At 70.0% G+C, this 57,671-nt stretch carries 38 protein-coding genes (2 of these 38 only partly in view); 15 read left to right on the top strand and 23 right to left on the bottom strand.

The features are described 5' to 3' along the window. The 10 genes from LUX31_RS36560 to LUX31_RS36515 form a co-directional block, all read right to left on the bottom strand. Positions 1-616, bottom strand: partial view of an aldo/keto reductase gene (locus tag LUX31_RS36560; protein ID WP_235479591.1) — the 5' portion only. It extends 389 nt beyond the left edge of the window; only the first 616 of its 1,005 coding nucleotides appear in the window; the start codon lies at positions 614-616; the stop codon falls past the left edge of the window. A 58-nt stretch (positions 617-674) separates the two neighbouring features. Then, positions 675-998, bottom strand: a complete 324-nt coding sequence (locus LUX31_RS36555; RefSeq protein ID WP_235479590.1) for a nuclear transport factor 2 family protein — start codon at positions 996-998, stop codon at positions 675-677. Between the two features lie 232 nt (positions 999-1,230). Then, positions 1,231-2,727 carry an NADase-type glycan-binding domain-containing protein gene (locus tag LUX31_RS36550; protein ID WP_235479589.1) on the bottom strand — a complete coding sequence of 499 codons (1,497 nt, stop codon included), beginning with the start codon at positions 2,725-2,727 and terminating at the stop codon, positions 1,231-1,233. Beyond that, the gene (locus LUX31_RS36545; protein WP_235479588.1) at positions 2,724-3,281 is read right to left on the bottom strand and encodes a phage tail protein; all 558 of its coding nucleotides are present in this window, start codon (positions 3,279-3,281) and stop codon (positions 2,724-2,726) included. The genes LUX31_RS36550 and LUX31_RS36545 overlap by 4 nt, the downstream gene beginning before the upstream one ends. A gap of 31 nt (positions 3,282-3,312) precedes the next feature. Further along, entirely contained in the window at positions 3,313-5,274 is a 1,962-nt protein-coding gene (locus LUX31_RS36540; protein ID WP_235479587.1) for a putative baseplate assembly protein, read from the bottom strand. A 6-nt stretch (positions 5,275-5,280) separates the two neighbouring features. After that, positions 5,281-5,769, bottom strand: a complete 489-nt coding sequence (locus LUX31_RS36535; RefSeq protein WP_235479586.1) for a GPW/gp25 family protein — start codon at positions 5,767-5,769, stop codon at positions 5,281-5,283. A gap of 37 nt (positions 5,770-5,806) precedes the next feature. Next, positions 5,807-7,711: a VgrG-related protein gene (locus tag LUX31_RS36530; protein ID WP_235479585.1), complete on the bottom strand. Its 1,905-nt coding sequence runs from the start codon at positions 7,709-7,711 to the stop codon at positions 5,807-5,809. Next, positions 7,711-8,445, bottom strand: a complete 735-nt coding sequence (locus tag LUX31_RS36525) for a CIS tube protein (protein ID WP_235479584.1) — start codon at positions 8,443-8,445, stop codon at positions 7,711-7,713. Before LUX31_RS36525 ends, LUX31_RS36530 begins: the two co-directional genes overlap by 1 nt. Positions 8,446-8,474: 29 nt before the next feature. Beyond that, positions 8,475-8,900 carry a phage tail protein gene (locus LUX31_RS36520; RefSeq protein ID WP_235479583.1) on the bottom strand — a complete coding sequence of 142 codons (426 nt, stop codon included), beginning with the start codon at positions 8,898-8,900 and terminating at the stop codon, positions 8,475-8,477. A gap of 58 nt (positions 8,901-8,958) precedes the next feature. Further along, positions 8,959-9,630 (bottom strand): extensin, encoded by a 672-nt coding sequence (locus tag LUX31_RS36515; RefSeq protein WP_235479582.1) that lies wholly within the window; start codon positions 9,628-9,630, stop codon positions 8,959-8,961. A 352-nt stretch (positions 9,631-9,982) separates the two neighbouring features. On the opposite strand from LUX31_RS36515, the gene LUX31_RS36510 reads away from it, so the two are divergent. Both LUX31_RS36510 and LUX31_RS36505 read left to right on the top strand, forming a co-directional pair. Further along, entirely contained in the window at positions 9,983-10,507 is a 525-nt protein-coding gene (locus tag LUX31_RS36510; protein WP_235479581.1) for a hypothetical protein, read from the top strand. Positions 10,508-10,723: 216 nt separating this feature from the next. Next, positions 10,724-11,554: a hypothetical protein gene (locus tag LUX31_RS36505; RefSeq protein ID WP_235479580.1), complete on the top strand. Its 831-nt coding sequence runs from the start codon at positions 10,724-10,726 to the stop codon at positions 11,552-11,554. Positions 11,555-12,648: 1,094 nt separating this feature from the next. On the opposite strand, the gene LUX31_RS36500 is transcribed toward LUX31_RS36505, so the two are convergent. The 4 genes from LUX31_RS36500 to LUX31_RS36485 form a co-directional block, all read right to left on the bottom strand. After that, positions 12,649-12,807: a DUF6760 family protein gene (locus tag LUX31_RS36500; RefSeq protein WP_235479579.1), complete on the bottom strand. Its 159-nt coding sequence runs from the start codon at positions 12,805-12,807 to the stop codon at positions 12,649-12,651. After that, entirely contained in the window at positions 12,804-13,286 is a 483-nt protein-coding gene (locus LUX31_RS36495) for a hypothetical protein (RefSeq protein ID WP_235479578.1), read from the bottom strand. The genes LUX31_RS36500 and LUX31_RS36495 overlap by 4 nt, the downstream gene beginning before the upstream one ends. After that, entirely contained in the window at positions 13,286-13,729 is a 444-nt protein-coding gene (locus LUX31_RS36490) for a phage tail protein (protein ID WP_235479577.1), read from the bottom strand. The genes LUX31_RS36495 and LUX31_RS36490 overlap by 1 nt, the downstream gene beginning before the upstream one ends. Positions 13,730-13,813: 84 nt before the next feature. Next, the gene (locus tag LUX31_RS36485; protein WP_235479576.1) at positions 13,814-15,400 is read right to left on the bottom strand and encodes a phage tail sheath subtilisin-like domain-containing protein; all 1,587 of its coding nucleotides are present in this window, start codon (positions 15,398-15,400) and stop codon (positions 13,814-13,816) included. A 257-nt stretch (positions 15,401-15,657) separates the two neighbouring features. On the opposite strand from LUX31_RS36485, the gene LUX31_RS36480 reads away from it, so the two are divergent. The 3 genes from LUX31_RS36480 (at position 15,658) to LUX31_RS36470 (ending at position 20,757) form a co-directional block, all read left to right on the top strand. Beyond that, positions 15,658-17,784, top strand: a complete 2,127-nt coding sequence (locus LUX31_RS36480) for an eCIS core domain-containing protein (protein ID WP_235479575.1) — start codon at positions 15,658-15,660, stop codon at positions 17,782-17,784. 8 nt (positions 17,785-17,792) lie between these two features. After that, entirely contained in the window at positions 17,793-19,220 is a 1,428-nt protein-coding gene (locus tag LUX31_RS36475) for a hydrolase (RefSeq protein WP_235479574.1), read from the top strand. Positions 19,221-19,347: 127 nt separating this feature from the next. Further along, entirely contained in the window at positions 19,348-20,757 is a 1,410-nt protein-coding gene (locus tag LUX31_RS36470; RefSeq protein ID WP_443046034.1) for a ricin-type beta-trefoil lectin domain protein, read from the top strand. Between the two features lie 74 nt (positions 20,758-20,831). Here the strand turns inward: LUX31_RS36470 and LUX31_RS36465 are convergent, their stop codons facing one another. The 3 genes from LUX31_RS36465 to LUX31_RS36455 all read right to left on the bottom strand — a co-directional run bounded on the left by LUX31_RS36465 (position 20,832) and on the right by LUX31_RS36455 (position 24,420). Further along, positions 20,832-22,862 (bottom strand): ATP-binding protein, encoded by a 2,031-nt coding sequence (locus LUX31_RS36465; protein WP_235479572.1) that lies wholly within the window; start codon positions 22,860-22,862, stop codon positions 20,832-20,834. Beyond that, the gene (locus LUX31_RS36460; RefSeq protein WP_235480186.1) at positions 22,859-23,521 is read right to left on the bottom strand and encodes a DUF4255 domain-containing protein; all 663 of its coding nucleotides are present in this window, start codon (positions 23,519-23,521) and stop codon (positions 22,859-22,861) included. The genes LUX31_RS36465 and LUX31_RS36460 overlap by 4 nt, the downstream gene beginning before the upstream one ends. Positions 23,522-23,691: 170 nt before the next feature. Next, complete coding sequence (locus LUX31_RS36455; protein ID WP_443046033.1) at positions 23,692-24,420, bottom strand: helix-turn-helix transcriptional regulator; 729 nt, start codon at positions 24,418-24,420, stop codon at positions 23,692-23,694. Positions 24,421-24,722: 302 nt separating this feature from the next. Here LUX31_RS36455 and LUX31_RS36450 point away from each other — a divergent pair, with 302 nt between their 5' ends. After that, positions 24,723-27,653 (top strand): helix-turn-helix transcriptional regulator, encoded by a 2,931-nt coding sequence (locus LUX31_RS36450; protein WP_235479571.1) that lies wholly within the window; start codon positions 24,723-24,725, stop codon positions 27,651-27,653. 127 nt (positions 27,654-27,780) lie between these two features. On the opposite strand, the gene LUX31_RS36445 is transcribed toward LUX31_RS36450, so the two are convergent. Next, the gene (locus tag LUX31_RS36445; RefSeq protein WP_235480184.1) at positions 27,781-28,122 is read right to left on the bottom strand and encodes a DUF5713 family protein; all 342 of its coding nucleotides are present in this window, start codon (positions 28,120-28,122) and stop codon (positions 27,781-27,783) included. Positions 28,123-28,366: 244 nt separating this feature from the next. Here LUX31_RS36445 and LUX31_RS36440 point away from each other — a divergent pair, with 244 nt between their 5' ends. Then, positions 28,367-30,259: a DUF2075 domain-containing protein gene (locus tag LUX31_RS36440; RefSeq protein WP_328285719.1), complete on the top strand. Its 1,893-nt coding sequence runs from the start codon at positions 28,367-28,369 to the stop codon at positions 30,257-30,259. A 48-nt stretch (positions 30,260-30,307) separates the two neighbouring features. Here the strand turns inward: LUX31_RS36440 and LUX31_RS36435 are convergent, their stop codons facing one another. Both LUX31_RS36435 and pglX (LUX31_RS36430) read right to left on the bottom strand, forming a co-directional pair. Then, complete coding sequence (locus LUX31_RS36435; protein ID WP_235479569.1) at positions 30,308-31,987, bottom strand: SWIM zinc finger family protein; 1,680 nt, start codon at positions 31,985-31,987, stop codon at positions 30,308-30,310. 39 nt (positions 31,988-32,026) lie between these two features. Further along, a complete protein-coding gene (pglX, locus tag LUX31_RS36430; protein WP_235479568.1) occupies positions 32,027-35,653 on the bottom strand; it encodes a BREX-2 system adenine-specific DNA-methyltransferase PglX in 3,627 nt (1,208 codons plus the stop codon). Between the two features lie 229 nt (positions 35,654-35,882). Between pglX (LUX31_RS36430) and LUX31_RS36425 the strand changes: the two genes are divergently transcribed. After that, positions 35,883-37,298: an AAA family ATPase gene (locus tag LUX31_RS36425; RefSeq protein WP_235479567.1), complete on the top strand. Its 1,416-nt coding sequence runs from the start codon at positions 35,883-35,885 to the stop codon at positions 37,296-37,298. Further along, on the top strand, positions 37,295-37,930 hold the full coding sequence (locus LUX31_RS36420) for a hypothetical protein (RefSeq protein WP_235479566.1): 636 nt from the start codon (positions 37,295-37,297) through the stop codon (positions 37,928-37,930). The genes LUX31_RS36425 and LUX31_RS36420 overlap by 4 nt, the downstream gene beginning before the upstream one ends. 12 nt (positions 37,931-37,942) lie before the next feature. Here the strand turns inward: LUX31_RS36420 and LUX31_RS36415 are convergent, their stop codons facing one another. Continuing rightward, entirely contained in the window at positions 37,943-38,998 is a 1,056-nt protein-coding gene (locus LUX31_RS36415) for a beta family protein (protein ID WP_235479565.1), read from the bottom strand. Between the two features lie 266 nt (positions 38,999-39,264). On the opposite strand from LUX31_RS36415, the gene pglW reads away from it, so the two are divergent. Further along, positions 39,265-43,974 (top strand): BREX system serine/threonine kinase PglW, encoded by a 4,710-nt coding sequence (gene pglW, locus LUX31_RS36410; protein ID WP_235479564.1) that lies wholly within the window; start codon positions 39,265-39,267, stop codon positions 43,972-43,974. Between the two features lie 60 nt (positions 43,975-44,034). Further along, positions 44,035-47,700 carry a BREX-2 system adenine-specific DNA-methyltransferase PglX gene (pglX, locus tag LUX31_RS36405; RefSeq protein ID WP_235479563.1) on the top strand — a complete coding sequence of 1,222 codons (3,666 nt, stop codon included), beginning with the start codon at positions 44,035-44,037 and terminating at the stop codon, positions 47,698-47,700. A 247-nt stretch (positions 47,701-47,947) separates the two neighbouring features. Here the strand turns inward: pglX (LUX31_RS36405) and LUX31_RS36400 are convergent, their stop codons facing one another. Further along, entirely contained in the window at positions 47,948-48,403 is a 456-nt protein-coding gene (locus LUX31_RS36400; protein ID WP_235479562.1) for an ATP-binding protein, read from the bottom strand. Positions 48,404-48,592: 189 nt separating this feature from the next. Here LUX31_RS36400 and LUX31_RS36395 point away from each other — a divergent pair, with 189 nt between their 5' ends. The 4 genes from LUX31_RS36395 to pglZ all read left to right on the top strand — a co-directional run bounded on the left by LUX31_RS36395 (position 48,593) and on the right by pglZ (position 57,092). Then, positions 48,593-49,465, top strand: coding sequence for a helix-turn-helix domain-containing protein (locus LUX31_RS36395; RefSeq protein ID WP_235479561.1), 873 nt, complete (start codon positions 48,593-48,595; stop codon positions 49,463-49,465). Continuing rightward, complete coding sequence (locus tag LUX31_RS36390) at positions 49,462-49,665, top strand: DUF397 domain-containing protein (protein ID WP_235479560.1); 204 nt, start codon at positions 49,462-49,464, stop codon at positions 49,663-49,665. The genes LUX31_RS36395 and LUX31_RS36390 overlap by 4 nt, the downstream gene beginning before the upstream one ends. A 293-nt stretch (positions 49,666-49,958) precedes the next feature. Further along, the gene (gene pglY / locus LUX31_RS36385; RefSeq protein ID WP_235479559.1) at positions 49,959-53,942 is read left to right on the top strand and encodes a BREX-2 system ATPase PglY; all 3,984 of its coding nucleotides are present in this window, start codon (positions 49,959-49,961) and stop codon (positions 53,940-53,942) included. Between the two features lie 93 nt (positions 53,943-54,035). Then, a complete protein-coding gene (pglZ, locus tag LUX31_RS36380) occupies positions 54,036-57,092 on the top strand; it encodes a BREX-2 system phosphatase PglZ (RefSeq protein WP_235479558.1) in 3,057 nt (1,018 codons plus the stop codon). Positions 57,093-57,149: 57 nt separating this feature from the next. On the opposite strand, the gene LUX31_RS36375 is transcribed toward pglZ, so the two are convergent. Continuing rightward, a protein-coding gene (locus LUX31_RS36375; protein WP_235479557.1) for a CBS domain-containing protein crosses the window boundary here: on the bottom strand, positions 57,150-57,671 show its 3' portion. It continues 516 nt past the right edge of the window; only the last 522 of its 1,038 coding nucleotides appear in the window; its start codon lies off the right edge, out of view; its stop codon occupies positions 57,150-57,152.

The raw sequence follows: 57,671 nt of genomic DNA, 5'->3' as shown, positions 1-57,671 counted from the left end.
GCATTTCGGGGGCGTCCTGTATGACGTTGAGGCAGTGCTGTACGGCGGCGCAGTGCGGGCCCTGGGCGAAGAGGGCGGCGCGGGCCGGGTCGTCGGTGCTCCAGGCGTAGGCGCGGATGAGCCCCTCGGCCACCAACTCCTCGCAGACGTCCCGGAGTTGGGCTGCCGCGTCCAAGTCGCCCTCGGACAGGTGAAGTTGGTACAGGTCGACGTAGTCGGTGCCGAGGCGGGCGAGGGAGGCGGTGAGGGCGCGGCGGACGTACTCGGGGCTGTCGTCCTGGCCGTCGGCTATGCGCGTCCGCTCGTCGAAGAGGTTGCCCCACTTGGTGGCGACCACGACGTCCGTACGGTGCTTGCCGAGGGCCCGGCCGAGGACGCGCTCGCTGTGGCCGGTGCCGTAGACGTCGGCCGTGTCGAAGAAGGTGACGCCGAGGTCGAGGGCGCGCCGGACCGCCCGTACGGACTCGTCGTCGTCGACCTTGCCCCAGCCGAGGGGCTGTCCGTCGGGCGCGGCCCACTCACCGCCGATGGCCCAGCAGCCGAAGCCGAGGGGGCTGACCTCTATGCCGGTGCGGCCGAGGGTGCGGGGGTGCGCGAAGGTCTCCGTGATCTCCATGCCTGGAGACGTTAGGGGTTGGAGTCCACTTCAGCGCAAGGGGGTGGGCGTACGGGTGTCAGGCCTGGCCCGTCTCGAAGCGCAGGATGCGGCCGTCGTCGACCGTGAAGGTCCACTTGGTGCGCATCTCGCCCCAGGTGTCGTTGCTGTAGTTGGCGACGAGGACGCGGCCTCCCCTGGACTCGTTGGCTACGTCCATGTGGCCGTGGGAGGAGAAGATCTCGCGCTCGGTCCAGTCGGCGAGGTCACGGTCCGAGCCGTCGTCGGACATGGTCGCGTCCGGGGCCAGGACGGCCTGGAAGGCCTCGCGGTCGTGGGCGTTCACGGCGCTGACGAAGGCCCGGACGGCCGGGTCGCTGAGCTTGGCGGTCTGAATCGTCATGCGGGCCAGACTGGCACCGCGGTCGGGCGGCCGCCACCCGAAGGGTCATTCGTCCTCGGGGGCTCCGCCCCCGAACCCCCGCTCCTCAAACTCCCCCAGAGGGGGGACCCCCAAGCGGCTGAGATATCCAGCCCGTCCGGCGTTTGAGGACGAGGCCGTTCAGGCCGATAGCGGGGGTCTGGGGGCGCAGCCCCCAGGGATGGGACGGGTAGGGGCGGCGGGGGCGAAAACCCTACGACGCGCTCGCGTTCGACCGCCCGAAGAACTCGATCTCCGCGATGGCCACCTGCTTCTCGGCGGACGCCGCATGCGCGGAACGGAGTACGAACCGCACCGCAGTCACCGACCCCACCCGGAACGCCCGGCTCTGCGGCCCCGCGCCCTGGTCGAGCGTAAGGACACGCGTCGTCTTCGTCCCGTCAGCCATGGTGATCTCCGCATCGATCCGCTTCGGCAGCGCCGACTCGGTGATCGTCTCGGCACGCGCCGAGACACCCGGAGTGATCATGACGTTCAGCAGCCGGGTCGGCTCGGTGAAGCGCACCTCGATCCACTCCCCCTCGCCCGACTGGGCGACCCCGGGCCCCCACCAGGTGTTGCTCCGCTTGTCGAAGAGCAGTTCGGGCTTGTGCCCCGGGTAGGAGCGCGAGGCGGTCACCTTGTCCGGGTCCACCGGCGCCCGCTTGGCGAAGTGGTCGCGTACGCCGTTCACCGCGTCGCCGACGTTCATGATCGCCACGATCACCAGGGTCAGCACCAGCGCGCCGACCACCCAGTTCAGGACGCGCCCGAAGCCCCGGCGCAGGCGCGGACGGTCCCCCGCCCACGGCGTCTCACCGTTGCGCAGGTCGAGCAGCCGGCGCCACCACGGCCGCCGCAGAGCGGGCTGGTCGGGGCCATGGCCCGACATGGGCATGGCGCAGCGCACGCAGAAGTGCCGGTCGGGCATGTTCGGCGTGGCGCACCAGGGGCACGGCAGGCCGCCCTGTACGCCGGGATCCCGGCCCGGGGCCCGGACCTGCGGCCGGTCGGCGACCGGGCGACCGGGCAGCACCGGCGCGACGGACGGCTCCGGGACGGCCCGGGGTTCGGGGTCGGACACCGGCACGAGGAGAGACCTGACACGGGCGGCGGTGTCGTCCGAAGAGTCCGGACCGGGGACAGGGCCCCCAACGGGCTCAGCAGGCACCGCAGGCACCGCAGGCTGAGGCAGGGTGTCGTCATCGGCGCCCTCCAGACCCTCCGGCCGCCCGTCCTGGCCTTCGCCGAGCCGCTGATCCAGCCGTTCATCCAGCCGCTCCGGCCGCCCGTCCGGGCGTTCACCAAGCCGCTGATCCAACCGCTCGTCCAATCTCTCCAGCCGTTCGCCCAGCCGCTCCAGCCGCTCGTCCGCCCTCTCCGACTCTTCCTCCGCCCGGGCCGGCTCCCTACGAGGTGCCCCGGCGTCACCGGGCCCCGGGCTGAAGAACGCGTCCCGACCGGGTGCGGGGGCCGTGGACGCCCCGCCGCTCGCCGACCGGGCCTCCTCACGACGCGTACCCGCCGTACCCGCCACGCCCGCCGCGCCCGCCGTGCCCGCGGACTCCCCCGCCGGCACGGCTACCGGATCGGCGCCACCCCGGGGCGCGTTCTCCCGCTCCGACCAGCTCAGCACCGCCCCGCAGGCGTCGCAGAAGGACTGGCCGGGCTCCGCCCGTGTTCCGCATTCGGCGCAGCTCTGGCTGGTCATCTTTCCGGGGTCCTTTCGGCGGCGGTCACCTTGACCGTGTAGGGCATGTGGGCGGGTCGGGCCGCGGCCACGAGGCTGTCGAGCCGGTGTTCGTCCGCGGGTGTCGGGTCGGGCAGCCGCAGGGTGACCCGCAGATGGGGGCGGGGGTCGCCGGGGACGGGGCCGAGGGGGCGGGCGTGCCAGGTGGCGGCGCCGCTCTCGGTGATCTCCGGGGTCACGCCGAAGGCGAGCCGTACGGCCTCGGACAGGCCTCGTACGGTGCCACGTATCCGGTGCAGATACGCGGCGGCGGCGACGGCCGCGCGCAGCCGGTCCTCCGGTTCGGTGCCGTCGATCTCGGCGCCGACCCAGCCGCCGAGCCAGGTGGTGAAGTCGAGCGGGGCCAGGGACGGCGTGAAGTAGGAGTCCATGCAGTCCAGGGCGTTGTGGATCGGGGCGATGACGTCGTCCAGGCCGCCGACGAAGCGTTGCGCCAGGTCGTCGTCGGCGAAGACCGCCGGGAGCATCGCGCCGATGGGCGCGGAGGAGCCGAGTCCGTCGATGGAGCCTCTCAACGGGTCCTCCCCGAGCGCTGGTTGGCTGTGCTCATGCGCCGTCCCCGATCACACGCACCCGGTGATCGAAGGAGAACACCAGGGACGGCGGGGCGAGATCGATCCGGTTCGTCGCCTCGCCGCGCTTGCCGGTGAGCGGGTCGGCCGGGTGCAGCTGCACCTCGTCGACCAGCTCGACTCCGGGTACGCGCTGCAGGACCGCGAAGACCTCGCCGGACTGCACGGGACGTCCGAAGGGCCAGCCCTTGCCGTCGGTGCCCCCGGTGAGCGGGTCGAGGTGGCGGTAGAGGGCGTCGTGCGCCTGCCGCCGTACACGGTCCGTGTCGACGCCCCGGAAGGCGTGCACGGTCGCGACCACCGTGACGCCCTGGTAGAAGGGCGGGCCGACCGCCAACCGCGTCCCGATCAGGCGTCGTTCGTCGAGGTGGCGGGTGATGCGCTGCAACAACGCATCACCCGGGACGAGTTGTTCGAAGCGCAGGCGTCCGCCGGGGTCGGGGACCGCCTGCGGTACCACCAACACCCGTACCGCGTACGCCCCGTGCTCGCCCTCCTCCCCCTCCAGGCAGGTGATGCGGGCGGTCTCCGGGGCGGCTCGGCGGGCCAGCTCCTCGTAGTCCCGGAGCGTGACCGCACGTTCCTGGGCGCGCAGGGTGATCGGCGCCCGGACCTTCGCCTCCTCGACGGTCTCGCCGTCGACCCCGCCCCGCGCGGCCTCCCGGTTGATCACCTCGGAGACGTACGGGATCGAGCTGCGCAGCACCTGGACCGCGCCCCGGGCGACGTTGCCGGCTCTGCCGCCGCCGGTGCGGTAGCGGCGGGCGCGCAGGACCGCGCCCTTGGGCGGGACGGCTCCGTACTGGCGCAGGGTGCCGTCGGGTTCGCGGACGGCGGGGCCGAAGGCGATCTCGCCGGTCGCGGCGTCGAGGGTGAGATGGCGGTCGTCGGGGGCGGAGGCGGAGAAGTGCGGGACGACCTGCCAGTCCGTCCAGCCTTCCGGTCCTGCGGCGGACTGGAGGAGCAGGGGCGGGTCGTCGCCGACGACGGGCGCGTTGGCCAGGCGGAGGCGTTGGCCGGGCAGGCCTGTGGACTCGCCGAGGGCCTCGTCGTACACGGTGTCGGCGTGGATGGCGCGGGTGGTGCCGCCCATGGTGAAGGCCTCGGCCGAGCGGATGGTGGGTGAAGTGGTGTAAAAAGGCTGGTTCTTGAGGGGGTCGGTGACCCGGCAGCGCAGCCAGCCGGCCTCCCGGCCGCCGGTGCGGGAGAGGGTGTGGCCGCCGGGGATGTGCAGGATGACCTCGCCGGGGCGGTTGAGGCCGCCGGTGCCGTCGCGGTCGACCTCGCAGGCCACCCAGCCGTCCTCGGTCCACGCCTCCCACAGCAGCGGCGGCTGGCGCGGGTCGACGCCGACGCCGTCGACGCGGCTGTCGAGGTCGAGGGCGATCGCGCAGTGCGGTACGGCCGCGCTGAGCCCGAACAGCATGCAGTCGCCGGGGCTCGGGGCCTCGGCGAAGCACAGCACGTCCTTGCCCTCGGTGAGGTCGGCGGTCCGGTCGGCGACGGGCACGCCGTTGTTCTGCACGACCAGGTGTCCCAACTCGCAGGGCACGATGGCGAGTTCGCGTTCCGTGGCGAAGACGACGGCCTCCTCGCTCTCGGTGCGGAGCGTGGCCGCCTCGGTGCCCGACGGCAGCAGCACGGTCTCCTCCTGGGGCGCCGACAACCAGAACGTCACGTCCGTGCGGGCCGCCGAGGGCGGGAAGAGGGTGATGCCGACGAGGTCGAGGAAGGCGAGATGGTTCTTCTCCGGGACGCGGTTGAGGCGGTAGACGATCTGGTCCGCCATGTGCGCGACCGTCTCCACGAGGGTGACGCCGGGGTCGGAGACGTTGTGGTCGGTCCACTCCGGGGCGCGCTGCTGGATGTAACGCTTGGCGTCGTCGACGAACTGCTGGAAGCGGCGGTCGTCAAGGTTCGGGGAAGGCAGGGCCATCGGTGATCAGCGGTCGCTTTCAAAGGAGTTGCCCAGATCGCCGGAGCCACCGAAGCCACCGGGGCCACCGGGGCCACCTGAGTCACCGGACGCGTCGGGCTCCTCGTGGGAGGGGATGACGTAGAAGGGGAAGACAAGGCTGCGCGGGTTGTTGGTGCCCCGGATCGAGTAGCGGACGTCGATGAACAGCACGCCCTGTTCGGCACCGGCGGTGACCTCGACGTCGTCGACCTCGATGCGCGGCTCCCAGCGGTCGAGGCTGGAGTACACCTCGTGCTGGATCCGCCCGGCGGTGGCCTCGTTGACCGGCGCGAACACCAAGTCATGGATGGCGCAGCCGAATTCGGGCCGCATCGGGCGTTCCCCGGGCGCGGTCGCGAGGACGAGCCGGATGGCCTCCTCGACCTCCCGCTCCCCGCTGACGAGGGCGATGCCCCCGGTGGGCCCGATACGCAACGGGAACGCCCACCCGGAACCGACGAACTGCTCGGCCATTTCCGGCCCACCTGCCTCACTGAATCGGTCGCGGCCCTTACGGGATCGGATACGGCTTGTTGTTGACCATCACCAGGCCGTTGAGCATGAGGGAGACGGCCCGAATACCCACGTTGGCAACGGAGTTGATCTGTACCGTGCCGGCCGTACTGATGGTCGCGGCGCCGGCCGCCTTGAGGCTGAGGGCGCCGAGCGCGTCCACGTTGACCGCGCCGCCGAGCGACTTGAGACTGACGATGCCGCGGCCCTGGAGGTTGAGGATGCCGCCGCTCCTGATGTTGATGGCCCGGCGGGCGCTCAGCGTCAGATCGGTACCGGCCTCCACGGACACCGAGGTACCACCGCTGATGCTGACGGCTCCCTTGCTGTCCACGGTGATCTCGGTCTTGGTGCGGTCGAGATTGATGGTCAGCCGGTCGTTGCCACTGGCGATGCGCACGCCCTGCTTTCGGGCGCCGGTCTGCTGGCTGAGCAGGTCGACCCGGTTGCCTTCCCGGTCGGACAGGGTGTGCCGGATGGCCTTCTTCTTGAGCGGGTCGTGCAGCCACACGTCCTTGACGACGGTCGGCTTGTCCCGCCCGTTGTAGAGCCCGCCGACGACGAAGGGATGGTCAAGTGCCCCTCGATCGAAGGCGACCAGCACCTCGTCACCGACATCGAGCGGAAAGATCCCGCCGCCACCTTTCCCGCCCATCTGTACAACTCGCGTCCAGTCACTCACGTACGCGTCGTCCAGCCACGGGAACTGAAGCTTCACCCGCCCCTGTTTCAGGGGGTCCTGTACGTCCGTGACCAGCGCGTTGGCCACGCCGGGCAGCCGGGGTGCGGTGGTCGCGGCGCCGCCGGAGGCGAGGCCGAACAGGGAGCGCCACTGGCGTCCGCTGACCGTCACGAGGGTCTCGTAGTGGTCGCCGTCGCCGAAGACGTGCCGTACGGAGGTGCAGGTGTACTTGCCCTCGAAGGGCTTGCCGACGTCGGCCAGGGTCACCGGAACCCCGGGTCGCAGTTTCGGGTTCCCCCGCACGGTGACCTCCAGCTCGGCGAAGGAGGAGGTGACGTCGTCGGCGAGGGCGCCGGCCGCGAACTTGACCTCGGACTGACGGTCGTAGGGCGTGTCGGTCTCGACGAGCACGCCCGCCTTGAAGGGCGCGGAGGCCTTCTTCGGGGTGGTGCCGATGCCGATGAGCGGGGTGGTGGCGGCGGGCGAGGTCGCGGTGAGCTTCTTCTTCGTCGTCACGTCCCAGCCGCGCGCCTCGACCTTGGCGATCTGGTCGGCGGAGGTGACGGCGGCCCGGCAGCGCAGGACGTCCGTACCGGCCTCCAGCACGAACGGGCTCTTCTCACCCGGGGTGCTGACCGGCGGCGCTCCGGACGCCGGATCGGGTGTAAGAAACTGGAACTTCCCTTTCTGGTCAAGGGACATGACCATCTCGTTCTCGTCGGCGAGCCGCGCGAGAAAGTCCCAGTCGGTGATGTTGGCCTGGCTGATGAACTCGTAGACGGTCTTGGTGGCCTGGATCTTCCCGACCTGAACTCCCGCCGTGGCGACGACCTTTCGGGCGATGTCGGAGGCGGTCTGGTTGCGGTATGCGGCGACTCTGCGCTGCCGCATCAGCCGGTGCCCGGGGTCGTAGCCACGGATCACGGTGAAGGTGCCGGTGCCGTCGTAGTCGGTCTCCATACCGGTGACCTCGCCCGTGATCAGCGGGTCCGCGGCGCCCTTCCCGGCGGCAACGGGCGCCAGGACGACGGGAGTTCCGAAGTCGACGCCGAGCTTGCCGAGGACGAGGTGGTAGGGGTCGCGGAAGGTCAGCCGGAAGGCCCCGGGCACACCCGCGCCCAGATCGACCCACCCACCGACAAGCAGGGAGGCGATGTCGTCGGGCAGCTTGGCGCCCCCGATCTTGACGCTCATGAGGCTGGAGAAGGCGATCTGGACCATCAGGCGCCCACCTCCTCGGCGGCCGGCAGGATGAGTTCGAGCCCGTTCGGCAGCCGGTTCGGGTCGTCGATGCCGTTCAGCTGGGCGATGGCCCGCCAGGCGCTCGCGTCCCCGTACTCCCGCCAGGCCAGCGACTGCAAGGAGTCCCCGGCGACGACCCGGTGCACGCGCTGCGCGGTGAGCGCGCCCGAGGTCGGGTTCTGCCCCTTGGTCTGGCTGGGAATCTCGTGCAGATGCACCTGGCAGGTGGCCCGGATGGGCACACCGGTAGTCCCGAAGAGGGTGTAGGTGGCGTCCACGGAACTGACGTACGCGGTGAACCGGGCGGTGGAGAACGACCCCCACTCGAACACGACCCACGGCGTCGACGACTGATTCGCGGCGATGCTCTTCGCGGTCGTCTCACAGCACGAGAACAGCGCCTCGACCTTCTTCAGCACGCTGTTGCTGCTCGGCTCGTCGGAGGAGTCGAGGAAGATCTCGACGGTCATCTCGCGCGGCAACGGCCCCAGGAACTCCGGCAGCGAGCCGTCCCGGACGGCCGCGGTGGGAGTGGTCTTCCACTGGGCGCGCCGACTGAGCGACAGCTGGGAGGGGTTGAAGTCGAAGCTGAAGTTCTTGATGAGCCCGCCGGGTGTGGTGCTGTAGCCGATCGGCGGCTCGTGAATGGCCAACGTGGCCCGCACCAGGCTCTTCCCGGCACCGCCCTTGCCACCCTTGCTTCCCTTAGCCATGTGGTTCCTGCCTCTTCCCGTCCGCTCGCTCAGTCCGTGAAGCCGTGGTGGGTGATCTCCAGGACCTCCGTGGCCACGCTCGGGTTCGCGGGGTCCAGGGAGGGGCCCTGCCAGCTCACGGGCAGTACGTCGATCAGCCCCCAGCGCGCCACCTCCGAACCGTCGGCGCGCAGCGCGGCGATCTGGGCGGTGGGCCGGGTAACTCCCGTGGTCACACTGGAGATCCAGGCGGCGACCTTGGAGGTGTCCGGCGTCAGCGGCCGGGTCAGCCGGATGTTCGAGAACGTCACCCGCGACGGAAGCGCCCACACGAACCCGTTGTTGCCGCCCTCCTGGTGGTGCTCGATCTCCACCGCGGACGACAGGCCCTCGCACCCGTTGAAGTAACCGAGGCTCTCGCCGTCGATGGTGAGGGTGAAGAAGATCGTGGAGCCCGGGTCGGTATCGGTGGACATGGGGGCCTTTCAACGGGCTTGTCGTCGGCGGGAGTTGAGGGAGGTGCGTGTCAGTCAGTCAGTGACGGGGGTCGCGCAGCTTCCCGATGCGCTCACGGTCGAGACGCAGTTCGGTACGGACCTTGCGGGTGACCCTGTCGATCAGCCGGTGGGTGAGTTCGTCGAGCTGGTGGTCGTCCAGGTCCTTCGCGTCGAAGGGGGGCGGGGGCTTTGCCCCCGACTGGGTCTGGGACTGGGACTGGGACTGGCTCTGGGACTGGGTTCGGGCTGTGGGTGGCGGGGGCGGTGGTGTCTTGGGGGTGTTTCGGGGTGCGGCCCTGCGCTGGATGCGGACGGCTGCGGGTACGGGGGCCGCTGCGGGCGCGCTGTTCGTGATCGGCGGGCGCGGCGGGGCCGGGGGCGTGGGGTGCGTGCGCTGTACGGGGGTACTGGCGCCGGCGGTGCCGTGCGCGACCGGGGGCGGCGGCAGGGGCACGGGGGCGTGTCCGAGGGGGGTGGCTGTCGGATGCCCGGGGGTGGGTGCAGTGGTGGGTGCGGGGCGCCTCAGGAGTACGGCCTTGGGGGCGACGGGGAGGGCCCGGGGGGTGCCTGTCGCGGCGGGGGTGGCGGTCGGGTGCCCGGGGGTGGGTGCGGTGGTGGGTGCGGTGGTGGCTGCGGGGCGCCTCAGGGGTACGGCCTTGGGGGCGACGGGGAGGGCCTGCGGGGTTCCTGTCGCGACGGGGGATGGCACGGGGACCGTTGTGGTCAGGGGGTGGGCGGAGGAGAGGGCGCGCTGGATTCGGGGTGGGGCGGGGCGTACTGGGGGTACGGCGGCGTGGCGGGTGGGGGCTGCCGGGGGTACTGGCGGTACGGGATGTGCGGGGGGTTCGTTCGGGGTGGGGAAGGTCGGCGTGGGTGCCTTGATGGTGCTGGGTGCTTCAACTCCCTTGGCCAGTGAGGGAGTTGAGGGTGCCGGAAGTGTGGTGACGGCGCGCTGAACGGGCGTTCCGGGTACGGGCATCGGTACCGGTGTCGATGTTCGCATCGGTACCGGTGTCGATGTCCGCATCGGTATCGCGGGGGCGCCGACGCTGGATCCGGGGATGCCGGGGGCCGTCGGATGGACACGCCTCGCCAAGGGGGTCGCGTCCGCGGGCGGTGCGGAGAGCGGTGCGCCCAGGGAGGTACGGCGGCGGGGCGCGGGCGGTGCTGGGGTGGTGGGCGTGGGCTGGGCCGCGCTCCGGGTCTCGGCCGCGGGGGTTCGCTGGATCGGGGCGGCCAGTCCGGCCAGGGGCCTGGTCTGGGGGTGCGGAACCGGGGTGGGGGTCGCCGCCGGGTTCGCGGGGGCGGTGGTGCGCGGTGCCTGCGCCTGGGCTGAAGCCGGGGGTGCGCCGCGGGTGCTGCCGGGGGCGGCAACGCGCTGGGTACTGGGTGCTGTGGGGTCTGTTGTCCGGGCTGCGGAAGTGCGCGCCGGGGAGGGCGAGTTGGCGGCCCGCATGGTGTTGGCAAGGGGCGCCTGCCGGACCGGGGTGCCGACCGCCGGGGCCGGGGGCGCGGGAGCGGTGACCGGCATCGCCGAGGCCGGGTTGGCGGCTCGCGTGCCAACCTCGGCAGAGGACGCCTGTTGAACCGGCGTGCCGGACGCCGGGGCCGGGGGCGCGGGAGCGGTGACCGGCATCGCCGAGGCCGGGTTGGCGGCTCGCGTGCCAACCTCGGCAGAGGACGCCAGTTGAACCGGCGTGCCGGACGCCGGGGCCTGAGGCGCGGGAGCGGTGACCGGCATCGCCGAGGCCGGGTTGGCGGCTCGCGTGCCAACGTCGACAGAGGACACCTGTTGAACCGGCGTGCCGGACGCCGGGGCCGGGGGTGCGGAAAAGGCGACCGAGGGCGCGGGGGTCGCGGCCTGGGCCGCAGAGGGCGTGACCGGCAACGAGGAGGCAGGGGTGGCGGCTCGTGCGACCACGTCGGCAGAGGACGTCTGTCGAATCGGGGTGCCGGACGCCGGGGTCGGGGTCGGGGTCGGGGTCGGGGAAGTGGCGACCGGGATCGCAGGGGTGATCGCCGACCCCGTCGAGGCGGCGGCCCGTTGCACAGGAGTCGGGTTCGATCCCACAGGGGCCGAGTTGGATGCCGCAGAGGGCCCAACCAGTCCCGGAGGCCCGGCAGTTGGGCTCGCAGGCGTGGCGACGACGGGGCGTGCTGGTGCGATGCCCCGTGCGACGGCAGGGGTCGTCGACGTTCCCGAAGAGGCGGATCCGGGGCTTGGCGGTGCGGCGACCGGGCGTACCGGGGCAGCCGTTGGCCCCGCCGGCTCCGTGTCCCTCTGCACCACCGGCGGTGCAACCGGCACAGGCACCCGGGAGTTCGGCGCGGAACCCCGAGATACCAGGGGTGCGTCAACCGGCCTTGCTGGAGCGCCGGTTGATGCCGTCGAGCCGGTCGATGTCTGTACAACGGCCGCGCTCGACGCCGTGGCGGCGGGCGCCGGACCCGACGACGTCACTGCGGGACGCCCCGCAGCGGCAGCTGACGCCACCGGCCCGGTGCCGGGCACCGGGCCAGGGGAAGTGGTCGCCGGCCCCGCCGAAGCAGCGGACCTCTGCACCGCAGCCGGAGCATCGACCGGCCGCGCCGACGCGGCAGCCGCCGCCCCCGGCGCACCGGGGGTCAACTGAACCGACGCGGCGCCCGAACCCGGGGAAGCCGCAGTCGGACGTACAGGAGAAGCGGCTGTGGCCGTCGAGGTGACACCCGGCCCCGACGGAAGCGCAACCGAGTCCGCAGAGGTCGAGACGCCGGCCGAAGCCCCCGGGACGACACCCCGAGACACGGGAACGGCGACCGGAACCTCCGGAGCACCAGCACCCGTACTGCCGCCAGAAATCCCCGTAGGAGTCCCCGCGGCCTGCTTCCTCGCCACCGGCAGGCTCCTCCGCTGCGCCACCGGAGGACCGGAAACCCTGGTCAGCGGCACACCACCGGCCACGGACGAAGGCACGGCACCGGAACCGGCCGTACCCGCACCAGCCTCTCCAGCCACCCCCGGACCAGAAACCGCACCCGCAGAAGACCCCCTACCGGCAACAGGCACCGCCCCGGCGGCCGGACGCCGTTGGACAACCGGCACAGCCCTCGCAACGGGCCGTTGCCCGACAACCGGCGCCCCATCACCAGCAGCCGGAACCGGAGCCGGAGCCGCAGTCGAGCCCGCGCCGGAGGACGCCCCCGCCCCCGAAGGCGACGGCCCGCCCCCCGAACGCCCCACCACCGGCACAACCCGAGGCCCCGCCGCCCGAGCGACCACCCCCGGAAAACTCACCCGCTGAACGGAGGTAGTACCCGCCGCCCCACCAGGAGCGCCCTCCTCCTCCGCCATCGCCAACGGCAGTGACAGTGAAGGCAGTTCAAGCCCCGTGCCCGGACCCCGCGACTCGACGAGCGCCCCCTTCACCAGGCCGCTCGGCGCGTCGTCGAGGACGGCGTGGGAGAGGGTTCCGGTGAAGGAGGGGTTCTGCCAGGTCGTGAGCCGGGCGGCGAACCCCGCGTCGGCGACCCCCGGGCGGCCGACGGTGGTCGCGCGCTGGATCGGCGGCAGCGCGGACCACCCGGCCGACGGAACACGAGCCCCGGAACCGGACGAAACGCCCTCGGTCCCGGACTCGCTCCCGCCGTCAACTCCCCCATCAACTTCCGTATCAACTTGCGTATCAGGGAGGGAACTTGCGGCCCCCCGACGACGTGACCTCAACCGCCCGACGATGCCCACGCCTCACCCCTCGCCCGCGGCGCGCGTGACGAGGGCCGCGATCTGGTCCGTGTAACGGCGCCGGTCGCGGTGTTCGAGGTCGAGGATCTCGTCCATGCTCCAGTGGAAGTGGTAGGCGACGTACGCGATCTCCTCGTACAGCCGGTCGGTCGCGTACGTCACGATTCCCCCAGGCGGCTCCCGCCGAGTTCGACCTCGAAGGGCTGCTCGCAGTGCGGGCAGGTCACCCCGGCGCGGGTGTGTCCCTCGGCGTTGATCTGCCGGTAGAAGTCCTGGAGGAAGGCGAGGTCGGAGGCGAACATGTTCTCCACCACGCCGTCGTGGACGAGCGGCAGCGAGCCGAGCCGGGTGATGACCCGGCCGAGCAGGACCACCGACAGATACGCCGGGTTCTCCTGGACGCGCATGTCCCGCAGGGGGATCAGCTCGTCCCGGGCCGTGGCCAGCCGCATCACACCGTCGCGGTGCACCGTGCCGGCCTCGTCGACGTATCCGCGCGGCAGCTCGAACTCGAACTCGGTGCGCAGCCGTTGGGGGGTGGCGGCGACCTCCGTCGCCGGTGGTGCCGCCTCCGCCCCGAGGGAGGCCGGACCGGGGTCGGCGAGCGCCGCCCCGGCCGGCCTGGGTGCCGTACGACGCATTACTCGATGACCAGTTCTTCGAACGTGATCGTGACCGTCTCCTGCAGCGCGGACGCCTCGCCGGCCTTCACCGTGCTGGTGTCGATCTTGCTGCACCAGGCGTTGCGCATGTTGTAACGCTTGACCGGGTTGTTCTGGTAGTCCATCACCATGATCGTGGCGTTCTTGCGGGCCGTGCCCATCTGACCGGCGACCGACTCGGTGATCCACTGGTTGAAGGCCGAGGACTGGGTCATACCGCGGACGACCGTGCAGGTGCCCGCCTTCTTCACGCCCGGCAGCTTCTTGGTGACGGGCTTGCCCTGGGCGGAGACCTGCTGGTACTCGATGACGTCCTGCTCGATGCTGAGGCCGCTGACCTCGGCGAGATACTCGACCATCACGCCGTCGATCTGCAGGCCGAAATTGTGTGAGGTGAGGGCGTCACCCGGCTGGAGACTCATCTGGCTCTCTTAACTCTCTTGATTCTCGGTAGGTCTGGGGTACTTGACGATCACGACAGGCACGCGCAAAGCCAGAGGGGAGGCCTACTCCTCCAACTCCCCGCTGCCGCCCGAGAACTGGGCCAGCCGGAAGATCACGAACTCGGCGGGCTTGACCGGCGCGATGCCGATCTCGCAGACGACGCGGCCGAGGTCGACCGACTCCGGCGGGTTGGTCTCCTCGTCGCACTTGACGTAGTACGCCTCCTCCGGCCGCTGGCCGAAGAGCGCGCCGCTGCGCCACTCGTTGACGAGGAACGCGGAGACGTTGCGCCGGATCCGGGCCCACAGCTGGTGGTCGTTCGGCTCGAAGACCACCCACTGGGTGCCGATCAGGATCGACTCCTCCAGGTAGTTGAAGTAGCGCCGCACGTTGAGGTAGCGCCACGCCGGGTCGGAGGACATCGTGCGGGCGCCCCAGACGCGGATGCCCCGGCCGGGGAAGGCGCGGATGCAGTTGACGCCGATGGGGTTGAGGAGGTCCTGCTCGCCCCGGGTGATCTGGATCTCCAGGTCCACCGCGCCGCGTACGACCTCGTTGGCGGGCGCCTTGTGCACACCGCGCTCGGAGTCGTTGCGGGCCCAGATGCCGGCGATGTGGCCGCTCGGCGGGATCATGCGGGCCTGGCCGGTGGCCGGGTCGAAGGCCTTGATCCAGGGGTAGTACAGGGCCGCGTACTTGGAGTCGTAGCCGGCCGTCTCCTGGCGCCAGACGCGGATCTGACGGGCGTTCAGACCGGGCGGCGGGTCGATGACGGCGACGCGGTCGCCCATCAGCTCGCAGTGGGCGATCAGACCGAGCTGGACCGCCTTCACCGCCTCCAGGTCGATCGCGCCGCGCTGGTAGGCCGCCATCAGGTCGGGCACCGCGACCATCGAGATCTCGTCGACGGCCTCCAGGCCGCCGAAGCCGGTGCGGTCGGCGGAGTCGCCGAGGTACTCGGCGGGGCCCGCGTGCGCGGCCTCGTCCTCGGCCGCCGCCGGGACGACCGGGGCGGGGGCGGCCGGGGCGGCGAGCGCCACGGTCTGGTTGTCGGGGCGGGCGAGCTGCGCGGCGGGCGCCGACTCCGTCACGGTGATGAGCTTGGAGCGCTCCTTCACCTGCGTGACGACGTAGTTGCGGCCGCCCTTCTTGGCGGTCACGTCGAACGTCTCGACGGGCTTGTCGCCGTCCTTGACGATCAGCTTGAACCGCTCGGCGGGGCCCTCGCCCTCCGGGTCGGCGACCTCGACGCTCAGCGAGCCGCCCGCGATCGCGGTCACGCTGAAGGTGCCGAGCTGCTTCGGCTCACCGGCCGGCAGCGCGGCCCGATCGGCCGCGCCCGCAAGGGACTTGGCGGGCGTGGAGCCGCCGGCCGATCCACCGGGCGCACCCCCGACGCGGACGACGTACGCGGCCGAGCCGCCGTTGTTGAAGAAGCCGTAGACGCTGTGGGCGAGGTAGTAGCCGTCGGTGAAGTCACCGAAGGCAGCGACATACTGCGTCCAGTTGGTCACCAGCGTCGGCTCGTTCAGCGGGCCGGTCGGCGCGAGTCCGACAAAGGCGGCGACCGAGGTGCCCACTCCCTCGATCGGACGCGAGCCGCTGGCCACCTCCTCGACGTATACGCCGGGCGACAGGTAGGACGGCATGCTCTGATCTCCTCGGGGTACGAGACAGGACGTCTGCCAGCTTCACGCGCGCGATCCGTCCACCGGAACGGCCTGCGGTACCTGTCACGGGGCAACTCCCTTGCCCACAAGGGCAGCTCGCACGCCCTTTGGCTCCCGGGCCCCGTGCACCCTGCCCCTACGTTTGCCCCTGCGACTCTCCCGCCGACCTGCCCGCGCCGGTAAGGCTGGGAGATCCACCGGTCGTGGAGCGTCGGGGAGCGGGGAAGAGGAGCAGCGTGCGCGCACAGGACACGCGGGCCGGCGGTGGCGCCGGCCCCGAGAGGGCCCGACGGGCGGCCCCGCCGACTCCCGCGCACCTGTCGGCCCGGAACAGTCCGGCACACCTGTCGGCCGGGGGGCCGGCACACCTGTCGGCCGGGGGCTCCGCCGCCCAGCGGCTGCTGACGCTCCAACGCCTGGCGGGCAACGCCGCCGTGGCGCGGGCCGTCGCCGAGGAACGTCACGAGCACGACGGCAGCTGCGGCCACAGCACGGACGTACAGCGCTCGCCCGATTCCCGGCGGGATGTCCAACGGTCCACCGTGCACGAGGTGTTGCGCTCCGCGGGCCGTCCGCTGGACACGTCGCTGCGGGCCGAGATGGAGGGCCGGTACGGCGGGGAGGACTTCAGCGGGGTACGGGTGCACACCGACGCCGTGGCCCAGCGGTCGGCGGCGGAGATCGGGGCCAAGGCCTACACGTCCGGGTCCCATGTGGTGTGGGACGGCCAGGACAAGCACACCCTGGCCCATGAGTTGCAGCACGTGGTGCAGCAGAGCCGGGGTGCCGTCCCCGGCACGGACGACGGCTCCGGGCTGCGTGTCTCCGACCCCGGGGACTGGGCGGAACGGCAGGCGGAGGACACGGCGCGGAAGGTGATGAGCGGGCCGGCCCCGGTTCAGCGGCGGGCAACGGCCCCCGGCTCGGGCGCCGCCGCCTCGTCACCGGGCCTCGCGGTGCAGCGCAAGGGACAGGAGAAGGTGGGCGGGCGGGTCACCACCGCGGAGCCCGCGCCGGAGCAGTCGGCCGGCGGGAAGCTCACCGCCTGGCTGAAGAAGGGGCCCCCGCCCGTCAATCAGGTGACGGCACCGGTGAGGGCGCTCGTCGCGGAGTACGACAACTCCAGCCGGCGCGGCCCGGAGTGGTGCATGGGGAAGCTGGTCGAGATCCAGACCTTCGCCGGGCCTCTGGTCGGCCAGGGGCGGCCCGTGGACGACACGTACCTGGAGGACGTACTGCAGGCCGTCCGGGCCGAGTTGGACATCGTGGCCCGGCAGAACGAACACGACAGCGGGATGAGCGGCGCCCCCGGCGCCCCCTACAAGGACATGACCGACCGCGGAACCCTGTGGAAGGACGCGCAGTTCCCGGAGTCGACGGTCAACTTCGCCACGGAGGGCTTCAGTTACGTCCGGGAGATGTCCGAGCTGAACCGCGGGGACCTGAAGAAGGAGATCGGCGACCGGAGCCGGGCCTGGGTACGGGACGTATCGGCCAAGCTGGAGGCCCAGTTACGGCAGTCCGTGGTCGCCCACTACTCCCCCAAGGCGCGGATCGACTCGATCAACGACTCCGGCGACCAGCGTCTCAAGTCCAGGACCACGCTCGACAAGGAGCGGGCCGACCAGGGGCTGGAGCCGCTGAAGCAGCACAACACCATGAACGTCGACAAGTTGATGCTCGGCAACGACGGCTTCGTCTTCTTCTACATCGAGCACCCGGGGACCACGGGCCGCAAGTCCCGCTTCGCCGAGGGGCAGGAGGGCGAGGGCAAGGACGAGGCCCGGATCGAGCTGGGGCTGGAGGAGTCCGGGCTGCTGAGCCAGGGCTGGATCATGCTGAGCGACTTCGTCCAGCGCGACTATCCCCAGCTGGTCGCGGACCCCCGGACGCCGCACCTGCCCGTCAGCTCCAAGTCGAAGGACGCCACCGACAAGCACGTGCCGGTGCGCGCGTTCGAGAAGGCCCAGCCCGGCGAAGAGGACTTCATGAACTCGCTGGAGGCCTTCCGGGGCATCCAGGACACCGAATCACGGCAAGCACACACACTGGCCCGGCAGTTCGCGGTCACGGACTCGGCCAACCAGATGGTCTACGGCCCGGAGAAGGTCGTCAAACACCCCGAACTCCTCCACAAGAACATCCTCGCGGGCGCCGACATCATCCCCGGTCTGGTGGACCGGGCGGTGGTCGAGATCACGCGCTTCGAGGTGTCCAACCCGCCCCTGGCGAACCGTATGAAGGACATGAGCGGTGCCGACCTCATGGACTTCCTCTTCCATGCCCTGCTGCGGCCCCAGGCGATGATCCCCAACACGGTCGACCTCTCGGCGGCAAAGATCACCTACAAAACCGGGACGTGAACAACCCAGTGAGCCTTTGGACTTCCCTGGAGCCCTCCTCCGCGACCGTCGACCCCGGCGGCAGTACGACCGTCCGGCTGCGCCTGCGCAACACCGGCGACGTCGTCGACGAGTACCGCTTCGAACCGGTGGGCGACATCGCCCCCTGGACGAGGGTGGAGCCGCAGACGCTCCGCCTCTTCCCCGGTACGACGGGCACGGTGGACCTCACCTTCGCGCCGCCCCGCACCCCGGACGCGACGGCGGGCCCGAACCCGTACGCCATCCGGATCACCCCCACCGAGCACCCGGAGGCGACGACCGTCCCCGAGGGCAACCTGACGATCACCGCCTTCACGGAGGTACGGGCCGAACTCGTCCCGCCCACGGTCAAGGGCCGTTTCCGAGGCCGCCCGAAGCTGGCCGTCGACAACCTGGGCAACACCAAGCTCACCGCGTCGATCAGCGGCAGCGACAACGGCGACAATCTGTCGTACGACATCCACCCGGGCAGCGTCCAAGTCGAGCCGGGGCGCGCGGTGTTCGTCGACGCACGCCTCAAACCCCGCCAGATCATCTGGTTCGGCAGCAAGGAAGACCGGCCATACACGCTGGCCGTGCAACGCTCCGGAGCCGTCCCGATCGACGTCGACGGGACGTACGTACAACGCGGCTTCCTGCCCCGCTGGTTGGCCACCTTCCTCGGGATCTTCCTCGCACTCGCGATCACCTTCGTGATGCTCTGGATCTCCTACAAACCCCAATTCACCACCAAAGCAACAGAGTTGACGGAGGTGGGCTCCGCCAACACGCTCCCTCCACCCAGTCCCACGGCCGTGGCCACGGCGCCGCCCGTGGCGCCCAGCCAGGAGCCCGCCCAGGACCCCGTCGTGAGCGCGCCCCCGCAGGCGTCGGAGACCCCGGCCGCCGGAGGCGGGAGCGGCGACGGCGACGGCGGGGGCGGGGGCACGCCGAAGGAGACGAAGGCGCCGGAGGTGACCGCCGCCACGGCGGTGACGCAGCTGGCCGCGCGCAGTGCGGGCCGGCACATCTGCTACCGCGCGTATGTCGCCGACCAGGGCTGGCAGGAGCCGGTGTGCGACGGCGCCGAGGCCGGCACCACGGGCAAGGACCTGCCGATCAAGGCCCTCAACATCGCCGTGTCCGGCACCAAGGGGACGGCCGGCAACGGTGCCTGGCAGTACAAGAACTGGGAGGGCACCAAGTGGACGAAGGCGGTTGACGGGATCGACAACTACCTCGGCAGCACCAAGGAGGCGGACGAGCCCCTGCAGGGCTTCACCATCCAGGTCTTCGACGGCAGCGTCTGCGGCAACCCCCATGTGCAGGACGGCGGTTGGCTGGGTGTGGTGTGCACCGACGCCGGCGGCTGGAAGTACATCGGGAGCAACATGGAGCAGCACAAGCAGCTGGAGGCGGTCCGCTTCACCGTGTGAGCCGGGCCGTGCCTCTCAGGGGCACGGCGGGGAGTCATCAGGGTCTCGTCAGGGGGTCCTTCGGGCAGCGATCGTGCCCGAAGGCTTCCTGACGTCCTGGTGGCCGGGATCCTAGGCTCGGTGGGTGATGCTGTGGACCTCTCTCGAACCCGCCTCCGCGACCGTGGACCCGGGTGACCGCACCACGGTGCGCTTACGCCTGCGCAACACCGGTGACGTCGTCGACGAATACCGCTTCGAACCGGTGGGCGACATCGCCCCCTGGACGACGGTCGAGCCACAGACGCTACGGCTGTATCCGGGTACGACGGGCACGGTCGACCTGACCTTCGCGCCGCCCCGTACGCCGGACGCGACAGCGGGCCCGAACCCGTACGCGATCCGCATCACGCCCACCACGAACCCGGAGGCGACGACCGTCCCCGAGGGCAATCTGACGATCACCCCCTTCACGGAGATACGGGCCGAACTCGTCCCGCCCACGGTCAAGGGCCGTTTCCGGGGCCGCCCCAAGCTGGCCGTCGACAACCTCGGCAACACCAAGCTCACCGCGTCGATCAGCGGAAGCGACAACGGCGACAACCTCTCGTACGACATCCACCCCGGCAGCGTCCAAGTCGAGCCGGGACGAGCCGTGTTCGTCGACGCACGCCTCAAACCCCGCCAGATCATCTGGTTCGGCAGCAAGGAAGACCGACCGTACAAGCTGGCCGTACAACGCTCCGGAGCCGTCCCGATCGACGTCGACGGCACATACGTACAACGCGGCTTCCTCCCCCGCTGGTTGGCCACCTTCCTCGGCGTCGCCCTCGCCCTCGCCATCACCTTCGTGATGCTCTGGATCTCCTACAAACCCCAATTCACCACCAAGGCAACAGAGTTGACGGAGACCGGCGCCGCGAACACGCTCCCGCCGCCCAGTGCCAGTGCGTCCGCTCCGGTCGCGCCGTCGGTGCAGTCGACCGTGTCGGCCGCGCCGCTGCCCGAGGTGGCGGCGCCCGGGCAGGAGCAGGGATCGGGGAGCGGAAGTGGGAGCGGGAGCGGCTCCGGGTCGGGCTCCGGATCCGGATCCGGGTCGGCGGGGTCGGGCACGAGTACGAAGCCGGACACCCAGGCAACTCCGAAGGAGACGGCCGCCGTTGTCGTGGGGTCCCTGATCATCGGCCGGGCCTCCAACCGCTGTGTCGACGTCACCGACGCGCAGAACGGCAAGGGCAAGGACGGCACCGGACTTCAGCTGTGGGAGTGCGCGGGCACGGCCAACCAGAAGTGGGACTTCCGGGACGACGGTACGGTCCGCTCGCTCGGCATGTGCATGGATGTGGCGTTCGGTTCGCGGGACGACGGGGCGGCGATCCAGCTCGCGCGGTGCAGCGGCAACCCGGCCCAGCAGTTCGTGCTGAGCACGGCGGGCGACCTGGTGAATCCGCAGGCCGACAAGTGCGTGGACGCCAAGGACCAGGGCACCGCCGACGGGACCAAGCTGCAGCTGTGGACGTGCTCGGGCACGGCGAACCAGAAGTGGCGGGTGGAGTAGGTAGGGGTAGTTGGGCCTTTGGTCCCTTTTTTGGGGGGGGCGGGTGAGGGTCCTGGTAGCTCCGGGAGCCGGAGCTACCAGGACCCCTCGCCCGGCACCAGCCGCCCTGCCTTCCGATACTCCCGTTCCGCGCCCTCCACCAGGTCCGCCGTCGTGACCGGTTCACCGCGTCCGGCGGCGGAGTAGGCGGCCGTGACGACGGCGCTGCGGATGGAGCCGCCGGCCAGTTCGAAGGCGCCGGCGACCCGTGCGGGGTCGGTGCCGGGGGCGCAGGGCACCCGGGCGAGGCTGTGCCGCCACAGGGCGAGACGCTGGCCGGGGTCCGGGAAGGGGAAGTCGACGACGAGGTCGAGGCGGCGGGTGAACGCCTCGTCGATGTTGGCGCGCAGGTTGGTGGTGAGCAGCGCGATCCCGTCGAAGGACTCCAGCCGCTGGAGCAGATACGCGCTCTCCATGTTGGCGTACTTGTCGTGCGCGTCCTTGACCTCGGAACGCTTCCCGAAGACAGCGTCGGCCTCGTCGAAGAGGAGCACGGCGTCGGTACGGTCGGCCTCGGTGAAGATCCGTTCCAGGTTCTTCTCGGTCTCGCCGACGTACTTGTCGACGATCGACGACAGCTGAACCACATAGAGATCCAGCCCCAGTTCGGCGGCGACGACCTCGGCGGACAGCGTCTTCCCGGTCCCGGACTCCCCCGCGAACAGCCCGAGCACACCCCGTCCCCGGCCCCCGCCCGCGCTGAGCCGCCACTCTCCGAGGACCTGGTCGCGATGACGGGCCCGCAGGGCGAGTTCGTGGAGCTGGGCGAGCGGTTTGCCGGGAAGAACGAGATCCTCCCACCCCACATCGGGCCGGATACGCCGAGCATGCCGCTCAAGCCCGGACGCCGACTGCTGCCGAGCGGCCAGCCGCAGATGCGCGGCGCTGAGCGGGGTCCCATCAAACCCGGCAAGCCGCTGCGCGGCGCGGGCGGCACGGGCGATGTGGTCGACACCGAGGCGGTAGGGGGCGACGGTGGCGGCCAGGTCGAAGCCCAGGTCCGCTGGTTCATCACGGGCCAGGTCAGCGGGGCTCGGATGCCGACTCAGCGCGTCCCCCCACGTGTTCACCTGCCCCGCGCGCTGCCTCGGTGCCTCCAGGACCAGTGGGTCGTCCTCGGACCACTGGGGGTCGTACGGGCGGGAGCCGGTGAGGAGTACGGGTACGTCCGATACGTCCGGGGCGGTCAACGCCCGTACTAGGGCGGCGGGTTGGTCCGACAGGGGTGACACGACCACGACCCGCTCGCTGAGCCGGGCCTCGCGGAGGAGGTCGGGGATGCGCTCGTCGGGGCCGGAGAAGTGCAGCGCGTCGAGTCCGGCGGTGCGCAGGGCCGCCGTGACGCAGGCCAGGCCGTCGCCCTCGCGGTGCTCGCGCAGGTAGACCGTGGGCGGCGGGGCGGGGGACGCCTTCGCGGTCAGCAGTGCGGCCAGCTTGTCCGTGAAGTCGGTCGCGTACGAGGTGTTCGGTGCGAGGGGGCGTACGTGGCCGGTGAGGGCCGCGTCCAGGGTGTCGTCGCCGAGGAGGTGGGCGGCGACCCGGTCGGGGACGCGCAACGAGCGGCTGGGGAAGGGGCGTTCGGGTTCCTCGACGACCAGGAGGCCGAGTGCGGTCAGGGGCGCCGAGGGGTGGAAGCGGGCCCTGGCTGCCGGTTCGTGCACGGGGAGTCCGCACAGGTCGAGGGCGAGCCCGGTGGTGGCCCGGCGGCGGCCCACGTCGTCGTTGAGATAGCCGTACAGGGGCTCGAAGGAACGGTCGAGTTCGGGAGCGAGGGCGGCGAGGATGATGTGGACGTCCAGGGCTACGAGGCCGAGGCGGGAGGCGAGACGTGCGAGTGGGTCGTCGCCGTCGACCGTGGGCAGGCTGCTTCCGGGTGGCTGAGTGGCGGGCCGCCGGAGCAGGTGTCGTATCGCCTCCTCCGACAGATACAGCCCGCGCAGCGGATCACCGGCCGTCGGGTCGTCGGCGCTGCGCTGCTCGACCAACTGGGCTGCCTGGGCGCGCAGTTGGGAGAGGCGGGCGAGCAGCCCTGCGGCGGGTACGAGAGTGGGGGCGCCGACCGTCACGGAGTACGGGTCTCCGCCCGCTCGGCGCGTGCCTTCTCCAAGTGCCGTGGCTGATGGGTGCGTTCGGGCGAGTCCTCCAGGGAGCCGTCGATCGCGCGGACGCGGACGGCGGCGCCCTCCGTGACCGGGGGTCCGGCGTCGTACTCGGGGAAGCCCGGGAAGGGGGCCGTGACCACGAGGTCGAGGGACGGCTTGAGTTCGCCGCCGAGGGCGGACCAGATCTCGGCCAGGGACCGGGACTCCGTCTGGGTCCCGGACACGGTGAGCGGCACGGACAGTCCCAACTCACCGAGGGCTCCGGGCAGTTCGCTGGCCGGGAGCAGCTCGCGGGGCAGCAGGTTGGTCAACACGGCGGACAGCAGCCGGTGTTCGTCCTGGGGCTGCTTGGTCCAGGCGGTGACGAGATACGACAGCCGGAACCAGCGGGGCGGTTGACGACGCCGGACGATCACGTCGCGTTCGTCGCGGACGGAGACGGTGCCGCGCTGGCGGCGGGCGACGTCCTCGCGGATGTCGTACAAGTAGGCGTTGATCGCGGGACCGTTGCGCCGGGCGGCCCAGTCACGGGTCGGGGCGTCGAAGAAGACGTCGATGCCGGATCCGGCCAGGGCACCCCCGCCGAGCAGCCCCTTGAGGACCTCGTCCACCTCGTGGATCACTGTCGCGCTCCCGCCGCCCTGCCCGTCGTACCCCCGTGTGCCGTACCCCCGCGTGCCGCACATGTCTCAAAGTCATCGTGCCGTCCGGGGCGACCGTCCGTGCAGGCACGCAAGGGACGTACGACGGGCATGAGTTGGTGTCCGCGCGCCGTGTTCGATTGCCCGTTCGGTCAGATGTAGCCTTCGCGCAGGGCATAGGCCACGGCGTGCGCCCGGTTGCGCAGGTGCAGCCGGGTGGTGAGTCCATGCATCACGTTCTTGACCGTGCGCTCGGAGTAGGACAGCTTGCTGGCGATCTCTCCGGTGTCGAGTCCCTCGGCGACGAGGCGCAGGACATCGACCTCGCGCGGCGCGAGGCCCGAGGTGGGGGCACCGGGCTGGCCGGCCGCCGAGCGATGCAGTGTGCCCACCTGGCTGATGAGCCGACCGAGCAGGTCGGAGGGCAGATCTCCGTCGCCCCGGGCGGCGGCGAGCACGGCCTGCGCCAGCCGGTGCCCGGTGGCCTCGTGGCGCCAGACGATGGCTCCGACGCCGCACTCGATGACGTCCAGGAGTTCGTTCTCGCGCAGCATGCCCACCACGAGAACGGCCTTGGCCCCCTCGCTGCGGACGAGCCGGCGCAGCCGCGACAGCGTTGTCTCGTCGAGGCTCTCGCTGACCAGCAGGGCAACGATGCCGGGTCCGGTGTCGGTCTCGTCGTGCAGGTCGACGACCGGATGCTGCCGCAGCTGGCTGACCGCGCCGGCGCGGGAGATCGGGTCGGACGCGTGCACCGCGACGGGTACACGGCGCCCGGGTTCGGCGGGTCCGGTACCGGCGGCCCTCGTGACGGGTCCCGTTCCGGCGGCCCTTGTACCGGCCCCGGTGCCGGGGCCCGTGGTGCGGAGTGTGGTGCGCAAGAACTGCCCCCAGGGTCAGGTGCCGCCACCTGTGAGCGGTCGGTGGCAGACGTGCACAGCCAACACTTCTTTTACACATGGGGCGCGCACAATCGTGGACCACCACGAGACACACCACGAGATCGGCCGGCGCTTCAACCTTTTGGGCCGATCAGGCCTTCTAGACCAAGAGAAGCAAGAGAAGCAAGAGAAGCAAGAGAAGCAAACAAACCGAGAGAACCGAGAGAACCGAGAGACCCAAGTCCCCCAAGAAACCGGCCAGTTCCCACCCGCGACAGGACTACCCACGACAGGAGGCAGGCATGCAGCCCCCATCCGCACCGTTCTCATCCCACTCATCCCACTCACCGCTCTCACCGCTCTCACCGCTCTCCTCGCTGTATGAGCGCCGGGAGGCCCTGGCGCTGGTGGCCGACGAGGCCGCACGCGCCCGCGCCGGATCGGGCCGCCTGGTCCTGCTGCGCGGAGCCACCGGCACCGGCCGCACCGCCCTCCTGGAGGCCGCCACCGAGCACGCGGAGACGCACGGCATGCGCGTCCTGCGCGTCCGCTGCTCCCCGCAGGGCAGCACGACCGGCGCCGACCTCCCGGTCGTAGAACAACTGCTCTCCCCCATACAGGAGTTGTGCGAGTCGCCCCCCGCGGCCGAAGAACCGCAACCGGCCGCCGCCCGGCTGTGGCGGATGCTGCGCGCGTACGCGGCCGAGGGGCCGGTGCTGGTCGCCGTGGACGACGTACACCTCGCGGACGAGAACTCGCGGTGCTGGCTGATCGAGGCGGCGCGCAGAGTGGACCGATTACCGGTACTGCTGCTGGTGACGGAGCGCAGCCAGTACGACGTGGACCCGCCGTCCGCCGGCCTGGTCCACACCCTCTCCCCCGCCCTCGTACGCACCCACACCCTCGCCCCGCTGAGCCTGGACGCGGCGACGGACCTGGTGCGTTCGACGGTCGGTGACGCGCCGAAGAAGTGGGTGGCGGACTACGTACGGGCGAGCGCGGGCAACCCGCTGCTCCTGCGTGCCCTCCTGGAGGACGTGAGCGCCGCCGCCGCGCCGGCCGCGCTCCCGGAGACGTGCGCGGCGCTGTATCCGGGGGCGTTCCCGGCGGCGGTGTCCTGGTGGCTGGAGTGCGCCGGGGCGGCGACGGCCGAGGCGGCGCGGGTGCTCGCCGCGCTGGACGAGGTGCCGGAGGGTGCCGACGTAGACCTGTTCACCGACCTGTTCACCGAGACCGTGGAGACACTCGGAGCCGACCCGGCCCGGGTACGGGGCTGGCTGACCGCCATGCCCCGGCTCGGCATGCTGCGCTGCGGCGACGAGGGCCTGCCCCGCTACCCCCACCCGCTGCTGCGGGACGCGGTGCTCGCCGGCTGGTGCGCCGCCGACCGGCAGGCGGCGCACGGGGCGGCGGCCCAGGCGATGCTGCGGCGCGGCGTCCCGACGGCGACGGTCGCCAAGCTGCTGCTGCGCTCGGGCACGATGGGCGAGGTGTGGGCGACGGGCGCCCTGCTGGACGCGGCGGCCGTCGCGGTCCGCGACGACCGTACCGACGACGCGGTGGTCCTGCTGCGCCGGGTGCTGGACGAGCCGATGTCGGACGGCCGCCGGGCCGAGGTGCTGACCGAGCTGGGCTCACTGGAGTTCGCCTCGCTACGTTCCTCGGCGGGCATCCCCCGCCTGACCGAGGCGATGCGCCTGCCGGGCCTGCCGCAGTACCGCGTCCAGGCGGCGGTGGCCCTGGGCACGGCGCTGGCCAGACGCGGCGAGACACGCGCGGCGGTGACCCTGCTCCGCGATCTGGACGGCCAGCTGACGAACCACCCGGACCTGCTGCGCACGGTCCAGACGGCCTCGGCGCTCCTGGGCGACCACGACCAGACGATCCGCAAGGAGATGTACCGCTGGCTGCGCGACACCGCCGAACACTCCCCCGGGGCACTGGGCCCCGCCGGCCAGGCCCTCCTCGTACGGTACGAGGCGACGGCGGGCCTGACCTCGGCGGAAGCCGCCATGAAGCAGGTACGCGCCCTGCTGGCGCAACCGGCCGACCCCCTGGCGGAGCCGTTCCTCCTGGGCACGGCGGCAGCGGTGGCCCAATGGGCCGACGAACTGGACGAAGCCGAACGCCTGACCGACCGAGGCCTGACCGGCCAACGCCCGACCCTGCTCCACCCCATGTACGAGGCATTGCTGAACGTACGCGCGGACATAGCCGCCGCCCGCGGGGACTACGCCCAACTGCTGAGCGCACCGGAGTCGTGGAAGGGGGAGGCCACGGGTACGAACAAGGCCTCCGGGTCGAGCTTCAGATTCGGGCTGGAGTGGGCGACGGGGGGTGAGGAGGGGCCGTGGAGCAAGGCCGGGACGACTGAGACGGAAGGTGGGCCCGAAACCGGGCCGACGAACGTGGAGGCACACGTACTCCTGGCGCTCGTCGAGACGGGCCGCCTCGACGAGGCCTGGCAGCTCGCCGACGCGTTCGATCTGCGGGAGGCGTACGACTCCTGGGAGTTGAACCGTTTCCTGTACGCCCGGGGCGTGATGCGCGCCGCCTCCGGCGACCCGGCCGGCGCGCTCGGGGACTTCCTGGAGTGCGGACGCCGCCAGTCGGCACGCGACGTACTGAGCCCGATGGTCACACCGTGGCGGGCAGCCGCCGCGCAGTGCAGGCTGGCACTGGGCCGCCCCCAGGAGGCGCTCGCCCTCGCGGAGGAGGAGCTACGCCTGGCCCGGGTGTGGAACACCCCACGCCTGGTGGGCCGTTCACTGCGGGTCCTGGGTACGGCAACGGGCGGACGCCACGGCCTGGACCTGACGGCCGAGGCGGTACGAGTCCTGCGCGAGGCCTCCGTCGAAACGGAACTGATCCCCGCCCTGATCGCCCGAGGCCGCCAACTGATCGCCGCCGGCGAACGCGCCCGAGCCCGCAAGTCCCTGCGCGAGGCAGCCGAACGAGCCGAACGCCTGGGCGCCGTACGCCTGCGCTCAGCAGCGGACGAGGCCCTCCGCGAGGGCGGCGCCCGCCGCACGGCAACAGCACTCACAGCAAGCGAACGCCGAATAGCAGAACTGGCGACGAACGGCCGCACGAACACGGAGATAGCGGAGCTGCTGCACGTGGCCCGCCGCACGGTGGAAACCCATCTGACCAGCGCGTACCGGAAGTTGGGGATCCGGAGGAGGGCGGAACTGATGGCGGCACTGAATCGCGCTCCGGGCAGCCACGCTTGAGGTTCAGCGGCTGCCGGCCCCAATAGCCAGCCCGAACATCAGAAGTGGTCGTCGGTGTCGGTGTCCGTCGCCGCGAGCACCGCGACCCCGGTAGCTCTGGACCGGCAGGTGGCCCTTCGGTCGTCGCTCACCAATCCCGGGTGGCGATCAGCTCCTCCACATCCGCGTCCGTGAACCCGTAGGCCGACGCGACAAACCAGAAGTCCTCAGCGATCACTTCGCGCGCAACCGTCTCGATCTCACTCCCGGCTGCATCGAACTCCGCCTCCAGCAGGTTGAACTCCTCCGTCGCGGCCTGTGTGAGCACATACAGGGCCGCCAGGTCCGGCGGCTGTTCAGCCTCAATCCGCTCGCACAGCCGAAACAGAATCGCTCTGCCCTTGTCGACGATGTGATCGGGGAAGTACGAGTCCTCGTACATCTGCCGCAGAAACGCGTGCCCCGCTACCTGCTGAGTTGTGATCGGCATAGCGCTTTTCCATCCCGTAGAAGAACCGACGCGCCGATCATGCACGGCACCACTGACAACGACGGTGCTCATTCTCCGAGGCGACCTCCGCCCGCTCCGCCCCTCGTTGTGATCCGCACCCTGTCCTAGGATGACGAGAACCATCTCAGCGGCCCGACGGGCTTCCTGATCCGCCTGCGCGCGGACATCGGAGGACATGCCCCCACCCGCACGAGTCTTCTTCGTGCTGCCTGGGGGCATTTTCTTGCTGTTCCGTGAGTCCGCGGCATCCGTGGCCGCCCGCCTCCTCGAAGGATCGCTGGCGCTGCATCTGACCGAGAACTTCCGTCACCAGCACGGCCGGAGGCCCGCAGCGGCGGAGGTGCGTTCCTGGGAACGCAGCCTTCCGGCACTCGTCAACGCACTTATCGAGGCCGGGCTCGACGACGTCGAGGTCCTCATCGAGTACAGCCTTCCCCTCACCAGCAAGCGCGCGGACGCCGTACTCGCCGGTGTGCACCCGACCACGGGCGAGCCGTCGTACGTCGTCGTGGAACTCAAGCAGTGGAGCGCGGCTTATCCGGAGGAGGACGAGCCGCTGCTGTGCCGGATCGACGCGTACGCGCATCCCGTGCTCAACCCGATCGAGCAGGTACGGGGCTACTGCGAGTACCTGCGGTCGTTCAACGGCGCACTGGAGCGGATGCCCAGGGCACTGGCCGGTGTGGCGTACCTGCACAACGCCACCCAGTTCGGGGTCGCCGGTCTCCGGGCCGTCACCGAGGACATGCACGGCCGGATGTACACGGGCGAACAGCGCGGCGCCTTCCTGAACTTCCTACGCTCGCGTCTCGCCGCCAAGCCCGGCGCGGAAGCAGCGGACGTACTGTGCGACGCCAAGATCCGACCCTCCAAGCAGCTGATGTCCGTCGCGGCAGCCGAGATCCGCGACCGCGAGCAGTTCGTACTCATCGCCGAGCAGCGGGTCGCCTACGAGCAGGTGATGTCGGCCGTACGCAAGGCCAAGCGGTCGAACCACAAGCAGGTGGTCGTGGTGACCGGCGGTCCCGGCTCCGGCAAGAGCGTGATCGCGATGTCGCTGCTGGGCGAGCTGTACCGGCGCGGGGTGCCCGCGCTGCACGCGACGGGGTCGCAGTCGTTCACGAAGACGATGCGCAGGGTCGCGGGGGCGAAGAAGCGCGAAGTCCAGCAGCTGTTCAAGTACTTCAACAGCTTCATGGACGCGGAGCCAAACGACCTGGACGTACTGATCTGCGACGAGGCCCACCGCCTCCGGAAGACCTCCGCCAACCGCTACACCAAGGCAGAACTCCGTACCGGCCGTCCCCAGGTGGCGGAACTGATCGACGCGGCCCGTGTGCCCGTCTTCCTCCTCGACCAGCACCAGGTCGTACGCCCCGGCGAGATGGGAACCAAGGAGGAGATCAAGCGAGCCGCCGCCGAACAGGGCCTCGACTGCACGGTGGTGGAGCTGGACAGCCAGTTCAGGTGCGGCGGCAGTGACGCGTACGAGAAGTGGGTCGTCGACCTGCTCGGCCTGGAAGGCGGCACGCCCGGCCAGTGGGAGCCGGACGGCAAGTTCGAGCTGCTGACCGCAGAAAGCCCCCAGGAGTTGGAGGACTTCCTCGTCGCACGCCGCGCGGAGGGCTACGGCGCCCGGATGTCCGCCGGTTACTGCTGGAAGTGGACCACCAAGGTCACCCCGGACATGGCGACCCTGCCCACCGACGTCGTCATCGGCGAGTGGGCCCGCCCCTGGAACGTGTACGGCGACCGGTCTCTACTCGGGGCGCCACCCGCGCCCCTGTGGGCCACCGACCCGGCCGGCTTCGGCCAGGTCGGCTGCGTCTACACCGCGCAGGGCTTCGAGTACGACTGGTCCGGCGTGATCATCGGCCCCGACCTGGTGTGGCGAACGGACCACTGGGTCGTGGACCGGTCGGCATCGAAGGACCCGTCCTTCACGAAGGCGACCTCGGACGCGGACATCAGCCGGCTCATCCGCAACACCTACAAGGTGCTGCTGACGCGGGGCATGATCGGCACGATCGTGTACTCGACGGACCCGGAGACCCGGGAGAAGCTGCGGTCGCTCACGCAGCCGGTGTCTGGGGTCGGGGCGCCCGCGCTCGTGTAGTTCGCCGTGTGCAGGGGCGATGTGTGAGCAGTCGTGGCGCCGACCCGCTCACAGCCCGTGCTCCTCCATGAGGCGCATCAGGTTCCGCTTGCGTTTGTGTGCGGTGCGCAGGGCGGCGACGTACGCGGCGAAGTCGCCTGGTGTGCCCAGCAGTCGGTGACAGTCCTGGATGTTCAGCAGCAGGCCGACAAGCTGCGCGTAGACGCCGTTGCCGGTCTGCTCGGTGAGCGGCTCGGCCAGGCGCAGGTAGACGCCGAGCGCGTCGGCGGGACGGGCTGCGCGTGCCTGGTCGGCGAGGGCGAGCCACTGCCGGTCGTGGGTAGCGGGACCTGCTTCGGCGGCGGCCTGCCAGGCTGCCTCGACGTCCTTGTCGTCGAGCAGGGCGTCGACCAGGACAGGGCCGCCGTACCAACTCCCTTGCCGCCGCGCCGCGTCGGCGTGCAGCAGGGCCAGTGCTCCCTCGCGTTCCGCCGGCCAGCAGTCCGCGGCCCGCGCGGCGGCGCGCAACTGCTGGTACGCGAGCAAGGTGCGGCGGGCACCGAAGTGGTCCCGGCGCAGGACGACGGCGTCGGGAAGCCGGGCCGCCTCCTCGTATCGCTCGTGGAGATAGTCGATGAGGGCTGTGTCGACGGCGTCGAGGTCCCGGGCCTCCCGGACGCCTCGTTCCGCCCAGTGCAGGGCCTCGTCGGGACGTCCGGCGATGTCCAATTCGCGGGCGATGACCAGGTGCGTGTGGCCGTTCGCGGCAAGGTCGGTCGCGTGCACGGCTACCACCGTCTCGATGTCGCCTCCCGCCTTGGCCAGTCGCTCCATGAGGGACTTCTCGGCCCAACCGGTACGCCTGCGCCGCCACGCCTCGGTCGCCAGCTCTCGCAGGACGGTCATCCCGCGTTCGCCGAGGACATCCTCGTAGTCGAGCGGATCGATGCCAGTGATGCTGTCGAAGTCGCCGAGCACATGGCCGACCAGCCAGCGAGCGAGTTCGTCCGGATCGGTGCACGCCGCCCGGCACGCGTCGAGATGGGCGTCGGAGAGATCGGCGCCGACCTGCCCGAGCCCCCCATCGGAGTCGTCCACGCTCTCCAATGCCTCAGCCAGCATCCGCATCGCCTCCCGCGCCAGGGTGATCGCGTCGGAGGCCCGGCCCGAGCCTGTGAGCGCCCGGATGGCGGACACCGCCTGCCCGGCCTGGTCGGCGTAGGCGCGGGCATCCGCGTACTCGACGTACCCGTACTGCGCGAACGGGCCGATGTCGAGCAGCTCACGGATGCTCGCCCGGACCGCGGCAAGGTCCCCGCGCGCACTCGCGGCCCGCAGCTCCAGGCGGCGCCGCAACTGACGGTCCTCGCCGAGCTGTTCCCGTACCAGGGCGAGCAACTCGTCCTTGGACAGGGCCGACAGCCAGGCGTCGAGTTCCTGCGCACGGTTCCGGGCCGCCTTGCGCTGCCGGGGCAGGCTCTCCTTCCGGGCGAGCACGGTCAGGCCGAGGGCGACCAGATGCTTGCAGAAGTTGCCCTCCAGCCCGTAGGGGCAGTCGCACTCGCCGCTCAACCCTCCGGGCCCGTCCAGGATCAACTCAACCTCGTACCGGTCCGTGCCGTGGACGGTCGCGGTGATCCTGCCGTCGCCGACATCAACTCCGGACACCGCGTCGAGGTATCCGAGCCCGCGCCCGTAGGAACGGGCGCCTGCCAGCGCCTTGAGGTTCGCCTCGGTGAAGCTGCTCATGGGTTTCCGCCTTGCTCCTGACGCCGCGCGTATCGCCGATCACTTCCCTCTTGGGGCGGCCTTCCGGGGTCGCCAGGAGGCCAGGTCGTGGGTGCTGAGCCCAAAAGCGGTGCGCAGGTCGTCGAGTTCGCGTTGGTAGGTCTCGGCGTGATCGAGGTCCGCGTCCAGCCCTGCCGGGTCCTTCCACTGGCGTACCCAGGGGATCAGTTCCTGAATTTCGGCAAGCAGGGGAACGATCCGGTGAACGCTGGGGTGAGACTGCTGCCGCAGTACACCGACCAGATCCAGCAGTACGAGAACACGGTCCCTATCGCTCCAGCCGGACCAGCCGATCAGGAGATCGTCCTCCTCGGCAACGGCATCGGGATAGGAGACGAAGCGTTCCCGTGGAATGTCCAGGCTGCCCCGAAGCGACCAGTAGGAGGTGCGCTGGAAGTCGACGGCAGTGAACTTCGGCGGGACGGGGATGCCCAGTGCCTCACCCGTCATGTCCTCGTTGCGCTGCAGTTGCCACACCTGCTCCCACTGGGCGCGCTTGCGCAGTCCCGATTCCCTGTACGTCAGCGCGGACGCGTAAGGCACGTGTTCGTGGGCCACAATCGCCGCCAGCACGTCACGCAGGGTCGCGTCTCGCTTCCCGAGGTGGTCGGCCGCGTAGAGCGCGGCCACGGAACGGACTGCGGCATCGGTGCCGAGATCCCGTGCGAGCTGGTCAATCGTCCGGGGGCGCGGGTGCTTGGCCCCGTTCCTGTGCGCGAACCAGAGTCGTGGGTCCTCGCAACGGTCGAGCAACCAGGTACGCAGCGCTTCTCCCTCGCGCCGATCCCACGGCTCCGACGACCACCGCCGCTTGTGTTCCGGGCGCTCGATGACGGCGATCGCGCGATGGGACTCGATGGCGTCGATTCTGGCCCGCACAACCTCCTTGTAGGCAGCCGGCCAGTGCTGCGGGATTTCGGTGATCGGTGTCGCGCCGTGTCTCACGAACCACGAGTCCGAAGCCTCACCGGTGGCGATCCTGCGTGCCAGCACGATTTCGAAGGCACGCTCGCCCAGCAGCAGCAAGGGCGGCGGAACATCGAGGGTGGTGGTCAAGCGGGCCTGCTCATCGTCGGAGAGCAGGCCGTAGGCGCCGTAGACCTCCCAGTCCAGTTCTTCCTGCAGAGCGATCATCTGATGGTGTGTCTCTTCGCTGGCGGCCCTGGCCTTGTCCAGGGTCTTTCGGGCGGGCGGTTGTTCCTGCGAGCAGACGGCGCTCGGCTCATGGGTGTCCAGCCGCTCGGCCAAGGCGTGCAGTTTCCGCGCGCGGGCGAGTGGAACACTCGTCGGGAGCGGGAGCCGCGCGAGAGACTTCGTGGCGTAACGGTAGGTCCGCGCCCATTCCTCGCCTGGCGAGGAGCTGCCCAGTCCGTCGAGCCCGGTGGCGGAGCCGGTCTGCTTGAGCCAGAAGCAGACCGTCGACGAGTTGAGCACTCCCAGCAGAGCGATGTTCTCGTCCTCGCCCGTGGCCGGGGACAGCCGCAGCACGGGTGCGGTCCTGTTGTACGCCCGCTTGCCGGATGCAACGGCGAAGTGATTGTGCGTGGCCATGGCCGCGAACGTGATCACCAGTCCCCGATTGACGCCGGGAGTCCAGCGTCTCCAGGTCCACCACGGCCCGGTGCGGAAGGGTTCCCGCGCTCCGGGAGCCGCCCGGAGGGTCCCTCGCATCGTCCAGAGGTGGCGACCCCATGAGGTGCGAAGGTCCAGGAGGCGCGGTGCGTCGTCCCTGTGGTACGGAGCCAGCATTTCGGTCGACACTTCCGCACGCCAGTCCCGTACGGTCTCTCCGGTGACCATGCCGAGGCCCAGTCCGGCAGAGTCCGGATGCCGGGCGAACCAGGGCCGACCGAGGGCGAAGACCTCTCGCTGACCTGGATCCGCGACGATTCGGACCGAGGCGGCGAGCACGTCGGCCAGCTGTCGGGGGGCCCGCGAGAGTACGTCCATGAGGTCCGCGGCCCCGCCACCCGCCAACGTCCACGGGAAGCGGGAGAAACGCTCCCGCGGTTCGTCCTGGACGCTCACCCATTCCGAGGTGCTGCCGGGCCGGTCGATCTGGTCGAGAACCGCCTTCCACACGATCCCCTCGGCCGGATCCGTCGGCTGCTTGGGCTCACCACGCACGCCGAGGACCGAACGCACCGGGGTATCACGCATGGTCGGGTCGTTCCGGCCGACCAGGATCAGGGTCGGGGTCCCGTGGCCCGGTGCGTAGACGCCGGAGGTGTCGATGACATGGGTCAGCGTGACGCGCGGAAGGAACTCCTCGATCAGTTTTTCGCCGAATTCACGCGTGGTGAAGGAACTGGACGTGTACTGGCCGACGTAACCAGCGGAAGTTCCGTCGGCTTTCCGCACCGCCAACTGGAACATGCGCTCGACGAAGAAGACCGAGAGTGGGGACATCCCGGAACCTACCTCATAGGCCTCCCGGTATGCCGCGTCTTTCGCCTTGTCGCGTTCGAGGACAAAGGGAGGTTCCGAGATCACGACATGGTAGGAATTCCGGCCCAGAAGATCGCACGACTCGGAGAAATAATCGACGTCCTCCACCATTCCCTCGCTTTCGCTCTCCCACGCCCCTAGGAACGACAGCGACGGCCCTCCCGGAGCACCTCGCCCGTCCAGCAGGGCATCACCGACCGCCACATTGATCACGTGTCCCGGCAGCTCACTCAGCGCCCGGTGGCCGCTCGCCCTAACGGCAGTCATCAGCAGCCTGAACCGGGTGACGCTCACGGCGAACGGATTGACGTCGCAGCCATGGACGGAATCCAGGGTCCGGCGGATGAGTGTGTGATCCGACGTCGCGGGTTCTGCCGCTCGCCAGGCAGCCAGCAGGCGTTCGAAGAGCCCCAGCGTAAACGTTCCCGATCCGCAGGCCGGGTCGATCCCACGGAAGCCAGGGGGACCGAATTCCGCGATGGCCGGATCGACACTGAGGCCCAGAACGAGGTCCACGATGAATTCAGGTGTCCGGACCAGCGCGTAGGATTTCCGCGACGTCTCACTGACGTCCTGATACAGGTCACCGAAGAAATCGGTGTCGAGTTCCGGGTCAGTGAAGTCGTATTGGAGTGACCCGTCTTTACCCCACTGCCCCCTCCAGAACTCAATCAGCTCGGCTGCGGCCTGCGGGGACGGTGACAGGTCCCAGACGGGGTTGTGCTCCCTGTCGAAGACGCGGGCCAGCGCTACGTGCGACCGCGCCAGACAAGTGAACGCCTCCGCCAGCCAGTCCAGGTCGTTGGCCCCTGGGTGCTCGGCCCGATAGGCGTCCTGCCGTTCCACCGCCTCCGCCAGACGCCTCCCCGGCCCCGCGATGAAGACCCGGTCGATGAGTCCGTTGTCCTCGCAGAAGCGTACGAACACCGTGCCCAGCACCCATGCCACGGCGGTCTGTGTGATGCGCTCGTCCCGCCAGGCACCGTACGTGGCAGCCGTACGACCGGTTGTTCGCGCGGCTTCGTACGTGCCCCGGAGGCGGTCTCGATACCGGTCGATGTCGTCGCTGCGCTCGCGGAGGTCCGCCTCCAGCGCCCGGACCTGTTTGCGCACGCCCGTGACGAGCGCGGCCCTGTCCAGCGAGGACGTCCCCGAATCAGCTCCGTCAGTCGGAGGCACAGCGGCGACCTCTCCTCCGTACGTCGTCGACGTCCACGATCCACTGTCTCGTCGGATACATCCTGCCAGCTCTCCGGCCGACGCCCCGGTTCCGTCGCCGGTCACAGCCGGACGCGCACGGCCCGTCGCGGTCTGACGCCCTATCATTCCTGTGCGCACCGGCGGCCCTGGACGCAGCCGGGCACCACGCGTTCCACGGACACGCCAGGGTTGGACCGACGGGGGGTACATGCTGACACGGCTCGAAGTCAGTGGATTCAAGAACCTGCTGGATCTCAGGGTCGAGTTCGGCCCCTTCACCTGCATCGCGGGAGAAAACGGCACAGGAAAGTCGAACGTCTTCGATGCGACCCAGTTCCTGAGCCTGCTCACCGACCACTCCATGATCGAGGCGGCGCAGGCCGTCCGCGGGACCCATGGCACGTTGCACGGTGACGCCCGCGATTTGTTCTGGAACGGCTATGCGGACGGCGAGCACCTGATGAGATTCGCCGCCGAGATGATCGTCCCGGGTGAGACGGAGGACGACTTCGGCAGGCTGGCCGAACCGACGTCCACGTTCCTCCGTTATGAGGTCCACCTCGGATACCAACCGCCGCAGGGCGGGGAGCGTGGCGGCAGGCTGACACTGCGGTACGAGGATCTCAGCCGGATCCGGCCTAGTGAGGCTCTCTCACATCTGCGCTTCCCGCACCGCGCCGCGGACTTCCGCAACGCCGTGGTACGCGGTCGCCGCTCGAACTCCCCCTACATCTCCACGTCCCTCGAAACGGGCGACGCCGTCGTCAGCATCCATGCCGACGGCAGCCGCCGAGGCCAGCCCCGGCCGGCGCCCGCGAGCCGGGCACCTCAGACCATGCTCTCCACGATCAACCGCAACGACGACCCGACCATCCTGACCGCCAGGCGGGAAATGCAGTCCTGGCGGCGGCTGGCCCTCGAACCCTCCGCGCTGCGCACCTCCGACGCCTATTCGGACCCCAGCGAGATGCAGCCCGACGGCCTGCACCTGCCACGGAGCCTGGACCGGATCGCACGAAAGAAGTCCCCGGACGATCCCGCGCGGATCTATTCGCGGGTCGCGGGTCGCTTGTCGGATCTTTCGGGGCTGCACGTCAGGACACTGCACGTGGAGGCCGACGACACCCGCGAGCTGCTGACCATCAAGCTCCACGAGATCGACGGCATGGTGTTGCCGGCCCGCAGCCTGTCGGAGGGAACCCTGCGCTTCCTCGCCCTCTGCGTTCTGCTGGAGGACCCGCAGGTGCACGGTCTGGTCTGCATGGAAGAGCCGGAGAACGGCATCCATCCGGCCAACCTCTCCGCGATGGTGGACCTGGTACGCGATCTGGCCGTGGATCCCGCCCTGCCTGTGGACGACGACAACCCCTTCCGGCAGGTCCTGATCAACACACACTCACCGGGTGTCGTACAGCTCGTCGATCCGGCTGACCTGCTGATCGCCGACACGACCACCGTCCCGGGGGCCGACGGCAAGGCCGCGCGCGGTCTACGGCTGCGCCCCCTGGCCGATACATGGCGCGCCGGGGGCGCAGGAAAGGGCTACGGCACCAAGGCCGACATCCTCGCGTACCTCACCGCCCCGCCCGAGGCCCGCCTGACTCTCGAGGAGAGCGCGTCGTGACCATTCGGGCCCTCTACCTGTGTGAGGGATCCAGTGACACGGGCCTGCGCTTCCACATCGAGGGGATCGCAGGGGACGTGGGCAGGGAGATCCTCGTGACGGTCCCCGACCTGAACCGCCTGCCGAACAAACCCGGTCCCGGAGTCGAGGGCAAATTGCGAGCCGCCGAGCAACTCAGCGACAGCGGACAGGCATACGACCTCGTCGTCGTCCACCGCGACTCGGACCGCGAGCCCCCGGATCGCCGCCGCACCAAGATCGCGGAAGCTGTGGCTGCGGTGAGCCCCGGCCTGGCGCATGTGCCGGCGATCCCCGTTCGGATGCTGGAGGCATGGCTGCTGCTCGACCAGTCAGCGATCCGCGAAGTGGCGGGCAACCCCAACGGTCGGATGGCACTCGACCTTCCGAAACCGTCGAAGGCTGAATCGGTGGCGGACCCCAAGGCACTGCTCAAACAGGCGATCGCCACGGCCAGCGGGGAAAGGGGGCGAGGTCTGCAGAAGCTCCAGACCCGCTTCTCGGCGAATCGCGCGCGGCTCCTGCAGATGCTGGATCGCGAAGGACCGGTCAGGCAGCTCGCGTCCTGGCAGTCGTTCACGGAGGACTTGCGCGAGTCGCTGGGCAGTCTCTGACCGCTGCCGCTCTCAGGGACGATCCGCGTCCCCGGCCAAACAGCGGACAACGTAAGTCATGTGCTGGACGTTGCCGACCTGGTTCCACGTCCCGGCGTTGCCTGTGCCCTTGGAACCCGTGGTCCGGGCGCACTGCTGATACCAGCGGTCGCCCGTACTCGCCCCCTCGCCCCGGAAGTCCGGGAACTCGGTGATCCACCGCGCCGCCTCCCTCGTGACGCCGGTTTCGCCCCGGTTCTCGGCCCAGAACCGGGCGAGCGGGAAGGAACGTTCCGTCGTGTACCGGAGCAGTCCGTACCGCGACCGATCGCTGTCGTCCGCTGCTCTGTCGAGGTTGCGGGCGGGGAGTGTGCCGTAGTCGCCGTAACGAACGGACTCCGCGTACGACCGCCCGCTCGCGCGTATCTCGTGCCACATGTCCCAGTCGGCGCGGTCGGCCTCGCCCCGCTCGCCGTCGAGCAACCTGTCGACCTCGTCCGGGAAGCCACCGGCCAGGGCGGCGATCGTGCGCCAGGAGGCAAGGGGCACCAGGGCGTCGAGCGCGCGCAGCGCTTCCTTGCCCGCGTCGGGACGACCGGGGAGCACCGTCTGGAGGTCGAGGAGAAGGTCGACCCGCACCTCGGGACCCGTCCGGGCGAGCAGAGCCGCGGTGCGTTCGGCGAGTTCGTCGTTCCAGGCGCCGGGCAGCCGTATGCGTATGCCGAGGCCGTTGCCGCCATAGCGAGCGCTCTCCACGGCCACGGCCTGGTGGGTTGCGGGAAAGTTCGGGTCGGTGACCGGCCGGAGTGCCGTGTGGGACCAGTACGAGGGGAGCAGGTCCGCGTAGGCTCGCTCGTCGAGGTCGGCGTGCGGGGCGTCCAGCCAGGCCGACGTGTATTTCTGTACGGCCGCGACGCGCCGGAGTTCCTTGTCCAGCGCCTGCTGGAGTTCCTCGGTGCCCTCGGCTGTCAGGGCCTGCAGCGTCCACAGGGGAGCCGTCAGGTCACGGATCCGTGGGGCGAGGTCCTTGACCGCGGATACGGCGTGGAGGCGCACGGGTAAGGCGGGAACGTACAGCGGTCCGGACATGGTGGCCCCCTCCACATTGCCCCGCAGCAGTCTGGGACCAGGGTGAACTCGGGTGATGCGTACCGAAAGGGTGCGATTCCGGTCACCGGGCCGGAACGCGCAGGCCAAGGCCCGTGGGGTCGGAGGGCTTCCGGCGGTGCCCGAGGGGCCGTATGTGCGCAGGGCAGCCGCTGTGGCCGTGCACGCCCAGTAGCATGCGAGGGGCGATTTTCGCCGTCCGGGCAGCATTGGCCGGGGCGGCTGGGCGAGATGAGCGGGGATCACGTATGCGGGACGGCCGGTGGGTCACGGTCACCGAATCCCAGTTCGAGCACGAGCGGCGCGGCCTGACGGCCATCCGCGAGAAGCTCCGGGACAAGAACAACGACCCTTGGCATGCCTGGTCCAACTTCACCTTCACCGCGGGCACCGGCCACGTCCGTGAGGTGGACCTCCTCGTCATCGCCCCCGGCGGGGTGCACCTGGTCGAGCTGAAGGACTGGCACGGCTCGGTCGAGTCCCGCAACGGGTCCTGGCTGCAGACCCAGCCGAGCGGTCGGCAGGTCTCCCACGGGAATCCCCTCCACTTGGCGAACCGGAAGGCCAAGGAGCTGGCCTCCCTGCTGCGCCGCGAGGGTGTGTCGGTGTGGGTGTCGGAGGCCGTGTGCTTCACCGACTCCTCGCTGCGCAATCGCCTGCCCGCGCACGACCAGCACGGCCTGTTCACTGTGCCCAAGCTCGCCGAGATGCTGGAGCGCCCGCCTGTCGACGAACGCCGCCGGATCGACGCCCCGAAGTCGCGCGCCATCGCGACCGCCCTGCGGCGGATCGGCATCGCGCCCAGTGACGCCGAGTACCGGGTGGGGCCCTACCAGCTCGACCGGAAGTCGTTCGACTCGGGACCGACCTGGGCGGACTACCTGGCCCGGCACAGCGAACTGCCCGAGGCGGCCCGGGTCCGCGTCTATCTGCGCGAGCGGGGTTCGGACGCCGAGCAGCGGGCCTCGGTGGAGCGGGCGGCGCGGCGCGAGGCAGCGGTGCTGCGGCGTTTCCGCCACCCGGGTGTCGTGCAGCTGAAGCAGTACGACCCGTCCGGGCATCCGGCGGGTCCCGCGCTGATCTTCGACTACGACCCGCGGACCCTGCGGCTGGACGAGTATCTGGCGCAGTACGGCGACAAGCTCGACGTGCTGACCAGGATGGCTCTGGTGCGGCAGCTGGCGGAGACGGTGCGTTCGGCGCACGGCCGTCGGATCTACCACCGCACGCTGGCGGCGAGGGCGATCCATGTGATGCCCCGGCCCCGGGGCCGCGTCGCGGGGGCGGACGGCGAGGAGGCGGGCTGGCTCAACCCGTACGTGCAGATCTCGGACTGGCAGGTCGCCGTGCAGCGCGACGCCGGTTCGGGCGGCGGTGAGCGGTTCGCGCCGACCACGTTCTCCCGCGCGGGCGCGCACCTCGCGGAGGGCGCTGACCCCTACCTCGCACCGGAACTGACCGCACCCAAGGCCGACCCGGTGACGCTCGACGTCTACGGCCTCGGCGTCCTCACCTACCTGCTGGCCACCGGCAGGGCTCCGGCGGCCAGTCAGGCCGAACTGGTGGCGCGCTTCGAGGCGGGCGAGGGGCTGCGGCCCAGTGCCGTGGTCGACGGTCTGTCGGATGACATCGACGAGCTTGTCCAGCTGGCCACGGCCTACAGTCTCAACGACCGGCTGACCTCGGTGGACGACTTCCTGGACATGCTGGAGGTCGTCGAGGAGACCCTGACCGAGCCCGCCCGCCCGGCGGCACCGCAGGCTCCGACTCCGACCCCGGTTCCGACTCCTGCCGAACCTGAGCCGGAACCGGAACCCGAGAAGGACCCACTTGAGGCCGTCGCGGGCGACCTGCTGGCGGGCCGCTGGGAGGTCAAGCGCCGGCTCGGGACGGGCTCGACCAGCCGCGCGTTCCTGGTGCGGGATCTGACGGCGGGCCCCGACGTACGACCGTCCAAGTCCTTCGCGGTGCTGAAGGTCGCGCTGTCGGACCGCTGCGGCGAGGTGCTGGAGCACGAGGCGGAGGTCATGGGGCGGCTGCGCCCCGACTCCCGCATCATCCGCCTCGTCGAGCCCGAGCCGCAGCGCATCGCGGGCCGCACGGTCCTGGTCCTGGAGTACGTCGGTGACGAGCGCGAGGCCGACGCGTCCGCTCCCGGCGCCTCCCGCACCAGACGGCGCGAGGAGACCGTCGCCCGTCAGCTGCGCGAGTCCGGCCGACTGACGGTCGACCAGTTGGAGGCGTACGGCGACTACCTCTTCGGCGCCGTCGACTTCCTGGAAGGCGAGGGCGTCTGGCACCGGGACATCAAGCCGGACAACATCGCCATCCGTGTCCGCCCGAACCGCACCCGTGAGCTGGTGCTGATCGACTTCTCGCTGGCCGGCTACCCGGTGAAGGAGACGGGCGCGGGCACGGACGGCTATCTGGACCCGTTCATCGGGGACCTCACCGACCGGTCGGTGTACGACGCCCACGCCGAGCGGTACGCGGTCGCCGTCACCCTGCACGAGATGGCCTCGGGCGAGCTGCCGCTGTGGGGCGGGGGCCGGGTCTCGGCCCGGCAGACCGATCCGGAGAAGGAGCCGCATCCGGCGATCGCCGTCGACGCCTTCGACCCGGCGGTACGGGACGGGCTGGAGACGTTCTTCCAGCAGGCACTGCACCGCGACGCGGCGCGACGCTTCAAGGATCTCAAGCCGATGCGGGACGCCTGGAAGCGGATCTTCCTGGCGATGGACGAGGCGAAGCCGTCGTCGCGGCGCCTGCGTCCGGTGCCGGCCACACCGGGCAGAGCGGGAACGGCGGCTGCGGAAGCCGCCTCTGCGGACGGTGTGGCAGCGCGCGCGGAGCCGGCGATCGACGCCGCCGAGGAGGAGACCGCCGAGCAGCAGCGCGACCGGCTGGCCGGTCAGGTGGACCGTGACACGCCCGTCTCGGCCTCGGGTCTGAGCCCGGCCGCCGAGTCGTTCGTGTACGGCCTGCGGGTGAACACGGTCGGAGAGCTGCTCGACTACAGCCAGCGCCAGCTCGTCAACGCCCCCGGCCTGGGCGCCAAGACCCGCAAGGAGGTGCTGGGCCGGATCAAGCAGTGGCGCCGTCAGCTCGCCGAGCGGCCCACCGCGCCCCTGACTCCCGAGGGCCGGAAGGCCGCGAAGGAGGAGCTGACACAGGCCGAGGCGGATGTCGCGCACGCTTTGGCGGCGAGCGGAGGCGCGGGATCGCTCCCCTCCGCAGCCCTGCGCACGGTCAGCCTGGACACGCTGGCCACGATCTTCGTCCCCGAGCTGAAGAAGGACGAGGCGAACCGCAACGAGTGCGAGATGGTACGGCTGCTGCTGCGTCTGCCCGACGAACGCGGCGAGCTGCCCGACATCGGGGTGTGGCCGAAGCAGAAGGACGTGGCGACGGCCCTCGGCCTCTCGGCGGGCCGTATCCCGCAGATGCTGAAGACGCAGCGCGGACGGTGGAAGAAGGACCCGGCGGTCCAGGCCCTGCGCGCCGAAATCCTCGAACTGCTGCGTGACCTGGGCCGGGTCGCCTCGGCCGCCGAGATCGCCGACGCGCTCGTGGTACGCCGTGGCACCCAGCTGGAGGAGCGGGAGCAGCGGCGAGCCCTGGCCCTGGCGGCGGTGCGCGCAGTGGTCGAGGTGGAGCAACTCAAGCCGGACGAGAGCGAGTTCCGGCACGCTCCGAACCGCGAGGCCTCCGACGAGGCGATGGGCGCCGGCCTGCTGGCCCTGGAGGTCGGCGAGGCGGACGCCCCGGAAACACCGTCGGCCCCTGGCCTCCTCGACTACGCCCAGCGACTGGGGAAGATCGCCGACCGCCTGTCGAAGCAGCCGACGCTGCCGACGGCCGCGACGGTCCTGTCGGAGCTGGGCGCGGTCCCGCCCCCGAGCGCGGCCGTGGAGTGGGACGAGCGCCGCACGGCCGAGTTGGCGGCGGCGGCCTCCCGCAACGCCGCCGCGACGCCACGCCTGGAGATCTACCCGCGCGACCTACCCCTCGTACGGGCCCTGCGGCTGACCCAGGCGGGCCTGGTCCGCGTCATCCCCGACCTGGAACGCGCCCGTCAGCCCGGCCTGACGGTGGATGAGGTCCACGAGCGCGTACGGGCCCGCTTCCCGGAGCTGCTGGACCACCGGGGCAGCCACGAACTCCCAAGGGGCGGCCGTCTGACGACGGCTCTGCGCGAGGCGGGCTTCGACCTGGAACTGTCGACCCGCTCCGGCACCCGGACGTCGCGCTATCTGCCGCGCAAGCTGGTGGACGCGTCGAGCTTCCTGTCCTCGGGCGCCCGCCGCGTGGCCACCGGCACCATCGCGGCACACCGTTACGCCGACGACACGGAGCTGGCCGGGGCGGTAGCGGCGGAGGAGCGGCTGACGTCGTCGTCGCGCCGGGACGGTTTCCGGGTGCTGACGGTACGGACGGCCCTGACGGGCGCGGCGGTACGGGAGTTGGACAGCGAACGCTTCGAGGCCGGGGTCGTCTCGGTGACCGAGCTGTTCCTGGCGGCCCTGCACGAACTGGTCGAACAGCGTCCCAAGCCGACGTGGGAGACGCTGGTGCGGGCGGATGTGGCGGAGCCGGGGTCTCGGGGGGCGATGAAGTTCGCGGAGTACGCGCGGACGGCTTGGGGGGTTGTGGAGCCGCGGTTGGCCGAACTCCTGACCAGTGGTGACCCCGTGAGGGCAAACGGCCCGATGCTTCTGACCGACGCCGGGGTGCTGGGCCGGTACGACGCGATGGGCGTCCTCGACCGGCTGGCGGAGCGGTCCCGGCGTGGGGGGCGGGGGCTGTGGCTTCTGTGTCCGCAGAGCGACCCGACGCGTCCGCCTCGGCTGGGGACGACGGCTGTGCCGTATCAGGCGGGGTTGGGTGAGTGGATCGTGCTGCCGGACTCGTGGGTGGGGAATCGGCATCGGGCGGGGGCGGGGCTGGTGTTGGAGTAGCGGTGGGGTCGGCATGACGAGCACAGGCAGCGTACGGGCGACGAGTGGAGACGGGACGAAGTGAACGACCTCAAGGCGAAGGCGTTGTTGGCCGACCTGATCAAGCGGGTCAAGGCGGTCGAGGTGGACCTCGCCGAGCAGGTCAGGGCGGTACCGGAGGTGGGCGCCCGGCTGCGGGCGGAGTACGACCGGGCGCGGGAGCTGGAGCGTACGGCGGCCACGTGGAACGAGTGGCTCAAGGAGCGGGTCACCCAGGTTGCCGTGGCGTGGGTGCTCGGCACGGTGTTCGTACGGTTCTGCGAGGACAATCGGCTGATTCCCGAGCCGTATCTCGCGGGTCCGGAACAGGAGCGCCAGGACCTGGCGGAGGCGCGGTACGCCCAGTACGTGGCCGATGACTCCGAGGGCGCCGACCCGACCTACCGGGGGTGGCTGGAGCGGGCGTTCGCCGAGCTGGGCGCGGGGCAGGCGGGCAAACTGCTCTTCGACGACCGCCATAACCCGCTGTACCAGATTCCGTTGTCGCACGACGGGGCTCGGGCGCTGGTGGAGTTCTGGAGAGAGCGTGGCGAGGAGGGACTGATCCACGACTTCACCGACCCTCTGAGTCCTGACCGCAAAGAGGGTTGGGACACGCGGTTCCTGGGTGACCTGTACCAGGATCTGTCGGAGGCGGCCCGGAAGACTTATGCGCTACTTCAGACGCCCAGGTTCGTGGAGAAGTTCATCCTCGACCGAACGATGAATCCGGTGGTGCGTGAACTGGGCTCCCGTTTCGGCGAGTTGAAGATGATCGACCCCACGTGCGGGTCCGGTCACTTCGTGCTGGGCGCGTTCCAGCGGATGGTGGACCTGTGGACGGAGAAGGTACCGGGCAAGGACCCGCACGAACTGGTGCGGGCCTCGCTCGACTCCGTGCACGGGGTCGACCTGAATCCGTTCGCGGTGGCCATCGCCCGGTTCCGGTTGCTGATGGCCGCGATGGCGGCGGCGAACGTGCGGACACTGGCGGAGGCGGGGCGGTACGACTGGCCTCTGCACCTGGCAGTGGGCGACTCACTGATCAAGGCTCGTCAGCTGGAATTCGGCGTACGCGGCACCGAGGGGCAGGGAGAGCTGGAGTTCAGCGCGGAGCAGAAGGACGAACTGGCGGAGTTTTCTTACGCTACTGAGGATGTGCACGAGGCTGAGTTCAAGGGGATTCTTGAGGTCGGGCGATATGACGTGGTGGTGGGGAATCCGCCTTACATCACAGTCAAGGACAAGAAGCTCAATTCGCTTTACCGGGAGCTTTACAAGTCCTGTGCCGGCAAGTATGCATTGTCGGTTCCTTTCGCCGAGCGGTTTTTCCAGCTTGCGAAGGTTGGGGAGCCTGATGGGCGAGGGTACGGGATGGTCGGGCAGATCACCGCGAACTCCTTCATGAAGCGGGAGTTCGGGACAAAGCTGATCGAGGAGTACTTCGCGCACAAGGTGGAGTTGACTGAGGTTATTGACACCTCGGGTGCTTACATTCCTGGGCATGGGACGCCGACTGTGATTTTGGTGGGGCGGCGGCGGGCAGGGGCGGCCCGGGGGGAGACCATTCGGACTGTTCGTAGCGTGCAAGGGGAGCCATCTGCTCCTCGGCGTGCAGAGAATGGTCGAGTTTGGCAGGCCATTAAAGAACAGATTGATGAACCAGGGTCTGCCAGTCAGTGGGTTTCCGTAGATGACCTTGAGCGGAAACAGTACTTCGGCAAACAGCCATGGGTCCTTGCTGACGGCGGACTGGAAATGATCCATACCCTGGACAAGAATAGACAGGGAAACCTCAAAGTCAATGTCCTCCGAATCGGATTCTATGGGGTCATGGGCTCCGACGATGCCATGACCGCCCCATCACGCGTCTTCCAACGATTCGATGCAGAAAAAGACTACGTCAAGCGCCTCACAATCGGAGATGAAGTACGCGACTTCGGCTTCACCGATGGTGATTTCGCATTCCACCCCTATGATGAGAAGAAAAACCTCGCCCAACCCACATCATTTCCACACCTGGGTCGATGGATTTGGCCCAACCGAGCGGATCTAGGAAGTCGCGCCACATTCTCCGGAGGCACATACTACAGCGATGGTCGCCCATGGTGGGAGTGGCATCAGATCCCTAAGGACCTGACTGCACACAAATGGTCAATCTCTTTTGCATTCGTAGCCACTCACAACCATTTTCTACTGGACCGCGACGGGAAAGTGTTCAACCGTTCTGCGCCAGTAATTAAGCTGCGTGAAGGAGCCAACGAGAACGAGCATCTCCGGCTGCTTGGGGTGCTCAACAGCTCCACAGCATGCTTTTGGCTCAAGATGGTGAGCTATCCCAAGGGTGGCGACCCTATGGGGGACGACGGTGCACGCGTCAGCGTTCATCCCTGGTCCGATCGTTACGAATTCACGGGAACAAAGCTTGAACAGTTCCCACTACCACCCGCCTACCCAACCGAATTGGCCGCAGAGCTGGATAACCTGGCTCGGAGAATTTCAGCGGCAAGCCCTTCTGCCCTCACTACTCCTGTCGCCGCCGCGCTTCGAGAAGCCCGAACCAGCTGGCTCTCCGCCCGAGCCAAAATGATCGCCCTCCAGGAGGAACTCGACTGGCAGGTGTACTCCCTCTATAACTTGCGCGCCGAAGACTTGCGCGCTCCCGAATCCGAGGTTCCCGAACTCGCCCTTGGTGAGCGAGCCTTCGAGATTGTGCTCGCTCGGCGGGTGCAGAAGGGGGAGGCGTCCGAGGAGTGGTTCAAGCGGCATGGCTCCACGCCCATCACGGAGCTGCCCGCCCACTGGTCCAACGCCTACAAGGACGTCGTGCAAAAGCGCATCGATGCCATCGAGTCCAGCCGCGCCATCGGCATGATCGAGCGGCCCGAGTACAAGCGACGTTGGGCAACCGACGGGTGGGATGCCCTTGAGAAGAAGGCCCTGCAGTCCTGGCTGCTGGACCGGATCGAGAAGCGTGAGCACTGGTTCAACGAGGACGGGCAGCCCACGATCCGCACTCGGTACCAGCTAACCGACTCCCTCTCCCGTGACGAGGACTTCGTCTCCGTCGCTGAGTTGTACTCGCCCCACACCGAGCTGACAACCGTCGTGTCGGCACTACTCGCCGACGAGCACGTCCCCTTCCTCGCGGCCCTCCGCTATAAGCCTGCAGCCCTGAAGAAGCGTCAGGACTGGGAGCGCGTCTGGGAGCTTCAGCGCAACGAGGACGCCGCCGAGACCGAGGAGAAGAAGCGGACGATCCGGGACTCCATTCGCGTACCGCAGAAGTACGTCTCCGCCGACTTCCTCAAGCCCTCCTACTGGCGAGCCCGCGGCAAGCTCGACGTACCGAAAGAGCGGTTCATCTCTTACGCCACCGGGCCTTTCTCCGGTACCCCCGAGCTGTTCGGGTGGGCCGGCTGGGACCACCGGGAGCAGGCGCAAGCGCTCGCCACGTACTTCACCGTGCACGAGCTGACCAAGGAGGAGATCACCCCACTCCTCGCCGGCCTGCTCGAACTCCAGCCCTGGCTCGATCAGTGGCACAACGAGTTCGACGCGATGTACAGCGGCTCCCCTGCCGCCTTCTTCGCCGGGCACCGCTCCGTGTACCAGGGCCAGCACGGTCTCACCGACGATGATCTGCGCGCCTGGCGCCCCGCGCCGGCCAAGCGCGGCAGAAGTGGTGGCGCTGCCGCGAAGAACTGACGTCTGCCCACGCCCTGTCGAGGCCCTGCGCATCAACCGCCGAGCCTCGGCAGGGCGTTCGCATGAGATGGCCGACGTTGAGCAGTTCACTCGGGGCGGTGGCGCGGTCGCCGCTGCCCGCCACAAGTGAGACCGGTGGATCCGGGCCAGCCCCACCGTTCGCAACCAGCCCTCCCAGAAGTTCTCTCTGGCCCAGATCCACCAATTCCCCGCGCCACCAGGCAACTTCGGAGCCCCGTCCACGCCCTCACCCAGCGGACACCGCGCCACCCACCGGCAGGATCGCCGCCTGCGGCACCTTGAACTGCGCCCACACCGTCTTCCCGATCCCGCCATCCCGTTCGCGCACACCCCACCGATCGGCCAACGCGTCCACCAACACCAGACCCCGCCCGCACGTCTCGTCCTCCCCCGGCGACCCCAACTCCGGGCACCCCGCCCCCGCGTCGCTCACCTCCAGGCGCAGTAGTCCCACCTCCACGTCGTAGACGAAACCCACGCAAACCTGCCGATCCCTCGGCACCGGAACCCGCAGCGCGTTGGTCACCAACTCGGACAGCACGAGTTCCGCCGCCTCCGTGACGCCCTGCTCCATGCCCCAACCCGCGAGCGCACCCCGGAGTATCGACCGCGACCAGCCCACGCCCCGAGGGTGTCGGGAGATCCGGAAGTGCACGTCGTTCGAGCTGTCGCGGTCTGCCATGACGCCCCCTGAGGCGGGTCGGTTCCTCGCGGCCAACTCCCTCACTGGTCTGAGGGGTTGCCCTTGCTCCGTTCAGCAGAATGCCGCGAGACAAGAGACCCATGCAACGTTGAAGGGATTTCTCAGGCTTGATTCACCCTTTCGAGTAACCTCGCCATCACGGGCCCTCGGCCCTGATAGGGAGTGCGTATGCCAAACGTGAAGCCATCCACTGTCCTTGGACGCCAACTCGGCGACGAGCTACGCCGTTTCCGTGAGGCGGCAAGCCTCACCACGCAAGATGCCGCCGAGGTCCTCGACTGCACCAAGGGCAAGATCAGCCGCATCGAGAACGGCCATGTCCCGGTTCGCACACCGGACTTGAACGCGCTCATGGGCGCCTATCGAGTCGACGACGATGACGCCCGCAAGCGCCTCGAAGCGCTGGCCCGCAAGGCCAACCGGCGGCGGCGCGAGGGCTGGTGGCACCAGTACGACTCCGTCCTCGGCGATGCCTACCGCGACCAGATCGAGCTGGAGGCGATCTGCGACAGCGTGCGGACTTACCAGGTGCAGCTGGTTCCAGGGCTTCTCCAGACGCCCGAGTACGGTCGCGCGGTGACCGTCGCTTCGCGTTCCTGGCAGAGCCCAGACGAGATCGACCAGTTCGTGCAGGTGCGGCTCGCCCGGCAGGAACGGCTGACAGGCGAATCCCCGATGGAGTTCTGGGCCGTCCTCTCCGAGGGGGTTCTGCGGCAGCAAGTCGGGGGTCCCGAGGTGATGCGTGGGCAGCTGGAGCAGCTCGCCGCCCTTGCCGATCTGCCCAACCTCACCATTCAGGTGCTGCCGTTCTCGCGAGGTGCGTACTCGGGTATGTTCGGCCCGTACCTGCTGATGCGCTTTCCGCAGGTGGCATCGCTGGATCTCGTACTCACCGAGACGCCAACCGGCAACATCTGGATCGAACGAGAACCCGAAGTCGCCCACTATCGGGCACTGTTCGATGACGCGCGCATGTCGGCGTTGCCGCCCACGGAATCGCTCAGGCTGATCCAACACGCCGCCAAGGAGTACAGACCATGAAGCATGCCCGCGTTGCCCCGTCGGACCTCGCCATAGCGGCATGGCGAATCAGCAGCTACAGCGGCGGGCAGGGTGATTGCGTCCAGATCGCCGACAACATTCCCCACCTCATCCCCATCCGTGACAGCAAGCGCCCCACCGGCCCCGCCATAGGGTTCAGCCGCAACGCCTGGCAGACCTTCGTCACCCAGCTCAGCTGACCTCTCCCCCGTGACCGCCGACCACGGTCGGTCACAGGGCCGCAGGAAGAACGGCCCCGGCGAAGGGCCAGGCGCCCCAGCCCCCCCTTCGCCACCCAGCCGCCCCACAAACCGCCCCTCCCCTCCCCACGCGCCTCCGCACTGTCATACCTGCCGGTTACGATCTGATACGGCCCTTTGGACCTGGGACCCGAACAGCAACCCCAGCCCCAGACCCAACCCGAAGGCGCCCACACCAGGACGCCCAAGATGTGCCACAACCTTCCACCGGCCCCAGGAGACGCGAGACAAACATGGCCCCGACAGCCGCCACCACCCCCCTCCTCCGTGACGTCATCGACATCAAGACGTCGATCTCCACCTCCGACTTCGTCCTGAAGCTCGCCGAGGCGGTCACCGAGGAGGGCGCGGCGAACGCGCTGCGGGACTACGTCGTCACCGAGCGGCTCCTGGACAACTTCGACGAGGCGCTCGGGCTGATCAGGGCCGCGCTCGACGGGAACACGTCGAAAGCCGCGTATCTCCACGGATCGTTCGGTTCAGGTAAGTCCCACTTCATGGCCGTCCTGCACGCCATCCTGCGCCGCGACCCCGCCGCCCTCTCCCGCCGGGACTTCGACCCGATACTCGGCAAGCACGAGTGGCTGAACACCGAGCAGAAGAACTTCCTGCTGGTGCCGTACCACATGCTCGGCGCGAAGTCGCTGGAGCAGCGCGTACTCGGCGGATACGTCAGTCACGTCAAGGCGCTGCACGGCGACAAGGACATCCCCACCCCGCAGGTCTACCGAACCGACGCCCTCTTCGAGGACATCCGCTCGCACCGGATCCGGATGGGCGACGACAAGTTCATCGAGGGGCTCGCCGGCGCCGACGGGGACGCTGACGTGTCCGGCACCGCCGGTGACGACGAGGACGAGTGGGGCGAGTCCTTCGCCTGGACCCCCGAACTGCTCGACACCGCGCTCGCCGCCGAGGAACTCGACGGCGGCGAGGTCAACCTCGATCTCGTCAACCCGAGCACCCCCGCCGAGCTGCGCGCCAAGCTCGTACACGACGCCAGTTCGACCTGGTTCCCGGGGTTCGCGAAGAACGCCGCCGAGGACGAGCAGGGGTTCATCTCGCTGGACGCCGGGCTCGCGGTGATCGCGGAGCACGCGAAGTCGCTCGGGTACGACGGTCTGATCCTGTTCATGGACGAGCTGATCCTCTGGCTCGCCAACCGCATCCACGACCAGCGGTTCGTGTCCCGCGAAGCGGACAAGATCACGAACTTCGTGGAGGGCGCCGACTCTCGCCGGGCCATTCCGATCGTGTCGTTCATCGCCCGTCAGCGCGATCTGCGTGAGCTGGTCGGGGAGGAGACCTCCGGGGCCGCCGAGACCGCCATCCAGGACAGTCTCAATCTCGCCTCCGGGCGATTCGACAAGATCACCCTGGAGGACCGAAACCTTCCGCAGATCGCGCACGCTCGCCTGCTGAAGCCCAAGAACGCGGAGGCCGGGGCCAAGCTCGACGCCGCGTTCACCAAGATCAAGCGCGTCGGGCCGCAGGTGTGGGACGTACTCCTCGGGTCGGACGAAGGGACCACCGGCGCGGACGAGGCGTCGTTCCGGCTGACGTACCCCTTCTCGCCTGCCTTCATGGACACGCTCGTCCACATCTCGTCCGCGCTCCAGCGGTCCCGTACCGGTCTCAAGCTCATGGGGCAGTTGCTCGCCACGCACCGCGACGACGCCACCCTCGATCAGCTGATCCCGCTCGGTGATCTGTATCCGGTGATCGCGGACGGCGGCGACAAGCCGTTCGTGGACAGTCTGAAGGTCGAGTTCCAGACCGCGGACAAGCTGTACCGGACCAAGATGCGGCCGTATCTGCTCGGCACGTACGAGGTCACCGAGGAGGACATCGAGCAGTACACGCACCGCCGGGACTCGATCACGGACCCGGCGCTGCTCGGCCGGTGCAAGAGCTTCGTCGGGGACAACCGGCTGATGTGCACGCTGCTGCTGTCCGCGCTCGCGCCCAGCGTGCCCGCGCTGCGGGACCTCACCATCCGGCGGCTCGGCGCGCTCAACCACGGCTCGGTCGTCTCCCCGATCCCCGGTGCCGACGTGGGCATGATCAAGACGAAGGTCAAGGAGTGGGCGGCACAGTTCGCCGAGATCAAGGCGACCGGCACCGACACCAACCCGGGCGTGCGGCTCGAACTCGCCGGCGTGGACGTGGACTCCGTCATCGCCAACGCCAACGTGAACAACAGCCGGGGCAACCGGCGCACCCTGGCCAAGCGGCTGCTCGCCGAGGAGCTGGGCCTCGACCTCCAGGACCGGCTGATCGCCGACGAGCTGAACCTCGTATGGCGCGGCTCGAACCGCACGGCGGAGGTGGTCTTCGGCACCGTCGCCGATCCGGACGACCTGGCCGACCACGAGTTCCAGCCGAGCCAGGAGGGCATGTGGCGGATCATCATGGGTCTGCCGTACGCGGAGGGCGAGTGGGGGGCGGTCGACGACGCCAACCGGATGCAGGGGCTGCGGGAGCGGCCCGGTACGCATCCGCAGACCGTGGCGTGGATTCCCGCCCGGCTGTCCGCCGCCCGCTACAAGGACTTCCAGCGGCTCGTCGTCATCGACTACGCACTCGCCGACCAGCGGCGTTTCGACACCCAGTACGCGATGCACCTCAACGCCGACAACCGGGCGCGGGCCAAGGCCCTGCTCGAAGGGCAGCGGGAGTCGCTGGCGCAGACCGTGAAGGACGCGTTCAAGGAGGCGTACGGGCTGGCCGACAAGAAGGCCTCCGACGTCGACGTCTCCTTCAACGACCATCTTGAGGCACTGCCCGAGGTTGCCGACCTGCGGATCTCCATCGGGCAGTCGATGCGGGCCGGGGCCCGGCACATCGTCGCGAAGCTGCTCGCCCACCAGTTCCCCGCCCACCCGGACTTCGACCCGCAGGGCAGCAACACCCCCGTCAGGGCGAGTGAGGCGCGAGTCGTGTTCGGGCTCGTCCGGGCTGCTGCCGAGGCCTCCGACCGGCAGGTGGAGAACTCGGGCAAGGAGAAGGCACTGATGGAGCGGATCGCCGTACCGCTCGGGCTGGGACAGCAGAAGGAGGCGTACTTCCGGCTGTCGAACCGGTGGGCCGACCACTTCGCGCTGATGGCACGGACGGACGGCGGACCGGGTGACCTCGGCGTCGCCAAGCTCACCGAGTGGATCGACCGGCCCGAGCGGATGGGTCTTGAGCCGTTCCTCGCGAACCTGGTCATCGCGTCGTACGCGGAGATGGACGACCGGGTGTGGGTGCGTGCGGGTGCCGTTCTGGACCCGGCGCCCGAGCTTTCGGCGATCAGGCCGCAGGACGGGCTGCGGTCCCAGCCTCTGCCCGAGGAGGAGGTCTGGGAGGAAGCGGGGCGGCGGTACTGGGACGTCTTCGGGGTGGAGGGATCGGAGGCGAAGCCGCCGACGCTGCGCCGGGGGCGGCTGGTCAGCCAGTTCGCGCGGCAGATTCTCGCCAAGGCGCGGCATTTCCGGCCGCACGCGGACGATCTGCTGCGGCAGTTGGAGAGGCACTCGGTGTTCCTCTCGCTCGACGGCGGCGACGAGTCCGGCCGGCTCGCCCTCGCCCGCCGGTCGCGGGACCTGCTCGACGAGCTGGCCGGTTTCGACCAAGGCGTGGCGGGCGGTATCGCCGCGGCCAAGCAGATCATCACCGCCTTCGCCGCGTTCGATCTCGGCGCTGCCTCGGCCAGCCGCTACGGCGCCTCCGTCAAGCAGGCCGAGGCCGTCGCGGCGGCGCTCGCGGGCGCCAGCTGGGACACGTTCGAGCTGGCGGCGAACGTCGGCCCAGAGGGTGAGGCCGTACTCGCGCAGTTGCGCAGCGCCGCCAACGCCGACCAGCGCACCGTCAACCTGAAGGACGCCCTGGAGAAGGCGCGGGTGGCGGGGGTCGCGGCGCTCAAGCGCAACCAGGCCGCCAACGCGCCCACCCGGCCCGCGACCGGTCCGTCCACGCCCGCTCCGGGACCGCTCACCTCGCCCGGCGGCGTGGACCTCACCACCGCGAGCAGTCACCCGCCGGTGCCCACGACACAGCCGCCTCTTCCGGCCGCCGGGACGGGAACCGGGACCGGCGGCCGTGCCGCCCGGCGGTCGGGCGGGGGACGTACCACGGCCACCCAGGCACCGGCCGAGCTGCTGGCCGAACTGGCCGCACTGGCGGCGGCGGAGCCCGACGTCACCATCGAGTTCAGCTGGCGGGTCGTGGAGTGACGACGGCGGTTACTGTGGCGCGGCCATGGATGTGGGAACGGGACAAGAGGCAGGTGCGGCGGTGAACGCCATGGAGACAAGGCGGGCAGGCGCGTGAGTACGGCGACCAGCACGAGCGCGGTGCGGCTCAACTCGGCCACCATCACCCAGTACCTCACCTCCCAGCCCGGCCTCGCCCCCGGCAAGCGCCGCTCGGTCCTGCTGCGGGCGGCACCTGTCTGGGACGGCCCTGCCGAACTTCCGTGGGGTGAGGGACGGCGGGCACGGATCGCGTCGGGGCCCTCACCGCTCGCCGTGTACGAGCTGGTGCTGGCCCACCAGGCGGCCGACGCCCCTGGCTCCCATACCCTGGTCACCGGCCCCGACGTCCTGGTCGTCCTCACCGACCGTGAGGAGGCCGAACTCGGCCCCGATCTGCTGTCCAAGGTGCACAAGCAGCGGGTCAGCGCCGTCAACATCTGGGACGTGGTCCGCGAGGCGTTCGGCGCCGACGCCACCGACCACTGGCTGTCCGAGGAGAACTGGGCCGCCGAGGCTCTCCTCGACGCCACCCCTCCGGGCGGCTGGCCACGGCTCGCGGGTGGCACTCTGTCGCGGCGCGAGGCACTGGCGGCACTGGCGATGCGCCGGCTCGGCATCGGGCGCTACGACCCCGATCGCGTCCCGGGCGGGCCGACGGGGGCCGACGGACTCGACGTACACGCTCTGCTGCGCTGGACGTTGCAGCCGGGTGGCCCGGACCGCTTCCTCGCGCTGCGGGCGCCGGAGCGGGCCGGGCTGGCCCGGTTCCTCGGGGAGGACGACCAGGTGGGGCTGACCGGGCGGGCCCTGCTCGCGCTGATCGGCGCCGAGCACGGGCCGGACGCGGTCGCTTTCGGGCTGGTGTGCGCGGCGCTCTGGCGGGACACCGAGGTTCCGGACACGGCGGGTGGGCGGCGAGGTCACCGGCGTACGGCTGGTCGCGCCCAGGCGGCAGCGGGCGGTGCCACCGTGGACGCCGAGGACTACCGCGCGCGAGGACGTGCGGAGCGCTGGTTCGGCGAGGAGCCGCTGGCGCACGGTGAGGCCCTGGACCGGCTCACGGCTTCCTTCGGCCGGGCCTGCGAGGAGTTCGTCTCCGCGCTGCTGCTGACCGGCCGGTCGGAGTTCGACGAGTCGGCGGCAGCTGCCCGGAGGATGAGCGGGGCCGCCCTGGACCGGGCGGAGTCGCTGGTACGGCAGTTCGGGGCCGAGCGGGCCGCGCAGTCGAGTCCCGTACTGGCGGCCGGACTTGAGGCCCGTTTCGGTGCGGTCGGACAGGCACTGCGCGGTGGCGACCCGCTGTCGATCTCCCAGGCCGTCAGCGCACTCGACGACCACAGTCTCTCGGCGGACACCGACCCCCGTACGCGTATCGCACGCGCCCGTATGGCAGAGCGGCTGACGCGGTGGCTGGCGGGCGATCCGCCGGCCTCGTCGGAGAACCTCGCGGCCTCGATCGGCCGTCACGTCTCGGAGACGGGCTGGGTCGATCTGGCCCTCGAACACATCGAGGCCGGTGGTGAGAGCGAGCCGACGCTGCGGTCCTCGTACGACATCTTGTGTGCCTCCGTGCGCGCTCGCCGTCGGGAGATCGACCGGCACTTCGCGCAGGCGCTCGCCGTCTGGACCGCGGACGGCGGCACGCCCGGGACCATGCTGACGGTGGAGACGTTCCTCCCGCGCGTCGTCGCCCCCGTGACGAAGTCCGGGGACCGCCGGGTGCTGTTGCTCGTCCTCGACGGGATGAGCGCGGCGATCGCCTCCGAGCTGGCCGAGGAACTGCGCGAGCACTGGGTCGAGTACGACCCGCTGGCCGACGCCAAGGACCCGGCACGGCGCCGGGCGATGGCCGCCGCGCTGCCCACCCTCACGTCGGTCTCCCGGACCTCGCTCTTCGCCGCCACGCTGACCTCGGGCACCCAGGCCGACGAGAAGCGGACGTTTCCCGCCCACCGGTTCTGGGGCGACTCCCAGGCCGCGGTCTTCCACAAGGACGACCTGCGTGCCGACGCCGCCGGAGACTCCTTCGGTCCCGAACTGCTCGCCGCGCTCATGGACGACGGTACGCAGGTCGCCGTGGTCCTCAACACGATCGACGACCGGCTGGCCAAGGAACAGAAACTGGGCGACGCCACCTGGCGGCTCCGCGACATAGGGCAACTGCGGGAGCTGCTGCGGTACGCCGCGCTCCAGGGCCGGGCGGTGATCCTGACCAGTGACCACGGGCACGTCGTCGACCGGCACGGGTCGCGGGTCACTTCGGGCGCCCCGTTGTCGGCCCGGCACCGGGAGCCCGGCGGGCCTCTCGCCGAGCCGGAGGTGCTGCTGTCCGGGCGCCGGGTCGTCGTGGCCGACGCCGGTGAAGCGGCCGGGCGCGCGTCCGGTGGCGAGGTCGTCGCGCTCTGGGACGCGGACTCGCGCTACACGTCACAGAAGGCGGGCTACCACGGCGGGGCCTCCCTCGCCGAAGTGGCCATCCCCGTACTGGCGTTCCTTCCCTTCGGCGCGCAGCCGCCCAAGGGCTGGCGCGAACTCGGTGACCAACGGCCCTCCTGGTGGCGCCTCGACGCACCCTCGGCCGAGACCACGCGGACGACGGCCCTGACGACCGCGCCTTCGACCACGTCACGGCCGGCGGGGACCCGGTCCGCACCGGCGGCACCGCGCCCGACCGGGAAGGCCGCCGAGAAGGCGGTCGAGATCGTGGCGGGCCGGGACTCGCTCTTCGAGATGGTGCTCGTCCCCGTCGAGGAGGAGGACTCGCCGCTGTCCGTCACGGCCGTCACACCGGACGAGAGCGCCTCACCGAACGAGGCCCTGATGACCGCCCTGCTCGGCTCCGAGATCTACCAGGCCCAGGTGGAGGTACTGGCCCGCAAGCGCGAGCTGCCGCGGATGGAGGAGGCGGTCCGGGTTCTGCTGGACATCGGGGGCACGCTTCCGATGACGGCGTTGGCGCAGCGCGTCGGGCTTCCGGCCGGTCGCAGCGCGGAGGGTTTCTGCGCCGTACTGCGGCAACTGCTCAACTACGACAGCGCCCAGGTCCTGGAGACCCTGCCGGACGGCCGCACCCTGCGGCTGAACGTCGGCCTGCTGAAGGGGCAGTTCGAGCTGGACTCACAGTCGTGACCTGGTACCGGCCCGGGAAGCACCGGCCGGTACCAGATATCACTTCTGTGCGCGCTGTCAGACGAGCTGCCGCATGATCCGTACGAACTGCCCCAGCTCGTCGAGGAATCGCTGTTCCAGCGGCTCGGGGGCGAAGTGGGCGATCTTGTTGCGGATCTTGCGGACCTGGTCGAGCTGGTACACGAACTGGACGCGGTTCACCATGGTCCAGCCGAGTGCCTGCCAGTTCTGATCCGCCTTGGCGCGCAACGCGTCCTTGGTCTGCTGGCCGTCGAGCAGCGTCACATAGTCACCGAACATCAGGTCCGAGATCTTGCCGGTCTGCCGCTCCGCCTTCTTCGGCTGTACGGCCTTGATGGCCTCGGGATCGATCGCGGCACCCAGGCACTTGCGCAGCAGGAACTCGATCTCCCCGACGATGAAGAACGGCCTCGCCGTCGCGTCGAAGCGTTCCGTGATGTCCGCGGAGGTCACGATCCCGCTGAACCGGCCGTCGTTACGCCGGACAAGGACGTATCCCTTCTCGCTGACGAGAGGCAGTACGGCGAAGAAGTTCTGGTGCTCCTCGGCCACCGGAAC

Source organism: Streptomyces sp. GQFP (assembly GCF_021545335.1).
In the GTDB taxonomy this organism is placed as follows: Bacteria; Actinomycetota; Actinomycetes; order Streptomycetales; family Streptomycetaceae; genus Streptomyces.
The sequence above is the reverse complement of the archived record's forward strand: the minus strand, read 5'-3'. Positions and strand labels throughout refer to the sequence as shown.

Coding starts and splice junctions, on each gene's coding strand:
- LUX31_RS36530 (WP_235479585.1), bottom strand. CDS start 7,711: ATGGTCCAGATCGCCTTCTCCAGCCTCATGAGCGTCAAGATCGGGGGC.
- LUX31_RS36415 (WP_235479565.1), bottom strand. CDS start 38,998: ATGTCCGGACCGCTGTACGTTCCCGCCTTACCCGTGCGCCTCCACGCC.
- LUX31_RS36395 (WP_235479561.1), top strand. CDS start 48,593: ATGCCAAACGTGAAGCCATCCACTGTCCTTGGACGCCAACTCGGCGAC.
- LUX31_RS36555 (WP_235479590.1), bottom strand. CDS start 998: ATGACGATTCAGACCGCCAAGCTCAGCGACCCGGCCGTCCGGGCCTTC.
- LUX31_RS36535 (WP_235479586.1), bottom strand. CDS start 5,769: ATGGCCGAGCAGTTCGTCGGTTCCGGGTGGGCGTTCCCGTTGCGTATC.
- LUX31_RS36450 (WP_235479571.1), top strand. CDS start 24,723: ATGCAGCCCCCATCCGCACCGTTCTCATCCCACTCATCCCACTCACCG.
- LUX31_RS36425 (WP_235479567.1), top strand. CDS start 35,883: ATGCTGACACGGCTCGAAGTCAGTGGATTCAAGAACCTGCTGGATCTC.
- pglY (WP_235479559.1), top strand. CDS start 49,959: ATGGCCCCGACAGCCGCCACCACCCCCCTCCTCCGTGACGTCATCGAC.
- LUX31_RS36435 (WP_235479569.1), bottom strand. CDS start 31,987: ATGAGCAGCTTCACCGAGGCGAACCTCAAGGCGCTGGCAGGCGCCCGT.
- LUX31_RS36510 (WP_235479581.1), top strand. CDS start 9,983: ATGCCGGGGGCCGTCGGATGGACACGCCTCGCCAAGGGGGTCGCGTCC.
- LUX31_RS36525 (WP_235479584.1), bottom strand. CDS start 8,445: ATGGCTAAGGGAAGCAAGGGTGGCAAGGGCGGTGCCGGGAAGAGCCTG.
- LUX31_RS36540 (WP_235479587.1), bottom strand. CDS start 5,274: ATGGCCCTGCCTTCCCCGAACCTTGACGACCGCCGCTTCCAGCAGTTC.
- LUX31_RS36550 (WP_235479589.1), bottom strand. CDS start 2,727: ATGACCAGCCAGAGCTGCGCCGAATGCGGAACACGGGCGGAGCCCGGC.
- LUX31_RS36470 (WP_443046034.1), top strand. CDS start 19,348: ATGCTGTGGACCTCTCTCGAACCCGCCTCCGCGACCGTGGACCCGGGT.
- LUX31_RS36495 (WP_235479578.1), bottom strand. CDS start 13,286: ATGCGTCGTACGGCACCCAGGCCGGCCGGGGCGGCGCTCGCCGACCCC.
- LUX31_RS36400 (WP_235479562.1), bottom strand. CDS start 48,403: ATGGCAGACCGCGACAGCTCGAACGACGTGCACTTCCGGATCTCCCGA.
- LUX31_RS36520 (WP_235479583.1), bottom strand. CDS start 8,900: ATGTCCACCGATACCGACCCGGGCTCCACGATCTTCTTCACCCTCACC.
- LUX31_RS36445 (WP_235480184.1), bottom strand. CDS start 28,122: ATGCCGATCACAACTCAGCAGGTAGCGGGGCACGCGTTTCTGCGGCAG.
- pglW (WP_235479564.1), top strand. CDS start 39,265: ATGCGGGACGGCCGGTGGGTCACGGTCACCGAATCCCAGTTCGAGCAC.
- LUX31_RS36490 (WP_235479577.1), bottom strand. CDS start 13,729: ATGAGTCTCCAGCCGGGTGACGCCCTCACCTCACACAATTTCGGCCTG.
- LUX31_RS36485 (WP_235479576.1), bottom strand. CDS start 15,400: ATGCCGTCCTACCTGTCGCCCGGCGTATACGTCGAGGAGGTGGCCAGC.
- LUX31_RS36390 (WP_235479560.1), top strand. CDS start 49,462: ATGAAGCATGCCCGCGTTGCCCCGTCGGACCTCGCCATAGCGGCATGG.